The 46,956-nt window shown below is 65.3% G+C and carries 38 protein-coding genes and 1 pseudogene; 20 read left to right on the plus strand and 19 right to left on the minus strand.

The features are described from left to right. The 5 genes from ACV22Z_RS34670 to ACV22Z_RS34690 form a co-directional block, all read left to right on the plus strand. A partial coding sequence (locus tag ACV22Z_RS34670) for a discoidin domain-containing protein (RefSeq protein WP_448080760.1) occupies positions 1-505 on the plus strand: 505 nt, incomplete at its 5' end. 463 nt (positions 506-968) lie between these two features. Beyond that, positions 969-1,508, plus strand: coding sequence for a carboxymuconolactone decarboxylase family protein (locus ACV22Z_RS34675; RefSeq protein WP_448080761.1), 540 nt, complete (start codon positions 969-971; stop codon positions 1,506-1,508). 210 nt (positions 1,509-1,718) lie between these two features. Next, positions 1,719-2,387: a peroxiredoxin-like family protein gene (locus ACV22Z_RS34680; RefSeq protein ID WP_448080762.1), complete on the plus strand. Its 669-nt coding sequence runs from the start codon at positions 1,719-1,721 to the stop codon at positions 2,385-2,387. 67 nt (positions 2,388-2,454) lie between these two features. Continuing rightward, a complete protein-coding gene (locus tag ACV22Z_RS34685) occupies positions 2,455-3,171 on the plus strand; it encodes an SDR family oxidoreductase (protein ID WP_448080763.1) in 717 nt (238 codons plus the stop codon). 35 nt (positions 3,172-3,206) lie between these two features. Continuing rightward, the gene (locus tag ACV22Z_RS34690; protein ID WP_448080764.1) at positions 3,207-3,956 is read left to right on the plus strand and encodes an SDR family NAD(P)-dependent oxidoreductase; all 750 of its coding nucleotides are present in this window, start codon (positions 3,207-3,209) and stop codon (positions 3,954-3,956) included. Positions 3,957-4,082: 126 nt separating this feature from the next. Here the strand turns inward: ACV22Z_RS34690 and ACV22Z_RS34695 are convergent, their stop codons facing one another. After that, complete coding sequence (locus ACV22Z_RS34695; protein ID WP_448080765.1) at positions 4,083-5,063, minus strand: cupin domain-containing protein; 981 nt, start codon at positions 5,061-5,063, stop codon at positions 4,083-4,085. 275 nt (positions 5,064-5,338) lie between these two features. Here ACV22Z_RS34695 and ACV22Z_RS34700 point away from each other — a divergent pair, with 275 nt between their 5' ends. From ACV22Z_RS34700 to ACV22Z_RS34725, 6 genes are all read left to right on the plus strand, one after another. After that, positions 5,339-6,457 carry an alkene reductase gene (locus ACV22Z_RS34700; RefSeq protein ID WP_448080766.1) on the plus strand — a complete coding sequence of 373 codons (1,119 nt, stop codon included), beginning with the start codon at positions 5,339-5,341 and terminating at the stop codon, positions 6,455-6,457. A gap of 208 nt (positions 6,458-6,665) precedes the next feature. Beyond that, positions 6,666-7,430, plus strand: coding sequence for a 2-keto-4-pentenoate hydratase (locus ACV22Z_RS34705; RefSeq protein ID WP_448080767.1), 765 nt, complete (start codon positions 6,666-6,668; stop codon positions 7,428-7,430). Positions 7,431-7,681: 251 nt separating this feature from the next. After that, positions 7,682-7,867, plus strand: a complete 186-nt coding sequence (locus ACV22Z_RS34710) for a hypothetical protein (protein WP_448080768.1) — start codon at positions 7,682-7,684, stop codon at positions 7,865-7,867. 42 nt (positions 7,868-7,909) lie between these two features. Further along, the gene (locus ACV22Z_RS34715; RefSeq protein ID WP_448080769.1) at positions 7,910-10,024 is read left to right on the plus strand and encodes a phosphocholine-specific phospholipase C; all 2,115 of its coding nucleotides are present in this window, start codon (positions 7,910-7,912) and stop codon (positions 10,022-10,024) included. Positions 10,025-10,320: 296 nt separating this feature from the next. Next, a complete protein-coding gene (mdtD, locus tag ACV22Z_RS34720; protein ID WP_448080770.1) occupies positions 10,321-11,709 on the plus strand; it encodes a multidrug transporter subunit MdtD in 1,389 nt (462 codons plus the stop codon). A 10-nt stretch (positions 11,710-11,719) separates the two neighbouring features. Next, complete coding sequence (locus ACV22Z_RS34725; RefSeq protein WP_448080771.1) at positions 11,720-12,913, plus strand: tyrosine-type recombinase/integrase; 1,194 nt, start codon at positions 11,720-11,722, stop codon at positions 12,911-12,913. 65 nt (positions 12,914-12,978) lie between these two features. Here ACV22Z_RS34725 and ACV22Z_RS34730 read toward each other — a convergent pair whose 3' ends face one another. From ACV22Z_RS34730 to ACV22Z_RS34755, 6 genes are all read right to left on the minus strand, one after another. Next, positions 12,979-13,776 (minus strand): c-type cytochrome, encoded by a 798-nt coding sequence (locus ACV22Z_RS34730; RefSeq protein WP_448080772.1) that lies wholly within the window; start codon positions 13,774-13,776, stop codon positions 12,979-12,981. Then, positions 13,773-15,398 carry a b(o/a)3-type cytochrome-c oxidase subunit 1 gene (locus ACV22Z_RS34735; RefSeq protein ID WP_448080773.1) on the minus strand — a complete coding sequence of 542 codons (1,626 nt, stop codon included), beginning with the start codon at positions 15,396-15,398 and terminating at the stop codon, positions 13,773-13,775. Before ACV22Z_RS34735 ends, ACV22Z_RS34730 begins: the two co-directional genes overlap by 4 nt. Next, positions 15,388-15,957, minus strand: a complete 570-nt coding sequence (locus ACV22Z_RS34740) for a cytochrome C oxidase subunit II (protein ID WP_448080774.1) — start codon at positions 15,955-15,957, stop codon at positions 15,388-15,390. Before ACV22Z_RS34740 ends, ACV22Z_RS34735 begins: the two co-directional genes overlap by 11 nt. Positions 15,958-15,968: 11 nt before the next feature. Then, positions 15,969-16,148 (minus strand): hypothetical protein, encoded by a 180-nt coding sequence (locus ACV22Z_RS34745; RefSeq protein WP_448080775.1) that lies wholly within the window; start codon positions 16,146-16,148, stop codon positions 15,969-15,971. 10 nt (positions 16,149-16,158) lie between these two features. Continuing rightward, positions 16,159-17,418, minus strand: coding sequence for a c-type cytochrome (locus ACV22Z_RS34750; RefSeq protein WP_448080794.1), 1,260 nt, complete (start codon positions 17,416-17,418; stop codon positions 16,159-16,161). A 61-nt stretch (positions 17,419-17,479) separates the two neighbouring features. Beyond that, positions 17,480-18,091: a c-type cytochrome gene (locus ACV22Z_RS34755; RefSeq protein WP_448080795.1), complete on the minus strand. Its 612-nt coding sequence runs from the start codon at positions 18,089-18,091 to the stop codon at positions 17,480-17,482. A gap of 1,161 nt (positions 18,092-19,252) precedes the next feature. Between ACV22Z_RS34755 and ACV22Z_RS34760 the strand changes: the two genes are divergently transcribed. The 5 genes from ACV22Z_RS34760 (at position 19,253) to ACV22Z_RS34780 (ending at position 24,823) form a co-directional block, all read left to right on the plus strand. Beyond that, complete coding sequence (locus tag ACV22Z_RS34760; protein WP_448080796.1) at positions 19,253-21,217, plus strand: alkaline phosphatase family protein; 1,965 nt, start codon at positions 19,253-19,255, stop codon at positions 21,215-21,217. 252 nt (positions 21,218-21,469) lie between these two features. Beyond that, positions 21,470-23,212 (plus strand): tetratricopeptide repeat protein, encoded by a 1,743-nt coding sequence (locus ACV22Z_RS34765; RefSeq protein ID WP_448080776.1) that lies wholly within the window; start codon positions 21,470-21,472, stop codon positions 23,210-23,212. A 111-nt stretch (positions 23,213-23,323) separates the two neighbouring features. Beyond that, the gene (locus ACV22Z_RS34770) at positions 23,324-24,022 is read left to right on the plus strand and encodes a TIGR02466 family protein (RefSeq protein ID WP_448080777.1); all 699 of its coding nucleotides are present in this window, start codon (positions 23,324-23,326) and stop codon (positions 24,020-24,022) included. A gap of 50 nt (positions 24,023-24,072) precedes the next feature. After that, positions 24,073-24,333 carry a hypothetical protein gene (locus ACV22Z_RS34775; RefSeq protein ID WP_448080778.1) on the plus strand — a complete coding sequence of 87 codons (261 nt, stop codon included), beginning with the start codon at positions 24,073-24,075 and terminating at the stop codon, positions 24,331-24,333. Positions 24,334-24,523: 190 nt separating this feature from the next. Next, positions 24,524-24,823: a DUF4148 domain-containing protein gene (locus ACV22Z_RS34780; protein ID WP_448080779.1), complete on the plus strand. Its 300-nt coding sequence runs from the start codon at positions 24,524-24,526 to the stop codon at positions 24,821-24,823. A gap of 196 nt (positions 24,824-25,019) precedes the next feature. Here ACV22Z_RS34780 and ACV22Z_RS34785 read toward each other — a convergent pair whose 3' ends face one another. Continuing rightward, a complete protein-coding gene (locus ACV22Z_RS34785) occupies positions 25,020-26,771 on the minus strand; it encodes a diguanylate cyclase domain-containing protein (protein ID WP_448080780.1) in 1,752 nt (583 codons plus the stop codon). Next, positions 26,768-27,775: an extracellular solute-binding protein gene (locus ACV22Z_RS34790; protein WP_448080781.1), complete on the minus strand. Its 1,008-nt coding sequence runs from the start codon at positions 27,773-27,775 to the stop codon at positions 26,768-26,770. Before ACV22Z_RS34790 ends, ACV22Z_RS34785 begins: the two co-directional genes overlap by 4 nt. 693 nt (positions 27,776-28,468) lie before the next feature. Between ACV22Z_RS34790 and ACV22Z_RS34795 the strand changes: the two genes are divergently transcribed. The 3 genes from ACV22Z_RS34795 to ACV22Z_RS34805 all read left to right on the plus strand — a co-directional run bounded on the left by ACV22Z_RS34795 (position 28,469) and on the right by ACV22Z_RS34805 (position 32,465). After that, positions 28,469-29,893 (plus strand): aminotransferase-like domain-containing protein, encoded by a 1,425-nt coding sequence (locus tag ACV22Z_RS34795; protein WP_448080782.1) that lies wholly within the window; start codon positions 28,469-28,471, stop codon positions 29,891-29,893. 350 nt (positions 29,894-30,243) lie between these two features. Then, positions 30,244-32,028 carry a nitrite/sulfite reductase gene (locus ACV22Z_RS34800; protein ID WP_448080783.1) on the plus strand — a complete coding sequence of 595 codons (1,785 nt, stop codon included), beginning with the start codon at positions 30,244-30,246 and terminating at the stop codon, positions 32,026-32,028. Further along, positions 32,025-32,465 (plus strand): DUF934 domain-containing protein, encoded by a 441-nt coding sequence (locus tag ACV22Z_RS34805; protein ID WP_448080784.1) that lies wholly within the window; start codon positions 32,025-32,027, stop codon positions 32,463-32,465. Before ACV22Z_RS34800 ends, ACV22Z_RS34805 begins: the two co-directional genes overlap by 4 nt. A 140-nt stretch (positions 32,466-32,605) precedes the next feature. On the opposite strand, the gene ACV22Z_RS34810 is transcribed toward ACV22Z_RS34805, so the two are convergent. The 9 genes and pseudogenes from ACV22Z_RS34810 to ACV22Z_RS34850 form a co-directional block, all read right to left on the minus strand. After that, positions 32,606-33,886: a virulence factor family protein gene (locus ACV22Z_RS34810; protein WP_448080785.1), complete on the minus strand. Its 1,281-nt coding sequence runs from the start codon at positions 33,884-33,886 to the stop codon at positions 32,606-32,608. After that, positions 33,883-36,477, minus strand: a complete 2,595-nt coding sequence (gene mprF / locus ACV22Z_RS34815) for a bifunctional lysylphosphatidylglycerol flippase/synthetase MprF (RefSeq protein WP_448080786.1) — start codon at positions 36,475-36,477, stop codon at positions 33,883-33,885. The genes ACV22Z_RS34810 and mprF overlap by 4 nt, the downstream gene beginning before the upstream one ends. Positions 36,478-36,944: 467 nt before the next feature. Continuing rightward, positions 36,945-37,164: pseudogene (locus ACV22Z_RS34820) on the minus strand (ShlB/FhaC/HecB family hemolysin secretion/activation protein); the annotation flags it as partial. A gap of 87 nt (positions 37,165-37,251) precedes the next feature. Continuing rightward, positions 37,252-38,769, minus strand: a complete 1,518-nt coding sequence (locus ACV22Z_RS34825) for a glycosyltransferase family 39 protein (RefSeq protein WP_448080787.1) — start codon at positions 38,767-38,769, stop codon at positions 37,252-37,254. A 97-nt stretch (positions 38,770-38,866) separates the two neighbouring features. Continuing rightward, complete coding sequence (locus ACV22Z_RS34830; protein WP_448080788.1) at positions 38,867-39,826, minus strand: glycosyltransferase family 2 protein; 960 nt, start codon at positions 39,824-39,826, stop codon at positions 38,867-38,869. Positions 39,827-40,342: 516 nt separating this feature from the next. Continuing rightward, positions 40,343-41,998 (minus strand): ShlB/FhaC/HecB family hemolysin secretion/activation protein, encoded by a 1,656-nt coding sequence (locus tag ACV22Z_RS34835; protein WP_448080797.1) that lies wholly within the window; start codon positions 41,996-41,998, stop codon positions 40,343-40,345. A 95-nt stretch (positions 41,999-42,093) separates the two neighbouring features. Then, entirely contained in the window at positions 42,094-42,432 is a 339-nt protein-coding gene (locus tag ACV22Z_RS34840) for a small multidrug resistance protein (protein WP_448080789.1), read from the minus strand. Continuing rightward, entirely contained in the window at positions 42,429-43,619 is a 1,191-nt protein-coding gene (locus ACV22Z_RS34845; RefSeq protein WP_448080790.1) for a hypothetical protein, read from the minus strand. The genes ACV22Z_RS34840 and ACV22Z_RS34845 overlap by 4 nt, the downstream gene beginning before the upstream one ends. 13 nt (positions 43,620-43,632) lie before the next feature. Beyond that, positions 43,633-45,072, minus strand: a complete 1,440-nt coding sequence (locus ACV22Z_RS34850; RefSeq protein WP_448080791.1) for a UbiA family prenyltransferase — start codon at positions 45,070-45,072, stop codon at positions 43,633-43,635. Positions 45,073-45,555: 483 nt separating this feature from the next. Between ACV22Z_RS34850 and ACV22Z_RS34855 the strand changes: the two genes are divergently transcribed. After that, entirely contained in the window at positions 45,556-45,858 is a 303-nt protein-coding gene (locus ACV22Z_RS34855; RefSeq protein WP_448080792.1) for a hypothetical protein, read from the plus strand. Between the two features lie 311 nt (positions 45,859-46,169). Here ACV22Z_RS34855 and ACV22Z_RS34860 read toward each other — a convergent pair. Then, positions 46,170-46,956: hypothetical protein (locus ACV22Z_RS34860; RefSeq protein WP_448080793.1), on the minus strand; the 787-nt coding region annotated here is incomplete at its 5' end.

The raw sequence follows: 46,956 nt of genomic DNA on the forward strand, positions 1-46,956 counted from the left end.
GACGACCGGCCAGCGCTGGAGCCTGTCGCAGTTCGGCGTGAACGCCGACACGACGAAGGCCAAGCTCGGGTCGAGCTACTACGGCGGCCCGGCTGCGAACCAGATCACGCTGCTGTCGCAAGGGCACCCCGCTGCCGCATCGGCCAGCTACAACGCGTCGATGACGCCCGACAAGGCGTTCGACGGCAATACCGCCAGCACGCGCTGGGACTCGCCGGAAGGCACCGGCGTCGATCCGCAATGGATCTCAGTGGATCTCGGCGCGGTGAAGAACATCGATCACGTGGATCTTTACTGGGACGCCGGCGCGCTCGTCTATCAGATCCAGACGTCGAACGACAACGTGAACTGGACGACGATCTATTCGACCAGCAACGGTGGCTCATACACCCACGTCACGCTGCCGAATCTCAACGGCCGTGGCCGCTATGTCCGGATGTACGGCACCAAGCGCGCGACGCAGTGGGGCTACTCGCTCTACGAAATGCAGGTGTGGGGCTCGTAAGCAGCTGATCCAACATCGTCTTCACGCACGCCGGCGCAATTCGCGCCGGCGGCGTCACGCCCGCGGGCACCCTGCCTGCTTCCTGCAGGCCAGTGCAATCTGCCCGACGAGCGAGGCGCACGGCATGTCGACCGCGCATAGACTTCCGCAGCTTCCGGGCGCGCATTGCCTTTCAGGATTTCCACCATCAGCGTCGCGTAATCGGACAGCATGACGCCGGCCTGCGCCATGCGCAGCAGACCGGCCTGCCTCTCCGGTCAACCTCGCGTGCCACAGCGCGAACGCTTCGATGCGGGAACGCGCCCGCCGCCTGCTCCTGACTATCGGGGTCGAACGGCTCAACTCGAGATGATCCTTTCGGGCACGAAGTTGAGCCTGTCCGGGCTTATCGGGATCACGTCATGCACCTAAAGTGGAGTCACCCGATTCCCCGGGCATCGACTACCCACCCAGGAGCCAGACCATGAGCCGCATCGAAATCCCCGCCATCGAAACCGCCACGGGCGCCACCGCCGACGTCTATGCGCAGGTCCGCAAGATCGCCGGCGGCGCCGTTCCCAATCTGTTCGCCACTGTCGGCCATCTCGCGCCACGTGCGCTGTCGGCCGTGCTCAATGCCGAAGGCGCGCTCGCCGGCGGCTCGCTGAGCAAGCAGGATCTCGAGACGATCAAGCTGCTGGTCAGCACCGATACAGGGTGTGACTATTGTGTCGCCGCGCACCACATGCTCGGCAAGATGGTTGGCCTGTCCGCCGACGCGCTGCACGCGATCCGCGCCGGACAGCCGACCGGCGACGCGAAGCGCGACGCGCTGATCCGCTTCGTGCTGAACCTGCAGCGCACGAGCGGCACGATCACCGACGCGGAGTTCGCCGCGATCCGCGCCGCCGGCTATACCGACGCTCAGCTCGCGGAAATCTCGCTGGCGATCGCGCTGACGATCTTCACCAATACGTTCAACCGCATCAACGATACGACCGTCGATTTTCCGCCGGTGAAGTAAGCGACATGCGCCGCCGGCGCCTGCATCGGGCGTCGATGGCGCGCCTGCGCGCCGTCGCGTGGCACAGGCGCGCCATGCCTGCGAGGAATGGAAGCTATTCGCCGCTGCCGGCTACCGGCACGACGCGGGTTTCCGGAAGATGGATTCCACGACGAGCCGATCGCTCGCCGGCCGGAAACACCGGCTTCCACCTACCAGCGGAGATCCACCATGTCACTCCAGGACAAACTCGACGCCTTCAAGGCCGACTTCAAGGCGGGCAAGCCGCCGTACTACGCGCCGCCCGAAATCCACCCGATCATGGAGCGCGCCACAGCCGAACTCATCGCGAGCGGCCAGGCCGCACGTGCGATCAAGGCCGGCGACCGCGCGCCGACATTCACGCTGAAGGACCAGGAAGGCAACATCGTGTCGTCGGCCGACCTGCTGGCCAAGGGGCCGCTCGTCGTCACGTTCTATCGCGGCGTCTGGTGCCCGTACTGCAACCTCGAACTGCAGGCGCTGAACGAAGCGCTTCCGCAGATCCAGGCGCTCGGCGCGAACGTGGTCGCGATTTCGCCGCAAACCGCCGTCAACAGCCGCAAGTCCGTGCGCACGAACAAGCTGGGCTTTCCGGTGCTGAGCGACGAGCAGGGCGAGACGGGCGCGGCATTCGGCCTGCGCTTCAACCTGCCCGACTATCTGGTCGACCTGTACAAGATGCTGAAGAACGACCTGCCCGCGTTCAACAACGACCCGAGCTGGACGCTGCCGATGCCCGCGCGCTACGTGATCGGCCAGGACGGCATCGTGCTGTACTCCGAAGTAAATCCCGACTACACGCATCGTCCCGATCCGTCGGAAATGTTCCCCGTCCTCGAAAAGGCCGTCAACGTCTGACCGGTGGCCACGGCCGTGCCGCATCCGGCGGTGCGGCCGTTCGCTCCCGGTCCCTCCGGAGTCTTCCATGACCGCACGCACCTTCCTGATCACCGGCGCGACCAAAGGCATCGGACGCGCCCTCTCCGAGCGCCTCGTGCGCACCGGCCATCGCGTCATCGGCGTCGCTCGCGACGGCGCGGATTTTCCCGGCGAACTCGTTCGCGTCGATCTCGCCGACAGCCGGGCGACCGAGGCCGCGCTGAAAGACCTCGCCGGACGCCATGCGATCGACGGCGTCGTCAACAACGTCGGCCTCGTGCGCCCCCAGTATCTCGGCGACGTCACGCTCGGCGATCTCGACGACGTGTTCGCACTGAACCTGCACCCGGCCCTGCAGACCGTGCAGGCGCTGCTGCCCGGCATGCGCGAGCGCCGCTGGGGGCGCGTCGTCAACATCTCGAGCCTCACCGTGCTCGGCATCGTGCAGCGCACCGCGTATGCAGCGGCCAAGGCCGCGCTCGTGAGTTTCTCGCGATCGTGGGCGCTCGAGCTCGCGAGCACGGGCATCACGGTCAATGCGGTTGCGCCGGGCCCCACGGAAACCGAACTGTTCCGGGCCAACAATGCACCGGGGAGCGTTGGCGAGCAGCGCTATCTGTCCGCGGTGCCGATGGGACGCTTCGGCCAGCCCGACGAAATCGCGGCTGCGATCGCGTTCCTGCTGTCGGACGACGCAGGCTTCATCACCGGACAGACGCTCTATGTCGACGGTGGTGCGTCGATCGGCAAGGCACCGTTCTGATCTTCGTTCACCCACTCACCTTCAGGGTCATCATCATGAACAGATTGCTCGACAAGACCGTGGTCATCACCGGCGGAAACAGCGGCATCGGTCTCGCCACCGCGAAGCGCTTCGTCGACGAAGGTGCACATGTCTTCATCGTCGGCCGGCGTCAGGCCGAACTCGACCAGGCAGCAGCGGCCATCGGTCGCAACGTGACGGCCGTCAGCGCAGACGTCACGCGGCTCGACGATCTCGACCGCCTGTATGCGATCGTCCGCGACACGCGCGGGCAGATCGACGTGCTGTTCGCCAATGCGGGGGCGGTCGAACACAAGACGCTCGACGAGATCACGCCCGAGCACTACGACAGGACGTTCGATGTCAATGTGCGCGGCCTGATCTTCACCGTGCAGAAAGCGCTGCCGCTGCTGCGCGACGGCAGCAGCGTCATTCTGACGAGTTCGGTCGCGGGCGTGATGGGCCTTGCCGCGCACGACACGTACAGCGCGGCCAAGGCCGCGGTCCGCTCGCTCGCCCGGACCTGGACCGTCGAACTCAAGGGGCGCGGGATCCGCGTGAATGCGATCAGCCCCGGCGCGATCGATACGCCGATCATCGACAGCCAGGTGAAGACGGCTGCGGAAGCGGACGCGCTCCGCGCAAAGTTCGCGGCCGCCACACCGCTCGGCCGGGTCGGACGGCCGGAGGAACTGGCCGCCGCCGCGCTCTTTCTCGCGTCGGAGGACAGCAGCTACGTGGCAGGCATCGAACTGTTCGTCGACGGCGGGCTCGCGCAGGTGTGAGCGCCGCAAGCCTGCTGCGGCCGGACGGACGGCGGCGTCACGCTCCGCTCAACCGTCCGGCTCGACCGCATCCGCTCCAGCATCGAACGCCGGCGGCCTGCTGCGGACGGCGGCGCCACGCTCCGCTCAATCGTCCGGCTCGACCGCATCCGGTGCGGCATCGAACGCCTGACGCCGCCAGTCGCCCGGCGTCATCCCCATCCAGCGCGTGAAGACCCGCCGAAACGCGGACACCGACTGATAGCCGACCGTGCTCGCGACGGTCTCCGCCGTCGCCGCCGGCCGCCTCAGCTCATTCGCGGCCACACTCATCCGGATGTCCGTCAGCAGGTCGATGGCCGAGCGCCCGAGCTTCGTCTGGAAGTGACGCATGAACGTCGCGCGCGACATGCTGCACATGTCGGCGAGTTCGGGCAGCGTCCACGGCTTCGCGGGATCGTCGAGCATCGCGGCAATCGCCGGCGCGAGCCGCGGATGGCCCGCCAGCGCCAGCAGGCCGGTCGGGGCCGGGCCGGATTCGCTGGCCGCCCGCAAGGTCAGCGCGAACAGTGCCGACGACAATGCGTTCAGGATCGCCAGCCCGCCAAGATTCGGCTCCACCGATTCCGCGCGCATCAGTTCCACCAGCGCAGTCAAGCGCGACGACGCGGCCAACCCGTGCGCCGGGTCGCGCCCGTCTGCCGCCCGCACGACCAGCGTGGACGGCAGATGGCGCCGTATCAGCCGGTCATGCGGCGGCGCAACGAAGAAACGTCCGCACAACATGTCCAGCCGCTCGCCCGTCCCGGCGTTCTCGCCGACGAACACGTGGCCGGCCGGACGCTTGACGGCCGGCACCGGCGGCAGGCCGCTGCCGTCGTGCAGCACGTGCGCCGAGCCGTGCGGCAGCAGCGCGATGTCTCCGCTACCCAGCTCGCGAACCGCTCCGTCGTCGGGGTCTTCAAGAAGCGCGCGGCCACGCAGCACGACGTGATACGGAATCTCGCGCGCCGGCGACTGCTCGTACGCAATCGCCCACGGCGCGCCGAACGCGCAGCGGATTTCGAGCATTCCCGTGACCGTCACGAGGGACATGAAGCGGCTGAGCCAGTCGGATTGGAGGGTCATGATCGGTGAGCGAATCGGATCGGGCGTCCGGCTCGCGCATGCCGCGAAACCGGTGCGATCCCGATTATCGCGCGCGAACGATGGCGGCAACGGCCGTACCCGATCCTGCCGCAATACGACGACGGCCATGGGCATCGGGATCCGGCTCCTGCGCCTGCCGCGCAAGCCCCGCCATTCCGTGCAGGAATGGCTTTTATTGCGCCGGCGCGTCTTCTGGAGACGGGGGTTTGCGGCGACCATGATCCCAACCAGTCACCCGCTCCGAGGAGGGCATCATGAGCAAGCTGTTCAATCCGACCAACATCGGTCCCTACGCCATCCAGCACCGTGTCGTGCTGGCCCCGCTGACCCGCATGCGCACCGCACCGGGCAACGTGCCGGGCGACCTGATGGTCGAGTACTACACGCAACGTGCAACCGAAGGCGGTCTGCTCATCACGGACGCGACGGCCATCTCGCCGCTCGCGATCGCGTATGTCGACGCACCGGGAATCTATACCGATGCGCAGGTCGACGGCTGGAAGCGTGTCGTCGATGCGGTTCACGCGAAGGGCGCGCGCATCTTCCTGCAGCTCTGGCATGCGGGCCGCCAGGCGCATCCGGCGAATACGGGCGGCGTCACGCCGGTCGCGCCGTCCGCGCGGCGCTCGCTCGAATATGCGGCCATTCGCGACGAGAGCGGCGCGATCGCCGAGGCCGAGCTCGTCGAGCCGCGTGCGCTCGAACTCCACGAAATCCCGGGCATCGTCGAGCAGTTCCGCCACGGTGCGCGGCTCGCGAAGGAAGCCGGGTTCGACGGCGTCGAACTGCATGCAGCGAACGGCTATCTGCTCGATCAGTTCCTGCTCGACGGGTCGAACGATCGAACCGACGCGTACGGTGGATCGCTCGAGAACCGCGCGCGCTTCCTGTTCGAAGTGGTCGACGCGGTGGTGTCCGTCTGGGGGCCCGGCCGTGTGGCGGTGCGCCTGTCGCCGAGCGGTTCGTACGGCACGATGTCCGACAGCGATCCGCATGCGACCTTCGGGTATGTCGCGCAGCGCCTGAACGACTACGATCTCGCGTACCTGCACGTGATCGAGCCGCGAATTCGCGGCAACGAGGAGAACACGGATACGAGCGAACACGACGTGTCGGCGAAGGACCTGCGCAAACGCTTCAACGGCACCATCGTCGCCGCCGGCGGTTTCACGCGCGACAACGCGGAGCAGATCCTCGTGGACGGTCACGCCGATCTGGTCGCGTTCGGCCGCCTGTTCATCTCGAACCCCGATCTGCCGGAACGGCTGCGAACCGGCGCACCGCTGACGCGCTACGACCGCACGACGTTCTACGGCGGGGACGGACGCGGCTACATCGACTATCCGGTCCATCGGGAATCGACCGCCGCTTAACGCCGTTCCGGCGCGTGACGACCGAGGGAAGCGCGGCAGGTCCTGCCGCGCTTCCCGCTTGCCGAGGCCGCGAATTCGTTCGGCGACACCCGCCCGGCCCTGACTGGCTCCTGACTGGCTCAATACGCGACGAAGGCGCTATCATCGATCCCGTTGCCTTCCTTCGCGAACGCGCCCGCAGCCCTGCCTTTCATTCCCCAAACACGCCATGACCCACACCCCCGAACGCGTGGATGCCGCCGCGCGCCATCTGATCGCGGCCCGTCGCGCCGGCGTTGCCGGCCCGCTGCTGCCCGATGACTGCCGCCCCGACGATATCGACACGGCGCTCGCGATCCAGCGCCGCGTCGTCGACTTGCTCGGCGAGCCGGTCGGCGGCTGGAAATGCGCGCTGCCGCCGGCCGGACGCGTCGTCGTCGCGCCGATCTTCGCGCCGACGATCCACGCGGCAGGCGGCACGATGCGCGTCGTCGCCGATGCGCCGACGCTGCGGATCGAACCGGAGATCGCGTTCGTGCTCGACCGCGACCTGCCGCCGCGCGAGCGCCCGTATGACGAGGACGACGTGCGCGGCGCGATTCGCGAAGTGCACATCGTGCTCGAGGTGCTCGGCTGCCGCTACGCGGATCCGTCGCGCGCGAGCGTGCCGGAATTGCTCGCGGACGGGCAGTTCAACCAGGGGCTGTGCGTCGGGCCGGTGGTGGCCGACGGCCTGGATGCGACGCTCGACACGATCGCGCTCGAGTTCCAGGGGGGCCTCGCCCGTTCGATCGAAGGCCGCCATCCGGACGGGCATCCGTTCAAGCCGCTGGTATGGCTCGTCAATTTCCTCGCCGCGCGCGGCGAAGCCGTTCGGGCCGGCCAGATCGTGACGACCGGATCGTATGCGGGTGCAATCGACGTACCGCTCGATCAGGCATTGACCGTGCGATTCGGCGCGCTTGGCAGCCTCTCGGTCACGTTCGTCGCCTGATTCGGATTTCTGACGATCGCGCCCGCCACGATCGTCGCAAGGCCGGCACGGACACGTCGCGCCTGCTCCGGCCGGCCTGCCGCCGCAACGTCCGCGCGCCTGCATGCCGGCGCCGCCTCGCCTCGCCTCGCACGATCGCCGTGCGCATCGCGACATCGACATGTAACAAGCCGAAACTAAATTCTCCGCGGCGGTTCGATGCCGCCCGCGCGGCCCCCTGTCCGCGTCGCCCCTTTCCACGGAGAAACGCTATGCGAACGCCGGACCTGCGGCCCGTCGCACTCGCCGGAGTGCTCGCGCTGACCGCGCTGCTCGGCGCGTGCGGCGACGACCTGACGTCGGACACCCCGCCGCAACCGAAGGCCATGTGCGGCGGCGGCACCGTCGCCAACGCGCAGATGCGCTGCCCGCCGGGTTTCACGCCGCCCGCGCACTGATCCCGGCAGCCCCAACCCGAACTCACATTCAGCGCTACTCACATGGTCACCCACTCGCGACGCGATTTTCTGAAATTCTCGGCCGGCCTCGCCGGCGCGACAGCGGCCACGGCCCTGTTTCCCGAATCGATCCGCAGGGCGCTCGCGATCGAGCCGAATGCCGTCACCGGCACGATCCAGGACGTGCAGCACATCGTCGTGTTCATGCAGGAAAACCGGTCGTTCGATCACTACCTCGGGCATCTGAGCGGCGTGCGCGGCTATAACGACCGCTTCCCCGTCACGCTGCCGAACGGCAAGCCGGTGTGGTTCCAGCCGCGCCAGGAAGACGCGACGAAAGTGATCGCGCCGTTCCGCTACGACACGACGAATCCGTCGGTCAACGCGCAGTGCATCGGCGGCCTGCCGCACACGTGGGCGACGACGCACGGCGCGATCGACAACGGCCGCGCGGACCAATGGGCCGCGCAGAAGACCAACATGACGATGGGCTACCACGTCCGCGACGACATTCCGTTCCATTACGCACTCGCGGATGCATTCACGGTGTGCGACAACTACTTCTGCTCGATTCCGGGCAACACGCACCCGAACCGGATGTACCTGATGACGGGCATGGTCGATCCGCTCGGCACGGGCGGCGGCCCGCTCCTCGACAACACCGACTACATCGACAACCAGTTCGACAAGATCAAGCTGCCGCCCTTCAGCTGGACCACGTATCCGGAGCGGCTCGAAAAGGCCGGCATCTCGTGGCAGATCTACCAGCAGGGCACCGGCTTCGACAACTTCAACGGCAACTACGGCACGAACATGCTGGCCTGCTTCCAGAATTTCGTGAACGCGCCGGCCGGTTCGTCGCTGCAGGCACGCGGGATGAGCACGCGCACGCTCGCGCAGCTGAAGGCCGACGTGCAAGCGAACGCGCTGCCGCAGGTGTCGTGGCTGCTGCCGCCCGCCGCGTATTCTGAGCACCCGAAATTCACGCCGCTCTACGGCGCGTACTACCTGTCGACGATCCTCGACGCGCTGACGTCGAATCCCGACGTGTGGAGCAAGACCGTGCTGTTCGTCATGTACGACGAGAACGACGGCTTCTTCGACCACGTGGTGCCGCCGCAGGCGCCGACGCTGCCGGGTTCCGGCATGAGCACGGTCGACGTGTCGCTCGAGCGTCACAACGTCGTGACCGCGACGCAGGCCGGCACGTATACCGCCGACAACCTGCCGTACGGTCTCGGGCCGCGCGTACCGATGTTCGTCGTGTCGCCGTGGTCGAAAGGCGGCTTCGCGTGCTCGCAGGTCTTCGATCACACGTCGGTGCTGCAATTCATCGAGAAGCGTTTTGGCGTGGTCGAGACCAACCTGTCGCCGTGGCGTCGCGCGATCTGCGGCGACCTGACGTCGGCGTTCGACTTCTCGAAGCCGGACCCGGCCGTGCCGGCGCTGCCCAGCACGCAGACGTACGTCGCGCAGGCGGACATGCAATGCTCGCGCGCAACGTCGCTCACCGCGCCCGCGAGCACCGCGCAGCAGGTCGTGACGGCGCAGGAGCCCGGCACCCGGCCCGCGCGCCCGCTGCCGTACGAGCTGCACGTCACGGGCCAGCTTCAGGCACAAGGCTACGCGCTGACGTTCGCGAACACCGGCACGCAAGGCGCGCATTTCTGGGCGTACACGGGCGACCCGACCGCGATGCCGCGCCGCTACACCGTCGAAGCCGGCAAGCAGCTGACCGATACATGGGCGCTCGACGCGAACGGCCAATACCTGGTGAGCGTCTGGGGCCCGAACGGTTATTTCCGGCGCTTTGCGGGCTCGGCAGCCGCAGACGCCGGCGCCAGGCCTGACATCACCGCGTGCTACGACGTCGCGAACGGCAACGTCTACGTGACGATCTCCAACGCGAGCGCGAGCCCGCTGACGGTGACGGCGACCGACGTCGCGTACGGCCAGCCCGCGCGCACGCTGACGGTTCCGCCCGGCCAGAGCATCGAGGCACACTGGGACCTGTCGTGCAGCAGCCAGTGGTATGACCTGCAGTTCGCGGTCGCCGGCAACGCGCAGTGGGTGCGCCGCATCGCGGGGCACGTCGAGACCGGCAAGCCGGGCATCACGGACCCGGCCGCGATTGCGCCGGTGACCGTGGCGATCTAGCGGCGCGCGAATCGCCGCCGCTGCCGAAAGCCGTACGATGCGTTGAGCCCGTGCGGCTTTCGGCGTTCTTGCGGCCACGGCACGCCGGACAGCGCGACGGGCGCGATGCCGTCCGATGCGCCGAGGGCTTCCCGACAGGCGCTGGAATCGTTACCATCGGGCACTGCAGATTCATTCGGGCCGGCCGATGCCGTCGGTGCCGCCGACGCGTCAGCCGCGGCCCGCGCGCGCCGGCCGCGATGCCGCGTTTGGCGCGACGCATTCGGCCGGCCCGCCGCGCTTCCCCGTACCTCGTCATGCCCCGTAACTCCTCACACACCGCGCTGCTGTGGATCGTCGCCTCGGCGTTCTTCATGCAGGCGCTCGATACGACGATCGTCAATACCGCGCTGCCTTCGATCGCACAGAGCCTGCACACGTCGCCGCTCGCGATGCAGCCCGTGGTCGTTGCCTACACGCTGACGATGGCGATGCTCACCCCCGCGTCCGGCTGGCTCGCCGACCGCTTCGGCACGCGCCGCGTGTTCTCCACCGCGATCGTGCTGTTCGTGCTCGGCTCGATCTGCTGCGCGGCCGCGCATTCGCTCGACCAGCTGGTCGCCGCGCGCGCGCTGCAGGGCGTCGGCGGCTCGATGCTGTTGCCGATCGGCCGGCTCGCGGTGCTGCGCCGCGTGCCGGGCGAACAGTACGTGTCGGCGCTCGCGTTCGTGTCGATCGCAGCGCAGATCGGCCCGATCGTCGGGCCGACGATGGGCGGCTGGCTTACGCAGGCCGTGTCGTGGCACTGGGTGTTTCTCGTCAACGTGCCCGTCGGCGCGATCGGCTTCGTCGCCGTGCAGCGCTATCTCGAGCACGATCATGCGACGCAGCCGCCGCCGTTCGACTTCGTCGGCTGCGTGCTGCTGTCGGTCGCGATGATCGCGCTGTCGCTCGCGATCGATCCGCCGATGAGCGCGCATCGCGGCGGCTGGTCGGCGGGCCTCGCGGCGCTCGGCGTCGCCAGCGCGCTCGCGTACCTGCCGCACGCCCGCGCACGCACCCGGCCGCTGTTCCGGCTCGGGCTGTTCCGCGAGCCGAACTTCGGCGCCGGGCTGCTGGGCAACCTGCTGTGCCGGATCGGCACGAGCGCGGTGCCGTTCATGCTGCCGCTGCTGATGCAGGTGCAGCTCGGCTATACGCCGCTGCGCTCCGGGCTGATGCTGCTGCCGGCCGCGATCGCGGGCGTGTGCTCGAAGCGCCAGATCGCGCCGCTCGTGAAGCGCTTCGGCTATCCGTCGTTTCTCGTCGTCAACACGGCGATCATCGGCGTGACCATTGCAGGGTTCGCGCTCGTGTCCGTGCAGCCCGCGCCACTGCTGGAAGGCGCGCTGCTCGTCGTGTTCGGCGCGGCCAACTCGATGCAGTTCGCGGCGATGAACAGCGTGACGCTGAAGGACCTGTCGCACGCCGACGCCGCAAGCGGCAACAGCCTGTTCACGATGATGCAGATGCTCGCGATGGGCCTCGGCGTGTCGATCGGCGGCGGGCTCGTGAACCTGTTCTCGGCGCACACGGGCTCGGCATCGCGCGGCTTCATGTTCGCGTTCGTGTGCGTCGGCGTCGTCACGCTGTTGTCCGCGTTCGTGTTCCGCCGGCTCGACGTGCGCGAACCGCAGCAAGCGGCCGCGTCGGGGCACGCGCGGTAATCCCATTCGCATGACCTCGCCCGTTCCGACCGACTCCGCGCTGCGCCCGCTTCCGATCGACGCGCTGACCGTGCCCGCCGCGCTCGACGGCCGCGCCGGCACCAATCGCTCGCGCGGCGGCCACCCGCAGATCGCGGCTGCGAACGACCTCGACGCCGTGCGCGCGTGGCTCGCGCGCTTCGTCGATACGCCGACCACGTTCCAGAACTACCGGAAGGAAGCCGAACGCCTGCTGCTGTGGGCCGTGATCGCGTGCGGCAAGCCGCTGTCGTCGCTGACGCACGAGGACCTGATCGCCTACCACCAATTCCTGCTCGCGCCCGCGCCGGCCGACGTGTGGTGCGCGAACGGCGGGCGCAAGCATCCGCGCGGCGACCCGCGCTGGCGGCCGTTCTACGGGCCGCTGTCGGCGGCCAGCCAGCGGCAGGCGCTGGTGATTCTGAACGTGATGTTCTCATGGCTCGTGCAGGCCGGGTATCTCGCCGGCAATCCGTTGTCGCTGTCGCGGCAGCGGATGCGCAAGCCCGCGCCGCGCGTCACGCGCCATCTCGGGCCCGCGCTGTGGCAGTCGGTCAAGGACGCGATCGACGCGATGCCGCGCGACGATGCGCGGGCGCGCTTTCACTACGATCGCGCACGCTGGGTCTTCACGCTGCTGTATCTCGGCGGGCTGCGGATCACCGAAGCGGCCGACACCACGATGGGACAGTTCTTCTGCCGGCGCGACGCCGAAGGGCGCGACCGCTGGTGGCTCGACGTGACCGGCAAGGGCGGCCGGCAGCGGCTCGTGCCGGCCACCGACGAGATGATGGCCGAGTTGTCGCGCTACCGGCGCGCGCACCAATTGCCCGCGCTGCCGAGCGCCGGCGAAGACACGCCACTCGTGCTGCCGGTCGGGCACGCGCGCAAGCCGCTCACGCGCGCGGCGCTGCACACGATCGTGAAGAACGTATTCGGGCAGGCGGCCGACCGGATGCGCGCGCAGGGCGACACGGGCGAGCAACAGGCGCGCGTGCTCGAACAGGCGTCCGCGCACTGGCTGCGGCACAGCGCGGGCTCGCACATGGCCGACGGACAAGTCGACCTGCGCATCGTGCGCGACAACCTCGGCCACATGTCGCTGACCACGACGAGCCAGTACCTGCACACGGACGACGATCTGCGGCATCGCGAGACCGAGGAGAAGCACCGGATCGGGTGGTGAGCGGCGCACGGCCTGTGCCTGGCCGTCCGCGCCGGCGATGGACCGCATCGACCCGACACGTGCCGTCAGCGCGTTGCCCCCGCGTACCAGTTCGCCGCCGCCGCGATTTCGTCCGGCGTCATGTTGCGCGCGATGTTGCGCATCTGTTCGGACGTGTCGTTACGGCGTGCGCCGCTCGCGAAATCGAGCAACTGCGCTTTCGTATAAGCGGCCGGCAGGCCGCCGAGCCACGGACTGCCCGTCTGGTGATCGATCCCGCCATGGCAGGCGGCACAAGCGGCAATGTTGCGCATCGGCGCGCCGCGCACGACGATGTCCGGCGCGACCGCATCGCCCGCACGCTGCGGCGCCGGGCGCGGCAACGACGCGTAATACGCGGCCAGGTCGCGCATGTCCTGATCGCCGAGCCCGCGCACCATCGGCGACATCACTGCGTTCCGCCGCGCGCCGTTCGCGAAATCCTGCAACTGCTTGTACACGGCGATCGCATACTGGCCGGCCAGGTTCGGCGAGTTCGCATTGCTCATCCCCTTCTCGCCGTGGCACATCGTGCAGCGCAGCGACAGCGTCGCGCCGCGGCCGACCGACAGCCGCGTCGCGTCCGACAGCAACTGCGGCGTCACTTCGACGCGGCTGACAGGATAGGCCGGCATCACCGTGTCGTCCCCGCCGGTGAGCCACTTGCGCGGCACGCCGGCGGCGCTGCAGATCGCGTTCCATACACCCCGGAACTGCGCATCGGGCTGCACCGAGGGCAGCCACACGAACCCGATCACGGCAGAAACCAGCGCGACACCGATTGCCGCGCCGGCACTCACCCGGAACCACGGGTTGCGCAATGAGAACAGGCGTTCGTCGCTCATCGCCGCGCTCCGATCATGATCGCCGGAACCGACGTATCGTCACGCGCAATCAATTGCACGATCGGATAGCCGTAGTTGACGATCGTGAGACCGATCATCAGCGTGAGCCAAAGCGCGAAGCCGTTCAGCGCGACGGGCACCGTCGGCGTCTCGTGCACCGGCGCGCTGAAGCGGTACGCTTCGGGCTCGCTGCGCGGTGCGCGATGCCCCTGGATCAGCACGACGAAGAACAGGACCGCCGACGCCACGAGAATGAGCCCGCCGATCGCCGACATCACGACCCACACCGCCTGCGCCGCGATCGCCGGGTCGGCATAGTCGTAATAGGCCATCCTGCGCGGCATGCCGAGGATGCCGACCCAGTGCCACGGAAACGTCGTGACGATCATGCCGATGAACCACAGCCACAGTTGCCAGCGCATCAGGCGCCAGTTCGTCAGCGCGCGCCCGGTCAGATGCGGCCACAGGTCGTACGCGATCGCGAAATACATCGTGACGATCGCCCCCGCGAAGATCAGGTGGAAATGCCCGGTGATCCACTGCGTGTTGTGGACGGTCGCGTCGAGCTGGTAGCTCATGTTGATGAGGCCGCCCGCGCCGCCGAAGCCGAGCATCACGAACGAGAATGCCAGCGCGAGCATCTGCGGGTTGTCCCACGGCAGCGCCCTGAGCCAGCCGAACGCGCCCTTGCCGCCGCGCAGCCGCGCGGCGATCTCGACCGACGCGCTGATCGTGAACACCGTTAGCAGCGTCGGCACCGCGACCAGCGACGTGAACACTGATTGCAGGAACTTGAAGCCGGCCCCGACCTGCGGATCGACGAACAGGTGATGCAAACCGATCGGCATCGACACGACGAGGAACAGGATGAACGAGATGCGCGCCATCGCGTCGCTGTACAGCCGCCCGCCGATCGCGCGCGGAATGATCGTGTAGTACGCGATATACGCCGGCATCAGCCAGAAGTAGACGATTGCGTGCAGCGTCCACGAGAAGAACACGCGCGCGAGCCCCGCGTCGATGGTCGTGCGCCAGCCGAGCGCCACCGGCAGGATCTGGAAGAGCACCTCGAGCGCCGCGCCCACGGCGGTCCAGCCCCACAGGTACGCACCCGCCACGCTCGCGAACATCGCGAGCGGCACCGTCTCGCCGCGATGGTCGCGCTTCCACGCGGCAAGATTGATCGACATCAGCGCGACCCATATCCACGAGCCGACGACGACCAGCACGACGCCGATGTAGTAGAACGCATTGCCGATCATCGGCGGATAGAACGTATACAGCACCGACGCGCGCCCCATCGCCACCGGCACGCTCGCCGCCACGGCGCCGAGCGCGACCAGCGCGAGCCCGCCCCAGGCCCAGCGCACGCCAACGAGCGGGCGCTTCAGCGCGAGCTCCGTCACCGCGTAGCCGAACCCCATCGCGATCAGCGTCGGAAACACGTAGCCCATCACCGTGCCGTGCTCGGTCACCGATCGATAGTAGAGCTCGGGATCGCGCAGCCACGCATGCAGCGGACTGCGCACGATCATCTGCCACGCGCCGAGCGGCAGCGCGACGCCGAACGTGATGAACGCGAGCCAGAAATGCGCGAGCACGAGGCGTTTGCTATTTAACACAGCTCAGTCTCCGCGAATGGGCGGCCATCTGCTGGAACGCGGCCTTGTCGACGACCTTCACGTGCGCCCACATGCCCTGATGCCCCGTGCCGCAATACTCGTGGCACGGCATCAAGTGATCGGCGGGTTCGGGAAAGCGAGTGCGGAACGTCGCGATGTAGCCGGGCTCCACCATCGAGTTGATGTTCGTGTCCGTCACGAGGAAGCCGTGCACGACATCCGCACTCGTCGCCCGGAACGTGATCGGCGTATCGGCCGGCACCAGCACGCACTGCGGCGTGAACGAATACTGCTGCGCGACGATGCGCACCGTCACCGAGCCGTCCGGCTCGAGCGCGCTGCCGAGATTGCTTTCGACGAATTCGCCCGACACGTGCAGCGATTCCGGCCGGATCGTCTCGACGCGCGACGGCGGCATCATCGCCCAGTGCAGGCCGGTGAAGATGACCACGCAGACGAACACCGCGACGATGCCCAGCATCACGGCCGCCCAGCGCCGCTCGACGCGGGCGGCGACCTCGGCGGAGTCGGGACGGTGCTGAACGGATGAGTTCGTCATGATGACCCGCGTTACTGGATGACGCCGCGCGGCAGGAACACCAGGAAATAGAACGCGAACCAGATCGCGACGACGATCGCCGTCGCGGTGCCCGCCAGCGCGATCGCGCCGCGCGGGCCGTGCCGCACGATCTCGTCGACGCGTTCGGATTCCTGTTCGGAGGCGCCGCCGTGCGAAGCGGGTGTATGCATCATCGTGTCCTCAGAAGATCGGCGCCGAGCGCAGCGCGTTGACTTCCTTCGCGCTCACCGGCTTGCCGTGATTGCCCCACGCGGTGCGGATGAACGTAACGACGGCCGCGACCTCCTCGTCCGACAGCGACTGCGCGAACGGCGGCATCCCATACGGCATCGGATTCTTGCGCGTGCCGGGCGCATAGCCGCCGTTCAGCACCATGCGGATCGGATTGACCGCCGACGTCATCTGGATCGACTGGTTGTTCGCGAGCGGCGGGAAATGCGGCGGCATGCCCTGCCCTTCCTTCGCATGGCACAGCGCGCATTGCGCTTCGTAGATCTTGTGCCCGAGCGGCGCCAGCCGGTTGGTCTCCTCGGTCACGGTCGGCGGCGCCGGCGCGGTGTCGATTTCGCCGGAACGCCCGGGCAGCGATTTCAGGTAGACCGCGACGGCGCGCACGTCGTCCTCGTTCAGATACTGGAAGCTGTCGTAGACGACCTCGGCCATCGGCCCGTAGACCGCGCCGCGATTCGACACTCCCGCGTTCAGCAGGTCGACGATGTCGCCGATGCTCCATTCGCCGAGCCCGGCCTCGCGGTTCGACGTCAGCGACGGCGCATACCACTGCTGCAGCGGAATCAGGCCGCCCTGGAACTCCTTCGACCGCGTATTGCCGCCCAGCGCGTTGATCTCGGTATGGCACATCGTGCAATGGCCGAGCCCTTCGACGAGATAGGCGCCGCGGTTCCATTCGGCCGATTGCGCGGGATCGGGCTTGAACTCGCCCTGGCGGAAGAACAGCGTGCGCCAGCCGAGCAGCAGTTGACGCTGGTTGAACGGGAAGCCCAGCTCGTGCGGCCGGTTCGGCTGATGGATCGGCGGCACCGACAGCAGGTACGCGAAGATCGCGTCGGAATCCGCGCGCGTGACTTTCGTGTACGACGCGAACGGCATCGCGGGATACAGATACGAACCGTCGCGCGACTTGCCTTCGTGCATCGCCTGATAGAAGTCGTCGGCGGTCCAGGCGCCGATGCCCGTCGCCTTGTCCGACGAAATGTTCGACGAATAGAGCGTGCCGAACGGCGTTTCCATCGGCCGGCCGCCGCCGAACAGCTTGCCGGCCGGCACCGTGTGGCACGCGATGCAGTCTCCCGCGCGGGCCAGGTACTCGCCGCGTGCGAGCAATTGCGCGCGGTCGGTCGGCAACGCGGGATTGGCGGGATTGGCAACCTGCGCGACGGTCTGCGGGACGGTCTGCGCGCCGGCGAGCGTGACCGTCATGCCGGCCAGCAGGATCGCGAACGTGTCGAGGAATCGCAGGCGGGTCACGGCGCGTCTCCGGCTAGTTGGACACGCTGCCGCACGCGAGCGGCAATCTCGACCGGTCTTCCGCGGCCGGCGTCGGGTTCGCCGGCGCCGGCTGCGCGGCGAGCCACGCGGCGACCGCGGTGATGTCGCTTTCGGACAGCCGCGTCGCGATGTCGTGCATGCAGTCCGGCGCCGCGGCGCGGCGCGTGCCGTAGCGCCAGGCGCCGAGCTGCGCGCTGATGTACGTCGCGTGCAGCCCGAGCAGCCCGGGGATCGCGGGCGCCATGCCGGTCAGCTCGCGGCCGTGGCACGTCGCGCAGGCAGGCACGCCGCACGCATGATTGCCGTCGGTGACGAGCGCCTGGCCGTGCGCGAGCACCTGCGCATCGACGACGGGCGCCACGGCTGGCGGGAACGGCGGACGCTGCGCAGCGAAATAGTCGGCGATCTGACGCAGGTACGCGTCGGGCAGATACGCAAGCAGGTAGTTCATCGGCGGGTACTTGCGCCCGCCGTCGCGGAACGCGCGCAACTGCCGGTACAGATAGCCGGCGGGCTTGCCGGCAAGCCGCGGGAAGTAGTCGTTGTCGGTGCCCTCGCCGCGCGCGCCGTGGCATGCCGCGCAGCCCAACACGCGCGCCTCCATCGTGTCCGGCGCCGGGGCGGTGGCCGGCCCGGCCGCCCACGCCGGCACACTCCATCGCAGGCAAGGTGCAACCAGTACGGCGATGAGCAGTGCGCTGCGATACGTCACCGGCGTCCTCGTTCGGCTGATCCTGGAGGCAACAATGTCGCGCTGGATGATCATGCGCGTACCCCGCGAGCATGATCGCGCCACCCGTCGTTGTCATCATGCGGCCGGGGACAGATCCGGGGCGCAATGTGTTTAACATTAGGGCGTAATCGAAGGCTTTTCAAGGACAGCGACGCCGACCGGGTCGCAAGCGTGATCGTCGACGCCAGTGTCGCCCTGACACGCACGATCCCGAACGGCACGCGATGCTCACCGACGGATCGGCCGAAGTCTTCGCCCCGTTTCAACGACGTATGCCGCGCGCACTTGGAGTCGATGCGCGTGCAACGGTTTCGACATCGGGCGGTTTTCCCGAGATGCCTGCGTTAGTAATCGGGTTCGAGCCCGCGGGGATCAATACACGGCGACCCGATGCCCCGGCACCGCGCACAGGCGCTGCGATACGCGTCGTAGCCGTCACGGCGGATCGCCTGCTCGATTCAGCGCAATGGCGGACCGGGTTGGCGTCGTTCGGTTGGTCCATGGCGGGCTCTCTCGCGATGCGTACCCACGTTTGACGTTGGTCGCAGGGTAATTCGTCGCGGGTCCGGAAAATTCTTTTCATTCATCGCATCACACGTCCCGACGCTCGACGTGCCCGCCGTCATCGAATCGTAAGGCATCCCATTCTTCGCAGACTTAGGTGATGCACTCGGCGCGTCGCCAAACGTCGGAAATATTGTCCGCCCCCTCGGCCGACGCGGCACGTATTCCCGATTTCCCGCAAGAATGCCCGCGATAGATCCGATCAAATTGTTTCGCTCTCCTTCATGCGTCATACGGTATGAACGCGTTTCTTCTGATTCATTCAATCGACTCGACAGTGACATGCGCGCGCCCCTCGTTCGTCACACGTGGCCGGTATGGTCTCGTAACGCTCGGTAACAGGCAATCAATCACCGAGCCTGCAGCGCAGTCGCTGCACGTCGAGGTATCCGCATCTGCACCAAAAGTTGCGGCCTTTCCAAGGAGATTGTCATGAAGCGAACGAAGGAAGAATCGATGAGAAGGACAATGCACCGTGTCGCGTTGGCCGGTACCGGAGTTGCGCTGGTGCTCGCGAGCGCAGTGTTCGCGTCCCTCGCCGAAAGCGAGTCACGCCATGATGACGATGGGACCGGACGCACGGTTTCGCCGATCAAGCACGTGATCGTGATCGTCGGAGAAAACCGCACCTTCGATCAGGTGTTTGGCGCATACAAGCCCGGTAACGGGCAAACCGTCTCGAACCTGCTGTCCAAGGGCATCATCAAGGACGACGGCAGCGCCGGGCCCCACTTCTCCGATGCCGCGCAATACACCGCGCAGGCGACCGATCCGTTGCATTTCGAGCTCAGCCCCGGTGGAAAGGCGCCTTATAACGTTCTACCCGCCCCCAACACCGGCACTGCGCCCACTGCGGCAAGCGATACGAGCCCGCCGTTCAAGACGCTCGCGGAGGCGCTCGCCGCCGAAGGCAATGCGCTGGAATCGCAGGACCTTGTGCACCTGACCACGGGCGCGACGAACCTGCCGCAGAAATCGGTCGATATGCGCTTCAATCCGTACACGTTCGTGCTGCCGAACGGTCCCTATCAGATATCACGTGTCGGCCCGGACTACGACCAGTACATGGCAAGCCCGGTGCACCGCTTTTATCAGGCCTGGCAGCAAGCGGACTGCAGCGTTGCCCACGCAAGCACCGCCAATCCGAGCGGCTGTCTCGGCGATCTGTTCGTCTGGGTCGAGACGTCGGTCGGTGCGGGCTCGAACGGCAAGTCGCAGCCGACGCCGTTCACTGACCAGACGACCAATGAAGGCTCGACCGCACTCGGCTTCTACAACGTGAACAACGGCAAGGACATGCCGTATTTCACCGCACTCGCGCAGCAATACACGATCAGCGACAACTATCACCAGCCGGTGATGGGCGGCACGGGCGCGAACAGCATCATGCTGGGCACGGCCGACGCGCTTTACTTCACTGACGGCCAGGGGCATGCCGCAAAGCCGGCGTCCAACGAAATCGAAGATCCGCGTCCGCAAGCCGGTACCAACAACTGGTATGCGCAAGACGGCTACTCGGGCGGCTCGTACAGCAACTGCTCGGACCCGACGCAACCGGGCGTCGACGCGATCGTCGGCTATCTCGGCAAGCTGCCGTATCACCCGAGCCCGAACTGCGCAGCGAGCACGTACTACCTGCTGAACAATTACAACCCGGGCTATAACGGTGACGGTTCGGTCAATACGAGCGCGTTCACGATTCCGCCGTCGCCGGTGCGGACCATTGCCGACTCGCTGCTGGAGAGACACGTCTCCTGGAAGTACTACGGCGAAGGCTGGAACACGTTCAAGAGTTCGGACCCGAAAATCAGCGGCGCAAGCGTCTATTGCAACATCTGCAACCCGTTCCTTTACGAAACGGCGATCATGACGAACAAGAAGACCGTCGACAGGCACTTCAAGGACACGACGGACCTCTATGCGGATATTGCAAATGGCAAGTTGCCGGCCGTGTCGTTCGTCAAGCCGGGCGGAAACCTCGACGGACACCCGGCGTCGTCGAAGTACGGCCTGTTCGAAGGGTTCGTGCGCAAGATCGTCGACTCGGTCCAGAGCCAGCCGAAGCTGTGGGAGTCGACGGCGATCTTCATCACGAACGACGAAGGCGGTGGCTACTATGACTCGGGCTACATCCAGCCGGTGGACTTTTTCGGCGACGGTTCGCGCATTCCTCTGATCGTCGTGTCGCCTTATTCGCAAGGCGGACGCGTCGTGCACGAGTACGACGATCACGTGTCGATCCTCAAGTTCATCGAACGCAACTGGTCACTCGCCCCGATCACGTCGCGCAGCCGCGACAATCTTCCGAATCCGGTGCAGACGTCGTCGCAACCGTATGTGCCCGTCAATGCACCCGCAATCGGCGATCTGTTCAAGGCGTTCCGCTTCCATCATCGCGATCACGACCATCAAGGGAACGACAGCGACAACTAGCACGCTGCGCGCAGCGGATCCGGCTGGTCGGCTGCTTTGATGACGGTTCATGCGCTGCACGCAGCAGCGCACGAACTGCCGTCGCCGGGCCGCTCGACCTCGAAAGCTGCCGTTCGCCGAAGCCCGCGGCGAACGGCAGAAATCGTTCGACGGCATTCATTAGAATAAGTACACGCGATGGCATCGCGGCGTTCCAGGCGAAGCGATGCGCCGCGCAACGCTATGTCTGCGCCCCTGCAGACCTGACCGGAAATGACTGCGGGCAAGATTCTGTCCGGCATCGCGATGGCCGCGCTGTCCACGGCATGCGCCGCTGCTGAGGTGGCGGGTGCTTGCGTGCCGTCGTTCTCCGAGGCCGACGTCAAGTCCGGACTCGAAGTGCGGACCCGCTGCGCTGACTCCGCGCCCGCGATCACCGGTCTCACTGAACGCCTGAACCGCGCGGTGAAGCGTGACGGACTCTCCGCCGCACAACGGGTCGCGCTGGCGACAGCGGCCAACATGATGCTGCACGCGGTCTTCTCGCAGGCAGGCCATGGCGCACCCGCAATCGACGCCGCGCTCGTCAACCTCGAAACCCTCTTCGAAAGCCTCGCATCGCAGATCAGGACGCGCACCGATATCGACCCCGCAGCCGAAGCGTCGAAATGGAACGCACGCTATGAAGACTTGCTGCGCAGGTTGTCGATCACGCGCAGCGCCGATCCCGCCGAACTGCAGCTCGACGAAGCAGCAAGGCGCCTCGATCTGGAAGTCGCATCCGCCCTGCTGATGCGGCTCGCGGCCAACGTACCCGGCACCGCCCAGCTATCCGCGGCGCGCAACTACGAAGCGGCGAGCATCGAACTGCTTCGCTTCATGCCATGGAACGCGCTGCCGTACCTGGAGAAGGCGCATGCACTGCAACCCGACGACGCGGACATCGCCACCGCATTCGCCGACACACTGCTCGAGCAGCGCGAGCCCGAGCGTGCGGAGCCGGTGTATCGCGCGCTGCTAAGCCGGTATCGGGCGCTTGCGCAGCAGAAGCCGGCCGAGTGGCAACCGTCGATCGCGCGTACGCTCGGCAAGCTCGGCAGTCTGCACGTGATGCGGCAGCAGCAGAAGGATGCCGAAGCCGCATGGCTGCACACGCTCGAAATCTACTGGGCGCTTGCTCGCGTGAATGCTGCGGCCTATGACCCGGCCTTGGCTCGCACCTTCGACGATCTCGCCACGCTGTACCGCGACACGCAACGTCTGCCGGAGGCGGCAGACGCGTGGCGCGAAGCCCTCGCCCTTGAGCGCGCACTCGCCCGACAGGACCCGGCCATGTACCGGCCCGCGGTCGCGATGACGCTCAACGATCTCGGCATCGTCTACAGCGCGACACAGCGCACGCATGACGCGGAACTCGCGTATCGCGAAGCGCTCGACATCCAGCGCGCACTCGTTCGTGACAACCCCGCCGCCTGGCGTCCGGCGCTTGCGAGCACGCTGAATAACCTCGGCAACTTCTACAGCGCGCGCGACCGGCTGCCGGAGGCCGAGCATGCTTACCAGGAAGCGCTGACCCTCCGCCAACAGCTCGCCCGCGAAAACCCCGCGCTTTACCAGCCCGACCTGGCACGCACGCTCGGCAATCTGGGCGTGCTGTACCGCATCGAACGGCAGCCGGCCAAGGCCCTGCACGCGTATCAGCAGGCGCTGCAGATCGTTCACGCGCTGTCGCGCGATACGCCTTCCGAGTATCGGCCTGACGAAGCGCGCATCCTGAACAACCTGGGCGTGCTCTACAGCCGCACCGGCAGGCCGCGCGACGCGGAAGACGCGTGGCGCCGTGCGCTGGATCTGTACCGCCAGCTTGCACACGGCGATCCGTTGACCTGGCGGCAGGATGAAGCACGCACGTTGCGCAACCTGGCCACGCTGCTCAGCCACACTCGACGTTCGGCTGAAGCCGACGCAATGAAACGCGAGGCCGACGCGCTGATCGATTCGACACCGGCGCAGTAGATCCGTGGCACAAGCCGCCGAGCTTCCATTCGATATCGAAAGGCGACTGTCGGCTGCGGATTCAACCGGCGGATACGACAACGCAACAGGCAGCACGAGCAGCAGAAGTACGTGCTCGCCGGTTCCACGCCTATATTGATGGATGAGCGTCCCGACCCGCGCGATGCGCAACCGGCAATGGCAGCCTCGGCCCCGGATATCGTCCGACTTTTCCCGACCTTCGTATGGCGGCGTCTGCTCGAGCAGGCGTGCTACGAGCCGCTCGATCGGGAGCTGATCGCGTACGTCGACCGCTTGATCCGCAGCGGTGGCGGCACGCGTACCGGCGCTGCTTGGCAATCCGGTCACCAGCAACATCACCGGCCGGAGTTCGCTGCGCTGGTCGCGCATATCGACCAGGCCGCACGCGACGTACTCAGGTTCCTCAAAGTCGCCGATGCCCCGTTTCACATTACCGGATGCTGGGTCAACGTACTGGATCCAGGCGGGACACACGCGATGCACGGCCATCCGAACAACTTTCTGAGCGGCGTGTATTACCTGCGCACGCAAGCGGGCGCCGACACGATCAATTTTCATGATCCGCGTCCGCAAACCACCGTCATTCGTCCGCCTGTCACGGAGTTGACGGCCTACAACACCGATCAGGTGGTATTGCCCGTCAGCGAAGGCACGCTGCTGGTGTTTCCAGCCTGGCTGGCGCATTCGGTGTCGGCGAACACGAGCGCGCAAGCCCGCGTGAGCGTCAGCTTCAACATCATGTTTGACCGCTACGACACCACCATGAGTCCGCCCCTCTGGGGCAATTGAACCGCCGCCCACGGACTCGCCGTTGGCCAAGACACGTTAGACTGTCGGCCATGGACACATGCCGTTATTGCCAGAAAATCCGCGACGAATGGGATTGCCATGGCGACGAATGCCGCCGCGCGATCGCGCTCGCGCTGCGCCGGCAGCGCGCGGGCCTGCCGATGGTCGCGGACCGCATCCGCAACGAAGTCCCGACCGGCGCCTCCACGCAGCAGGTGATCACCGTGCTGTCGCGCCAGCGGCTGCGGGCGCGCCGCGGCAACGAGGAGCGCCGCGAGCGCAAGGAAATCGAGGACGCAGACAGCGTCTGAGCCGCCCGATCGCCGCAAATCGCGACACGATCATTAGGGACAGACGGGTTTTTGCTGGGAATTATTACTCCAGGTGCAACTATCTTTCGCCGGAACCCACGTTTACCCTAGGTACGCCGAAGCCTACGATGTATTCAACCGCTTACGACATGGCGTCGAACGCGGAGAGCCAAAAACATCGGAGGTCATCATGAAGTCGATCGTCTACGCAGTCGTCGCCGCTACCGCCCTGTCCGCTTCGGTCGGCGCATTCGCGCAAAGCACCGTGACCCGCGCCCAGGTGCGCAACGAGCTGGTCCAGCTCGAGAACGCCGGCTACAAGCCGGGCCTGTCGAGCCCGCACTATCCGGCCGACATCCAGGCCGCGCAGGCCCGCCTGCAAGGCGCCGACAACAGCGGCTACGGCGCGCAAGCCGCGCCGGTCGTCCAGGGCGCCGCTCCGGCCGCGAAGGTGCAGAACCCGCGCGATTCGGTCTACTTCGGCCACTGAGCACCCACTGAGCGGCCATAAGCGGCCGCCAGGCGGGCGCGCAGCCCGCACGCACGATCACGAGCCCGTCCGACGACGGGCTCGTCGCATTGGCGCCGGCCGTTTCGGCGCCACACCACGTTGCCGTTCACCGGATGCCGTTTCCGCGGCACGCCGCCGCCAACGCTGCCAACGCCGCCGTCGCCGCAATCGCCGATTACGACTCGCGAATCGCGCCGTCAGCGCGGGTCCGCGCGCCGAGCAGTTCCTGATACCGGACGTACGCGCGCTGCGCCGACGCCTTCGCCGCGTACATCGCGGCATCTGCCTTGACGAGCAATTCTTCGGCCGATCCGCCGTCGGCCGGAAACTCGCTGACGCCGATGCTCGCACCGACCGCCATGCGCCGTTCGCCGAACTCCAGTTCCTCGGTCATCACGATCTGGATCCGCGATGCGACGTCGCCGATCACTTCCGGCGAATTCACGCCGGCGAGCAGCACGATGAATTCGTCGCCGCCGAGCCGCGCGGCCATGTCGCCGCTGCGCAGCACAAGGTTCAGCCGCTTCGCGACCGCGACGAGCGTGCGGTCGCCGGCCGAATGTCCGAGCTGGTCGTTGATCTGCTTGAAGCGGTCCAGATCGACGAACATCACCGCGAGCCCTTCGTTCATCGCCGCCGCATGGCGAATCGCGCCGTCGAGCCGCTCCATGAACAGCAGCCGGTTCGGCAGCCCTGTCAGCACGTCGTGGCCGGCCAGATGCGTGAGCTCCTGCTGCTTGGCCCGCAGCATCGTCATCTGCGTGCGGATCTCGACGCGCATGCAGTCGAAGCAGCGCGCGAGCACGCCGATCTCGTCCGAGCGGCCGATCGGCAGCCGTTCCGTGGCGGGATCGTCGAACACATGCGTCGCCGCGCGTGCGAGCGTCTGCAATGGCCGCGTGATCGCGCGCGCGAACAGGATCGCGAGGATCACCGCGAACACGCTCGAAATCAGCACCATCCGCACGATCCGGCTGCCGAGCATGTCGGCAGGCGCGACCACGTCCGCCAGCGGCCGCGCGATCCCCAGCACGACGAAGCGGTTGCCTTCGCCGCGGCTGAACGGCGTGCGAGCGAACGCGAGCATATGGTTCGGCGCGCGTGCCGACCCGGCGCACGTCACGCTCGTGCCCGCTTCGTCGAAGAGCGGCTTCGTCGCCGGATACGACTCCTGCATCAGCACGCGCCGCCCGCGGTCGAAACCGAACGTCTGTGCCGGATCCGGATGAATGAGGAAATCGCCCCACTCGTTCGCGAGATACACCTGATAGTCTTCCGGCAGATCGCGTTCGACCCGCGAAAACACGCGCGTCAACTCGACGTCGATCACGAGCGCGCCGACCGTCTCGCCGTGCGCATCGACCACCGGCGTGCCGACACGCAGGATCGGCTGCCCCTCCGCCGCGTGCGACCCCGTCTCGTGATTGATCGCGATCGGCGACAGGTAGACGTGGCCTTGCGCGGTCGACAGCGTATCGAACACGTAAGAGAACTGCCCCTTCTCCTGGAATTCGTCCTCCGGCAGCACGGTGATACCGCGCACGTCGCGGTCCACGCGAATCCGCTCGAGCCCGTAGTACCCGCGCGCGATCAGGCGGATCTGCAGGTACTCGGGGTGATGCTGCATGAAGCTGTTGTACACCTGTTCGAGCCGCCGACGCCGTACGTGCACGGGATCGTCACCGCTCGCGACCGCCGCCGACGACGGCATCGTCGCGAGCACCAGCGCGTCGTCGGCCACGTCGCCGAGCGCGGTGCTGAAGCGCTGCCCGAGCAGCTGCGTCGACGTCAGCAGGCTGTGCTGCGCTTCCTGCACGAGCATCGCGCGGTTCGCGCGATACGCGTAATAGCCGGTCACGCCCGACGCGATGACGCCGATACACGCGAACAGCACCGACAGCTTCGAGGAGAGGCCGAGCTTGATCATTTTCCGAAACGCTCCGGCCGATCGCCCGATACGATGCGGCTCCACAGCGCCTCGCGGCGCGCGATGCTCTCGACCGGCTGGAGCCACACGAGATGCTGGTGCCCAGTGTCGAGGCCCGGCGGCGGCGCAAGCGTATTCGCGAGCCCCTGGCGCTGCGTGAGCAGTGCGCCGATTCCGGGCTCGAGCATGTAGTTGATCCACGCGAGCGCCAGGTCGGGACGCTGCGCGCCGCGCGTCATCCCCCAGCAGTCGAGCCACGCGAGCGCGCCTTCGTCCGGAATCACATAGCCGACGTCCGCGCCCGCGCGGCGCAGCAGCTCGACCTGCTGCGTGCCGTAGTTGCCGAACATCAGCGCCGCGTGATGCTGGATGAACAGCGCGGTCGCTTCCTCGGGCAACGTGTAGTACGTGAGCAGATTGCGGCGCAGCTCGACGAGCTTGCGCGCGACCGCGTTCGTCTGCGCAGGCGACAGGATGAACGGATCTGCATAGCCGAGCGCCAGCGCGGTGAACGAGAAATTGTGCTGCGCGCTGTTGAAATCGAGCACCTTGCCCCGGTAGAGCGGGTTCCACAGCTCGAGCATCGAATGCGGCGCGGCCGGCACCTGCTTGCGATCGTAGATGAGCCCCATCGACGAATACGTGAACGGCACCGCATAGGTCGCGCCATCGAGCACGAGGCCGCCGATCTTCGAGACCTGCTGGAAACTCGGCAATTGCAGCCGACGGTTCGGAATACGCGCCAGATCGAGCGGCGCGAGCAGCTTGTCGCGCGCATAACGCTGGATCTCGGCGGTATTCGCCGCGAGCACGTCGTAGGCCGGCGGTGAAGCGCTATGCATGCGCGACCATAACGCTTCGTCAGAGTCGACAAACGTCACTTCGACTCGCACATGGAATTGCGATTCGAAAGCGCTGACGACATCGTTGTCGGCATAACCAGGCCACGCGAGAACGCGCAATACGTTTTCGTTTGCGGATTCCTGCGCGGCGACACCAGACATGCACAACAAGCCTGACGCCAAAACGATGAGAATCTTGCGCAATGTTACGTTGACCCCGCGCCAACCTGCGCCGATTCTCCTGATCAATCGGACTGTGTCCGCCTCGTACGGCTGCATTCGACTGTCCTTTTTTTCTAGTCGATGCGATAGCTTGAGATCGCTACAAGACCATAAAAAGAAACGTCATGCAATAAGAACTGACCGCATGCGTATTCACTCTTACTTTTTTACCGACCGAATGGAATGATTCGTGATACGGATTTAAAACCGCAGCCGCTCGATTCCATTTATCCAATTGCATAATGTTGTGGATGCAATCAATCTTAATTAATCAGGAGAATGTGCTGTCGATCTCGGACTCGTTGTTTTGTTGCCCATCCGAAAGAATTCAGCGCAAACGTCGTTAACGACAGCTCGCGGTAAAACTTGAGTCGTCGCATCGTCATTCGATCGCGGCTTCTTCATACAATTCTCACTCGGCCTGCCCACACGCGAATAAACGGGAAATGCGGTAATTGCCGCATTCCGATTTGCAATCGCCTGGTCACGCCCGACGGACGCGTATCCGCGTCGGCGCCCCATCACGGGGACAGATGCGCTTTCCTTTTCGCAGCGTCCATCGGACAATGTGCCCGCGTGCCGCGCGCGACGCCTCTCGGGCCCGCAACCGGCGGCGCGCTCCCGTCCACACCGATGAAACGCTACGAAACCCTCGCCCACACGATCGCCGACGAAATCCGCACCGGCAACCTCGCGGTCGGCACGCGCCTGCCATCGCTGCGCCAGATCATCGCGCAGCACGGCGTCAGCCAGTCGACGGTGTTTCGCGCGTACTACCTGCTCGAACAGTGGGGCCTGATTCGCGCGCGCGAACGCTCCGGCTATTACGTCGCGCCCGGTGCGCGTCCGCCCGCGAAGCGGCGCGCGAGCCGGGCCGCGTCCGCCACGCGCAAGGTCGACATCAGCGACCTCGTGTTCTCGGTCCTCGACGCCGCGACGCAGCCGGGCATCGTGCCGCTCGGCTCCGCGTTCCCGGCGCCGCAGCTGTTTCCGTTGCCGCGCCTCGCGAAATCGCTCGCGCAGGCGACCCGGCTCATCAGCCCGTGGAGCACGGTCGTCGACCTGCCGCCCGGCAACGAGCCGTTGCGCCGGCAGATCGCGCTGCGTTATCTGGCGATGGGCGTGTCGCAACCGGTTGACGAGATCGTCGTCACGAACGGCGCGCTCGAAGCGCTGAACCTGTGCCTGATGGCCGTCACGCGCCCCGGCGACGTGGTGGCCGTCGAAGCGCCCGGCTTCTATGCGGCGCTGCAGGCGATCGAGCGGCTCGACCTGCGCGCCGTCGAGATTCCGGTCGATCCGCACACGGGGCTCGATCTCGTCGCGCTCGAACACGCGCTCGACCGCCACAACGTGCGTGCGTGCTGGTTCATGACGAATTTCCAGAACCCGACCGGCGTCACGCTGTCGCCCGACAAAAAACGCGCGCTCGTCGACCTGCTCGCCGCGCGCGACGTGCCGCTGATCGAGGACGACGTGTACGGCGAGCTGCATTTCGGGCCCGACTATCCGCTGCCCGCGCGCGCGTTCGACAAACGCGGCCTCGTGATGCACTGCAGTTCGTTCTCGAAGACGCTTGCGCCCGGCTACCGGATCGGCTGGGCGGCCGCGGGCCGCTTCGCGGAGAAGGTGCAGCGGCTCAAGCTGATGACGACGCTGTCGGCGAGCATTCCCGCGCAGGCCGGCATCGCGAACTATCTCGAGCACGGCGGCTACGACCGCCATCTGCGCAAGCTGCGCGGCGCGCTTCACAGCCAGCTCGGGCGGATGGACGATGCGCTGCGGCGCTGGCTGCCGGCCGGCGTCGAATGGGTGAAGCCCGACGGCGGCTACTTCCTGTGGCTCGAGTTTCCTGACGCGATCGACGCAATGGAGCTGCATCGGCAGGCAATCGAACGCGGGATCAGTTTCGCGCCGGGGCCGCTGTTTTCCGCCGCGCACGGCTTCGAGCGCTGCGTACGCGTGAACTTCGGCCATCCGTGGAGCCGCGAGATCGAGCGGGCGATCCGCGTGCTCGGCGAGCTCGTCGCCGAGCCGGCCGTGCGCAAGGCGGACTGACCCCGCTTCCGCTCCGGCAGCCATACGCGGCGCCCGTTCGCGGCGCCATGCGTGGCTCGATGCGTGGCCCGATGCGCTCCGGACACCGCCCGCGGTCGGGCTTCCGCACGTGCAGTCGCTGCTGCACGCATCCGCCGCGCTCAGCACTCGGCTCTCGGCTCTCAGCTCTCAGCTCTCAGCTCTCAGCTCTCAGCTCTCGACACGATGCGCATCTGCTGCGCATGTTCCGCTCGCAACTGCTCCTTGTTGCGGCGCCGCGCGTTCTCTACGCTGTCCATTCGTCGCGTCCGTCCGGGCGCGGCCGTCCGACGAGCGGCGTGCCCCGCGCCGCTCACGTTGCTTCCGACTCCATGTATCGATATACGGATTTCGACCGGGCGCTCGTGCAGAGCCGTGCCGCCCAGTTTCGCGACCAGCTCGAACGCTGGCAGCGCGGCGCGTTGAGCGAAGACGCGTTCCGGCCGCTGCGGCTGCAGAACGGCTGGTATGTGCAGCGCCATGCGCCGATGCTGCGCGTCGCCGTGCCGTACGGCGAGCTGTCGAGCGCGCAGCTGCGCGTGCTGGCCCAAATCGCGCGCGACTACGACGTACCCGACGACGCGACCTACCGCGCAGCGTGCGACGCGCAGGCGCAGCTCGGCACGACGCGCCTGCCGACCCGCAATGCGCACTTCACGACACGCACCAACGTGCAGTTCAACTGGATTCCGCTTGCGAAGTCGGCCGACGTGATGGACCTGCTCGCGACCGTCGACATGCACGGCATCCAGACGAGCGGCAACTGCATCCGCAACATCTCGTGCGACGAGCGCGCGGGCGTCGCGCCTGACGAGATCGCCGATCCGCGCCCGTTCGCGGAGGCGATGCGGCAATGGACGACGCTGCACCCCGAGTTCGCGTTTCTGCCGCGCAAGTTCAAGATCGCGATCACCGGCGCCGCCGAGGATCGCGCGGCGACCGACTGGCACGACGTCGGGCTGAAGCTCGTGCGCGACGACGCGGGCGAGCTCGGCTTCCGCGTGAGCGTCGGCGGCGGGATGGGCCGCACGCCGATGACCGCGACGCTGCTGCGCGCGTTCCTGCCGTGGCGGCACGTGATGAACTACATCGAGGCGATCGTGCGCGTGTACAACCGCTACGGCCGCCGCGACAACAAGTACAAGGCGCGCATCAAGATCCTCGTGAAGACCGAGGGGCAGCGCTACATCGACGACGTCGAAGAGGAGTTCCGGCAGATCGTCGAGCACGACGGCGGCCCGCATACGATCCCGCAGGCCGAGTTCGACCGCATCGCCGCGTGCTTCGTGCCGCCGCCGCGCAAGCCGCGCACCGTCGACCTGCACGACGCGAACGCGCGCGTCGCCGCGCAGGCGAGCCGGCATCCGGCGTTCGCGCGCTGGCTCGCACGCAACGTGGCCGCACACCGCGACCCGTCGCTGCGGATCGTCACGCTGTCGTTCAAGCGGCGCCTGCAGGCGCCCGGCGACGCGTCGCCGGACCAGCTCGACGCGCTCGCCGACCTCGCCGACCGCTTCTCCGCCGGCGAAGCGCGCGTCACGCATACGCAGAACGCCGTGCTGCCGTGGGTGCACGTCGACGACCTGTTCCTGCTATGGGAAAACGCGCGCGCGATCGGCCTCGCGAGCGCGAACGTCGGCCTGCTGACCGACATGATCGCGTGCCCGGGCGGCGACTTCTGCGCACTCGCGAATGCACGCTCGATCCCGATCGCCGATGCGATCGCCGAACATTTCCAGGATCTCGACATGCTGCATGACGTCGGCGACATCGATCTGCACATCAGCGGCTGCATCAACTCGTGCGGCCATCATCACAGCGGCCACATCGGGATCCTCGGCGTCGACAAGGACGGCGCCGAGTGGTACCAGGTGACGCTCGGCGGCTCCGACGGCTCGGCCGCGAGCGGCCCTGCGCAGCCCGGCAAGGTGATCGGCCCGTCGTTCTCGGCGGACGAGATCGTCGATGTCGTCGACGCCCTTGTGACCGCCTATCTCGACGCGCGGCTCGACACCGGCGGCCGCAGCGAGCGGTTCATCGACACCGTGCGCCGCGTCGGCCCCGAGCCCTTCAAGACCGCAGCCCACCACGCGCGGCATTCCGTCGAAAACGCATGATGAACGCACTGCAACGCATCCGGCTGCTGACGCCGGCAGAACACGACGACGACACGCACGACGCGCAGCAGCGCGGCGACGCGACGCTTGCGATCGCGAACGACGACGAGCTGGAACCCCACGGCGCGCAGATCGCCGCCGCGACGTGCATCGTTCTGCAATTCCCGACCTTTACCGACGGCCGCGCATATAGCCAGGCCTACCTGCTGCGCAAGCGCTTCGGCTATGCCGGCGACCTGCGTGCGACAGGCGACGTGATGGTCGACCAGTTGCTGTTGATGGAGCGCACCGGCTTCTCGAGCGCAGTGCTGCGCGAAGATGCCGACATGGCAGACGCGCAGCACCAGCTCGAGCGCTTTCCTGGTTTCTATCAGCGCGATGCGAGATCGGAATCGGAAACGCCGCCGCAGGACGCGGCGGCGCAAATGGAAGGATGACCCGGGCGGCGCGACAGCCCCGTTGCAGCCATCCTCGCACGGAAGGTCTTTTCGCAGACGGCCTTCCCGCAAACGTCTTTCTCGCGGACGATTTGCCCGCGAGCGGCCGTCCAGCGACGGCCGGCCCGGCGGCCGCGCTTTTACCGCGCCGCCACCTGCTTCCTGAACGCCGCGAGAATCCGCTTCTCGAGCGCGATGTAGTCGCGGCCGAAGTGGTGCTCGCCCTGCGTCTTGATCAGCTCGACGCCAGTGCTCGCGAGCGCCGGACACATCGTTTCCTTCTCCGCCTCGCCGTAGAAGCACTGGACGATGCCAGGCGGCACCTTCGCGATCTCCGGCGCGACCTTCAGCGCGTTGTCGCTCGCCGGCATCCCGAGCCAGCCCGTCACGCGGATCTGGAAATCCGCAGCCGGCGCGAAGCCGAGCAGCGACATCACCGCCACCTTGTCGCGCAGGTCGGCCGGCAGCCGGTTGTAGGCAAACGGCATCACGTCCGCGCCGAACGAATAGCCGACGAGCGCGACGTTCGTCGCCTGCCAGCGCTTCATGTACGTACGCATCACGCGCGCGAGATCGCGGCTCGTCTGCGCGGGCGGCTTCTCGCTCCAGAAGTAGCGCAGGCTGTCGATGCCGACGACCGACACGCCGTCGCGCTGCAGCGCCTCGCCGATCGTCTTGTCGAGATCGCGCCAGCCGCCGTCGCCCGAGATCACGATCGCGAGCTGCCCGGACGGCTTCGCGGCCGGCAGCTCGATCAGCGGCAGGTCCGACACGTCGAACTCGTCGTCGGACGTGCCGTCGCGCAGGTGCGGCGCAACCAGCGACACGAGCTTCGCGCTGTCGCCCGTCGCCGCGCTGTCGACGAAGCCCGGCATCGCGCGGCGCACGATCGTCGGATCCGGCGGGCACGGCTTGAAGCGCGGATCGAGCTTCGCGGACGGCTCGACCGACACCGCGCCGGCAATCGTGTTCTCAGGCGCCATCGACAGGATCTGCTTCGCGATCGCTCCGCCCTGCCCGACGCCCGCGACGATCGGCGCGTAGTAGCGCGACGAGCGCGCGAGCCGTTCGAGCTGGTGGCTGACCGCCTCGGCGTCGCCGTCGAGGTGGTGGCAGGTTTCCTGTTTCGCGGCGAGGTTCGCCGCATAGCGCTCCGAATCGACGCCGACCGTCATCGCGCCGGCCTTCGCGAGCGCGGCGGCGGCCTGCTGGTCGGCTGCGTTCCAGCCGCTGTCGCGCGAGAACAGCACGACGAAGCCGCGCAGCGGACCGTTCGGCTTCGTGACCGTGACCGGGCCGTACCGGCCGCCTGCCACCGTCTGCACATTCGTTGCCGCCGGCTGCGTCGCGAACGCGGCGCCGGCCAGCATCATTCCTGCGCAGGCGCCCAGCGCCCGCGCGATTCCCTTCTTCAACATCATGAACGCCGACCTCCAGCCAGCAAAGACAGATCCGCCAGCGTGACGAACACGCCGACCGAGCCCGAAGCCGCGAGATAACGCGGCTCCCAATGCGGCTCGAACTTGCTCTTGAACGCGCGCAAGCCGCGGAAATTGTAGAAGCGGCCGCCGAAGCGCCAGACCATCAGCCCGAACCGGTGCCACGGCGACGGCATCCGCGCGGCGCCCATCCCCGAGAACGGCGCGATGCCGAGACTCAGCTTGCGGAAGCCCGCTTCCTTCAGGTGCAGCGCGAGCTGCGTGAACAGGTACTCCATCGCGTACGGCGACGCTTCCGGCAGATGGCGCATCACGCCGACCGTCGCCTCGGTGTTGAGGTCGGTCGTCATGAACGTGACGAACGCGATCGGCTTGTCGGCCTGCCGCACGAGCATCACCGACTGCGTCGCGAGATAGCCGTCGTGGAACGCCGCGACCGAGAAGCTCTTCTCGCGCGCGTCGCGGCTGTCGAGCCAGCCGTCGGAGATGTCGCGCAGCGCGGGCAGCGCGTCGGGCACGTGCTGCGGCGCGATCACCTCGACGGTCAGCGCGTCCTTGTCGCCGCGGCGCAATGCGTAGCGCAGGTGCGAGCGATGCGAGCCCTTCAGGTCGAACGCGTCGAGCGCGACATGCGCCTCCTCGCCGAGCTTCATCAGCGTGAGGCCCGCGTCGAGATACAGCGGCAGCGCATTCGCGCGCACCTGGTAGAACGCCGCGCGGCCGCTGTGCGCATGCGCGAGCGCGATGAACTTGCCGATCAGCGCCGGCCATTCGCTACGCGGGCCGACCGGATCGTGCAGCGCGGCCCACGTGCGGCCGTGCTTCGCGTACATCAGGAACGCCTCGCGCGATTCCGAGAACAGGAAACTCTTGTCGCCCATCAGCGCGAGACCGGCATCGCTGCATTCCTGCGCGCGGATGATCCGTTCGGCATCCAGCAGGTCCTGCGGCGCCGGCTGCACGAAGCGGCCGGGCGCCGGGCGCAGCAGCTGCCACAGCGCGAACATCGCCGCGCACAGGCCGGCCGCAAGCGTTGCGCGCAGCGCGCGCGGCGCGCGTGCGTCGAACGAGAAATGGGACCACAGGTCGCCCGTGAACGGCACGTCGCGGAACGCGAAGCCCAGCACCCACACGGCGAGCATCAGCACCATCGCGACCGACACGAACCAGCCGATCGTGAAGCGCTCGGCGAACAGCGACGAATGGCGGTTGAAGCGCCGGCGGCTGACGAGCAGCAGCACGAGCAGCGCGCCGAGCACGCCCGCCTCGACGAACGCGAGCCCCTTCACGAGCGACAGTGCCATGCTCGTCACGGTAAGCGCGAAGGTCATCCACCAGGCGGCGTCGAGCCGCCGCAGCAGCCCGCGCGCGACGAACAGCAGCGCGACGCCGAGCACGCTGCCGATCACCTGCGAGCCTTCGAGCACCCACAGCGGCACGACGTTGCGCAGGATCGCGATCCGGTGCCAGAACGCCGGCGTTGCGCTGGAAATCACGAGCATCGTGCCGACCGCGAACGTGACGAGGCTCAGGAACAGCGGCGCGAGCTGCGACACGCGCGCGGCCTGCCGCGTGACGAGGCGGCGCCGCAACGCGCGGCCTTCGAAGCCTGCGAGCAGGCCGGCCGACAGCACGAACGGCACGCCGAAGTAGATCGCGCGATACGCGATCAGCGCGGCGACCATCGCATGCGCGGGCACGTCGTGGCCGAGCGTGAACACCATCGCGGCCTCGAACACGCCGATCCCGCCGGGCGTATGGCCGATCATCCCGAGCAGCAGCGCGGCCGCGTAGACGGTGATGAAGCTCGCGAAGCCGACCGGCGCGGCGGGCAGCAGCACCCACAGCGTCAGGCCCGCGGCGACCACGTCGAGTACCGCGTAGACGATCTGCGCGACGAGGTCGCGCCGCGCCGGCACGTCGAACGACAGCCACTTGAAGCGCGTGACGACCGGCCGGGCCGTGTTGCCGCACGCGACGACGATCGCGGCCATCGCGGCAAGCAGCGCGGCGCCGCCCCACGTCAGCACGGCCGGCGCGACGTGCAGCATCGCGGCGAGCGCCTGCGGCATGCAGACCATCCCGAGCGCGGTCATCAGCACCAGCGCGAGCGCGAGCGTGCCGCTCGTGAAGACGGTCATGCGGCCGACCTGCGCGGGCGTGACGCCGGCCACGCCGTATACGCGCGCGCGCACGGCGCCGCCCGTCAGCGCGCCGAAGCCGGTGGCGTTGCCGAGCGCCGAGCCCGCGATCGCGCCGATCCACAGCGCCGCGCGCGGCACCTTGGCTGCGACGTATCGCAGGCCGACCGCGTCGCGCGCGACGAGCGCGAGATAGCTGAGCGCCGTCGCGGCGAGCGACGCGCCCCACTCGGCGGCCGACATGTTGCGGAGCTGGCTGATCACCGACCGGTAGTCGACAGATGCCGACAGGTGCTGGAAGACCACGATCAACAGCAGCCCGATGCCGAGTGCGAGCAGCGGTGACAGGACACGCTCGTTGCGGAGCAGTGCCGAGACACGGCCGAACATCGCCGCGGCACGGCTGGGCGAACCAGGGTGGCGGGAAGACATAAATTATCGGTGGCGGTACATAGCGTGTCGCGGCGCCGGGTGGCCGGGCGGCGACGGATCTGGTTGTTCTGCGTCGGCGGCCGGCCAGCACGCGGGCGGGCGGCGCCTGAGTCAGAAATTACAAGTATACGGAATTTATATTACAGATTCTTTCACGACCCGAACCGCTATGCCGGATAGGCCGGCCACCTATATGCGAGATCAAAACTAAGCGTTCCATACATGCGCGAGATGCGCATCATACCGGGAACCGGAGCGGTTTTTTCATCAGATGAATGGGCTGGGTGGTAATTGGGAGAAATATTTCGGGCGGGGTGGGAAGTGGAGCAGGAATCGGTGGTGGGCGTGGGGCTTTTCGGGAACGTGCGCGATTGTGGATCGGCCTTCCGCATCGGCGATCGCCGGCTGGTATGTGTCGGCGATCACGCCCCGTTTTACCTTGGCCGCCCGTGATTGGCGAGGTCGATCTAGAACTGCGCCGTCGCCTGAAACCCGACTGTTACCCGCGCCGTCGGGAAGCCGGACGGCTTGGACGGGCGTGCCCGCGAACAGGTCGTACGCACACGCACCGAATCGCGTGCTGGCACCTCCTTTGATGCCGATCATCGCGTCCGCACGTTGCGTTCCCACCAGCGCGACCGGTTGCGGTCCCCACACGCGGCTATAGGCAAGCTCCGTGTAAGCGGCCGGCCATCCAGTTCCGCGAGCGGTTCACGCATGCGGGCAGCTAACGCTTTGTACAACCGCCTCGCCTACAAACATGCGGACAGATTTCTATTGTTGCGCAACCGACATGAACAGCGCGTAGCGCCTCGGCACCAACACCCTGCCCCAAGCCTGCTTGCGAACCTCGACAATAGTCGGCTCGACACCACTCAATGCGGCCGACGCGTCAAGGCAGACCGTATCGCCCAAGCGGCAAACAAACATCGCTCCGAGCTTGCGCGCGTCAGCGGCTGTCAGCCATGGCGTCATTCGAGGATCAATCATGTCCCAGTAGCGCGTGTATCCGCTACCGTAGAACGCGATCGATTGAGCTTCGTGTACGGAACCCGCAACGACTGGAACGTCCTGTCCGGTTCGAACGCGCCACATGGCGTTAGCGGCTTCGGCAAGTTCCGCACGCGGCTCAGCAGCGTCGTCAGATTGACGCAGCACGCCGATGTAGCCAACCGCGGCGGTTACGACGATCACCACCACCCAGTATCCCGCCAGAATCCGACCTGCACGCTCCGCCACGATTTCGAATCGGTGAGCATGCAGCACTTTCAGCCATAACGGCACGATTGCAAACCACGCTGCCATTCCCCATACCGATGCCATCTGTGTTTTCGTCAATACTGCGACAACGCCCGTTGCAATGAGCGGCCCGAGCGCCAGACACCAGAGGTCTGGACACAAGCCCGGCCTGACGTAGCTTGCCGCCATCACCTTCGCCGCCTGCCAGCGTGCACGACGAACCAGCACGATCACGAACAGGAAACTCAATGCAAGATAGCCAAGCTGCGCAGCCGTGTAGATCCCGAATCGCTCAAGCGCGGCAGGCAACGTGCCGCCGGTCCGGTCTTGCGCATAGTCGAACGTCAGAAACGCATTGTCGACGAGCCAGACAACGTGTGGCGCCAGTACGATCGCGCCCGCGATTGCCGCAAGCAGGGTTTTCCAACTGAACAGACGCATGCGCCACGCAGGCCGCACAAGTGCCGCAGCGAACAGTGCCATCAGCAAGACGACCGAAAAATACTTGCCGAGCAGTGATGCGCCCGCAAGCGCGCCCAGTGCCAGCGCAGATCGCCATCCCCCCGTCTGCATGAACCGGACAAAGCAATAGGCAGTCCACGGCCAGATCGACAACAGAACCGCATTCGCATTGAACTTGACCGCAAGATTTGAGTAGAGCGGCGAGACGGCCATCGCGAGACCTGCCACGACGGCAAGCCGACGTGGCAGGTCTCGGCCGGCAAGTGCGACGATGCCGAGCAGGCCGACCATCGCATTGAGCGAAGACAGCGCAAAATAGGCAATTTCCGTGTTTGGAAAGAATTTGAACCACGCTGCCGTGATCCACGCAAAAAGTGGCGGATGCTTGGCGTAGCCGGCCTGCCACTCGATTCCCCACGCATAGTTCTCGATCATGTCGCCCTGCATGTCGAGATTGCCTCGCGAAAGCCAGGCTGCGATGGTCCAGACGATCGCATGTGCGGGAAGCAGCGCGATCAGGAGCCATGTATTGCCGGCTTCGCGCGTCTCATCAAGGGCGTGCGGCGGTTCGTGCGTAAGTGATTGCGTCATGAGGGATGTCTGTGTACGGAGATGCACCGCCTGCGTTAACCCGCTCGCGCGTGACGGTTGTTGCATGCGGGGATGGTGTTGGCCTTGAAGGCGAGCGTCACGCGGAACCCTTTCGATGGATTCTGCGTACGACATAGACCGGACGCCGCTTCGATTCCATATAGATGCGTCCGACGTACTCGCCGATCACCCCGATGCCGATCAGTTGCACGCCGCCGAGAAACAGCACCGCCGTGATGAGCGATGCATAGCCGGGGACACCAATGCCGTGGATCAGTGTTCGGAGGATCAGATAGGTCGAATAGAAAATTGCAAAGCCCGCAGTTACGCCGCCGATATAGGTCCATACGCGCAGCGGCAGCGTGCCGAAACTCGTCAGGCCTTCCAGCGCGAAATTCCACAGCTTCCAACCCGAAAACTTTGAGCAGCCGGCCGCGCGGGGACGTCGCACGTAGTCGACGGACGTGACGCGGAAACCCACCCACGCGAAGAGCCCCTTCATGAAACGACGGTTTTCGGGGAGCTGTTTCAGCGTATCGACCACTTGTCTCGTCATCAGCCGGAAGTCGCCGGCGTTTTCCGGGATCGATGTATCGGAAATCGCGTTGTGCACGCGATAGAAAAGCGCCGCCATGCCGCGTTTGGCCCACGAATCCACATGACGATCGGCACGCATCGCGAGCACCACATCGAACCCGTCCCGCCAACGCTCCACCAACACAGGAATGACTTCCGGCGGATCCTGAAGATCTGCATCGAACGGAATCACCGCATCCCCTGCAGCTTCGTCCAGGCCCGCGGTCAGCGCCGCTTCCTTACCGAAGTTCCGGGAAAGATCGACAACACGAACGCGCGCATCCGCCTCGCAGAATGCAAGCAGCTTTTCCAGTGTGGCGTCGGTGCTGCCGTCGTTCACGCACACGATCTCGTAATCCGCGTCCGGGATGCGCAGCAGCACCGCCGTGACTTCGCGGAAGAAGGCATCGATCACCTCCTCCTCGTTATGGAACGGGACGACGAGCGAGATCAGTACGCTGGCTCGGCCGGCGTTAGTCATTTCGTTCGCCGAGTGTGTCAATTCGCATCCGGGCGGACAGATCTCCAGCGAGACTGGTGAAGCTTTTGCAACACATCGGACGCGACCACGTCGTCTTTTCAAACAGATACATAAACTTAGGTCCCGCCCCAATATTTCCGATATCCTGCATTCGCAGTCCTATTTTTTATTCGATCACTGAGCCTCGATACGAGACGAATCACCACTCCCAACGGGGTCGGTCAGGACGTGACAGAGTTCAGATACTCAGTCGGGTTACGCAATCCACGATGTGACTGCGACCCAATCATTCCGCCGCTGAGTTTCATCGCGAATCAACAGATTGCAGCAGCATGCCAAAGCCGCGCCGAACATGAAATCGGACGAAGACGAAATTGACGCGACATTTTGAGCGGATTCACCGACCACCGAACACGCCATGCTTCCTGTTTCGGTCGGACATGCCATTTTCGACGCTCTTTTTCACGATGCCCCTGCCGACGCTCGTTCGTCGGCGGGGGCAACGACGCCGAAGAGTCAGAATTGCGCAGTCAGCTGAAATCCGAACGTCACGCGCACCGTCTGGAACCCCGACGGCTTGTAGACTGGCGTGCCGGCAAACAGATCGTACGCATAGCTGCCGAATCGCGTGCCTACGCTGCCCTTCACGCCGATTACCGCACCCGCCAATTGCGTGCCGACCAGCGCGACCGGCTGTGCTCCCCACACGCGGCCGTAGTCCAGCCCCGCATAAATCGCCTGCCCCGTCTGCCCGATCGGCATCTGCAATTCATTGCGCCAGTAGAAACCGCGCGCGGCCGCCAGCATCGTCTCGCCGTCGAAGCCGCGTACCGTGTAGCGGCTGCCGATCGTGAGGTCGTCGATGTAGTACAGCGTGTTGCCGGTGTACTGGCCGTGGAATGTCCCGATGTAACGGAATGGTTGTTTGGCGATGGCGAACGGCACGGACAGGTTCGCATCGAGCACGGCCATCTTGTAGCGGTAGGTTGGGCCGCCCTCTGCTGCAAGCACGTCGTCCCGTGCGCCGAATGCGCTGACGCCTTGGCGATAGGCTAGTGTTCCGTCGAACTGCGCCCCACCGAAGTAGTGGCGATCTGTCAGACCGATCTCGACGAATGTATTGTTGCGGCGCTGCTGCGGAATCTCGGTGTCTTCGATGAAGCTTTGGCCGAAGCGGCGTGACAGCCGGAATTGCGCGCCGAGTACGTTGTTCTGGCTGCGCGACAACACGCGGTTCAGCTTGAAGTCGACGGTCTTCGAGTTGCCGCTGGCGACGAATGTCTGGTTTACGCCGGAGATCTGTTGGTAATACGTGTTCGTGTATGCCGAGAGCGTCGCGGTCCAGTAGCCCCACGGAATCGAATAGAAGCCGTTCCAGCCGTGCGAACCAAGACGCTTGTCGCCGAATTCGAGGTCCTGGCTGACGCCGATGTTGAAGATGTCGTTCAGGCCGAGCGGGTTGTCGATGCCGAGCGACAGGTTGCCTTGCAGCCTGCCGGTTGCACGCGTGCCGGAGTTGTCGATCGATGCGACAAGCGTCCATGGCTTGCCGCGCTTCACATCCAGCACGACGTCGCTTTCGCCGGGCGCATCGGCCGGCACGATCTGCATCGACACGTCCTGGCTCGATACGCGCTTCATCTGCTCGAGGCCCTGTTCGAGGTCGCGCAGGTTCAGCAGTTCGCCATCGCGCGTCGGGAACGCGGTCTTCCACGTGCCGCGCAGCTTCTCGTCGGCGAAGCGCACATGGCGGATCACGCCGGGGATCAGCGCGAGTTTCAGCACGCCACTCGACAGATCTTGCTCGGGTACAAGCACGCGCGTCGTGACGTAACCGCGCGACAGGATTGCTTGGGACAGCCCTTTGACCAGTACATTGATGCCCTGCTTACCGACGCATTGTCCGGCATAGTGGTTCAGCCATTCGCGGGCGAATGCGAAGCGATCCATCGGCAAAGCAGATGCTCCGTGCACCTTTACCGGGCCGGGCAGCGAGTCCGGCACATCGAGCGCAAGGCCGTCGATCCGGAAACACAGCGTTTCGGTTGGCAATGCCGGAAAGTCCGCACGTTCCGTCACGGTCGAGCGCACCGCCGGAGCGGAGACGGTTCGCTCGCGTTCGCGCGCTTCTTCCTGCTCACGGACGCGTTGATCGTTGCCGATCGTCGGCATCGACTGTGCCGGCACGCCGGCCGATGCGAGCAGCAACGATGCTGCGACAAGGTTGGCCTCTTGGATTTTCCTCTTCATGTATTTCATTCTCTAGATTACGCGTACCGCGTTACCATCCAGACGCCGATCAGGATGACAAGTGCGCCGGCCGCCTGCATCGGGCGCAAAAGCTGTTCGTGCAGCGCCGTGAACAACAGCACCACGAGCAAGGCGATCGCCACCATGGTCGGGTATGCGACGCCAAGTGTTGCCTTGCGCAAGGCGATCGCATAAAGGACAAACCCGATACCGTAGGCGCCGATAGCTGCGCCGCGTGCCATCCATGGCAATACGCTCGACTCGCCAAGCGCAATGCCCTTGAGAGCGGCGACTCTAAGCAACACGCTCGCGAGTCCGCCGAAAATGCCGCTTGCAATGATGATCAACCAGTTCATCGCACGGCCTCCGTCGCCGCTACCACATCCGGTTGGCGGCGCGGCAGGCAATGGGCGTCAGCCGACACTTCCTCGCTTCCGCTGAAAATCGAGTTGAATCGATTCGCACCATGCAGCGCGATCAGCACGAGCGCCGGAAACACAATCGAGAAGTTTCGCGCCTCGTCCCGATAGCCGAAGAAGACGAACAACACCAGTACCGGCAGGAATGCCGCAAGGAAGTAGACGCGGTACTGCGTGGGCGTCGCGCGCCAAGCCGCACTGAAGAACACCACCAGCGGCACGAGCATCAGAGGGTTTTCCAGACTTGGGGTGAAAATGCCTTTTCCTACGAGGTTGTAGAACGACAGATAGGACTTGGGATTCAGCCAGAATTTCAGGTTGTCCCACACGTGATATTCGACGAATCCGCCGGCATTCTCTGCATACCCGCTCATGATGAACTGTCGGGTCACTACGCAGACACTGAGTTGCAAAGCCAGCCAGCCGAAGCGTTTCGAGGCTGCGATTTCTCGCTCGTGCAGGAAGAACAAGGCGAGCGGAACGAGAAAGAATGTCTCCTTGTTCACGGAAAAAACGGCTATCGTCAGCGTGCACGCAAGCATTCGCTTCCTCAGAAGGAAATAGCACGCACCCAGCACACCGAGCAGCTCGAAGAAATCGTAGTAGTAGCCACCCTGCTGAAACGTGAGCGGGTAGACAAAACTGAACGCTGCAAGAAAACCGACGGAATGTCCAAAGCTGAGCCCGTGTAGCCTGGCCAGCTTGTAGACCAGCAACAACGCAAACAGTGTCGACAACACGATCGCGATGTATGTCAGGTGATAGACGAGCGCCACGACCGGCGTCCAGTATTCGTCCGGCACACTCGCAAAATAGGCCTTGCGCAGTGAGTCATGTCGCGTGATCGATTTGAAAAGCTTGTCCTGCTTTGCCTGGTCGAGTTGCTCGGCGATCCATTTCGCAGCTTTCGGAAACGATGAGCGGTAAACATACGGCTTCGGCGCGTCGCCGTTCATCATGCCGACAAGGCTATAGCTCGTTGCAAAATCGCCCTTCTGGTCATCACGGAAGCCCCACTTCAGCAGCATGCTGTTGGTGATGTTCCCGGCGCACACGAACAGCAGCACGTAGACAATGGCGAAGCGGCAGAACGCCCGCACCCGGTCTCGATTTTTTTCCGTCATATGCATACGCCGTTCACGGAGCCGGCAGGAAGTGAGCGGCCAGCACGATCGCCACCATGGCGCATAGCATGCTGAAACTGCCGCGGTTTTCGAGAATATGAACGATAGGGTCGTCGTGCATCGCGCCACGCACCGTCGTGATCCATAGTCGACCGAACAAGTAAATCAAGCCGATCTGCACGAACCAGAGCAGATGCGGAACCGCGTAGCGTGTGGCGGTTTCGGGTGCGTTGATGAAAAGGCCGAACACGACCACCGCAGCCAGCGATGCACCGACGCCAAACGGCCAGAGCACTTCGAGATCGCTCACCCGGTAATCGCGGCCCACGGATGCGCGTTTGTCGCTCTGACGCAAGAGCACAAGCTCGGAGCAGCGCTTCACGAGCGCGAGACTCAGAAAGGCGAATACGGAGAACGCGAGGAGCCAGCGGCTGACCGCAATTTCCGCCGCGACGGCTCCCGCCACGATCCGGTACGTGTACAGAAGCGACAACACGACGACATCGAGCAGCACGATCGATTTCAGGCGCCAGCTATACGCTGTCGTGAGCAACAGATAGAGCAAGAACATGCCGGCGAACTCGATCGACACCGCGAATGCCAATGCAAACGCCAATGCCAGCAGCAACGCCGCACAACCGACGCCGCTGGCAATTGACAACGTACCGCTCGCGAAGGCGCGGTTGCGCTTGCGAGGGTGTCGGCGGTCGTTGTCCAGGTCCCAGAGATCGTTGCCGATGTAGGTGGCGGACGCACCAAGCGACAACGACAGAAACGCGAGCGCGAGCGTGGCGACCTTGTCGGTGTCAAGGAATGCAAATGCTGTCAGCAATGGAACGAACAGCAGCAGGTTCTTGAGCCACTGGTGGACACGCAATGCTTTGCACCATGTGGCGAGGTCCGCGCGCGCATTCGGAAATTCCCGTTCGACCGGGGTGTTGCTCCGGACATTCGCGGCAACAGCAGGCGTAACGCCGGCCAGAACAGCACCCTTCGCGCCGGCCCAGATCGGCAGATCGGCTTTGCTGTCGCCTGCGTAGACGAAATCGTCGCCCACCTGCTGGCGAATGGCGGCAAGCTTGGCGTCGCTCTTCACATTTGTGCCGCCGCTGGTTGCGATGACAAGGTCGAACAGACCGAGATACGCGTCCACGCGCTCAGCGATCGACCGATGCGCGGCCGTCGCAAGAACGATCTTGCGGCCACTTTTGCGTTCGTCGCCAAGGTAGTCGACAAGCGGGTCGCGGTAGGGAAGCAACTCTGCTCGGAAATCAGCGTGCTCTGCGATTTTTGCCTTGAATGCAGCGCGACCGCAGGCGAGCCAGAATGGCAATCGCAGCAGGTTTGCAGGCTTACGTCTGACGACACGTATCACGGATTCCATCAAGGTGTCCGATGTCGTCAGCGTGCCGTCGAGGTCGACGACAAGAGGTAGTTTTCTGGTCTCTCGCATTTGTTCTGCTTCATTTTCGTTCGACGCCGATTTCGGCTATCGAAATTAATCCACGATGCAACGTAAAAATCGCCCTCAACCCGACATCAAATTCAATTCCCACCATTTCGACGCGAGGCGAGGCCTGTTATCACTCATTTCGCACAAAAGCCAATGTCGCGAAGACACAAAATACAAGCCCCAATAAAGCGCCGTTCACAAAGACGAATTTTGTGTCGCCGCTCGCCCATAAGAAATCGCCACCGTACAAATAGACCGCAAATATCATTACAAATATCTTTATGGAGGCAAAGCACATAAATGACAGCGAGAAAGCACAAAAATATAAGACAATCAGTCTAAGCATTTCATTACTTCCCAATCCGAGATTTGCCATCGTTTATCGATTTCGCTCCTGCCTCGACGCCGGCAGCACCACCTATACCAGCACCACCACGGCGCTCGCGCGCTAAATCTGTCGAACGCGTCGACTACTTCCCTTTCGTGCTGGAAGAAGCCCCTTACGACGGCTTTACCTCGCAGTTCCTGCCCGACCGTAACCGGCCAGCCTTCCCGTGGCAGAGCGTCGTCGATCGCCTGCTCGCCACCACCGGCTTTGTGCCCGGCAACCATGTGCTGCTCTCCGTCAATTACCGCTCCCAGCAATTGACCATCTCCCCCGATCACAACTACCGGATCGGCAATCGCGAGATGACCGAACAGGAGATACAGGCCCGCATCCGCCATCACGAACAATTCGCCGCTGAACGACGACCTCGACGTCGCCCTCGTTCGAAACAGGCATGAACACTGAGCCCGGCATCCGCCGGGCTCGGTGGTTCAGCTCTTGCGGTCAGACTTGAACCATGGACCGAATTTCTCGGGATCGTCGCTTAACATCCCGGCCTTGCGTAGTGGCTTCGGTAAGTGCTTCACAAATACGACAAATAGAATAATAAAAAGAGGAAGGCCAATCAGCAGCATAGATTCGTTGTCGCCAAGATCAAATGCTATGCGGCATAGTCCTGCGACCAGAAACGACCAACACCCGGCTCCACCTACGGCAACACCGCCTACGACTCCATATATCTGAGTGGTCGCATACAATCTTCGCCAGTTCACTTCTTATCTCCTACGGCCTGCCGCACGTCATTGACAACCGCCGTCCCTTTCGAACCAACCCCATAGAGCAAAAACCCCTGCGTCGCACCATACGGCCAAGGTTGTTTAATAAACGGTAGAAGATTCACATTGTCGAAACGCGGAACCGTGACGCCAAACATAGAAACAGGGCGATTGAGACCATCGGCAACGCCAACATTTAGCGGAACCTGAACTTTCAATGCCGCAATAGAGAATGCAAGATTAACTCCGTCGTACACGGCATTCCCCCATGTAGGGTTTAGCTGATTGAACCCAAACCTCAACGGATTCACTCCAGGCGAGGAAATCCCGTCATAGCGATTCATTAATCCGGTCGTACCCTCTACCATATCGCTTGCGCCAAACACGAACATCCAGGAACCGACCGCACATCCCAAGCCACTTCCGCAGAGCGCTCCACCTGTCTTCGCGGTCACGAAACCCAGTCCCGCTTTCGCCGCATCCTTCGCCACCCCAACCGGATCGTTCTTCACCGCATCGCCAATCTTCTGCAACGGCGTGTATTCAAACAACCCCGCTTCCTTCTGCTGGTTCACCCAATCCAGTTGCGGCTTCAGCTGCGATGCCTCGATTTCACTCACAAAGTTCTTGCTGCGCTCCGCACTCCCCTCCGGATACTCCGCCCAGCACTTCACCGCATAGCACGCTGCACGCGTCAGTTTCTCCTGTTCCGCCTTGTCCGTGCCTGCCTTCTCCGCAATCGCCTTCGTTTCATTTTCGTGCAGTTGCCTGTTGAACCGG

The sequence above is a fragment of the Burkholderia sp. PU8-34 genome, from assembly GCF_053427725.1.

Excerpts from the sequence above, each read along its gene's own strand:
- ACV22Z_RS34805 (WP_448080784.1), top strand. The coding sequence starts at position 32,025 with ATGATGAACGCACTGCAACGCATCCGGCTGCTGACGCCGGCAGAACAC.
- ACV22Z_RS34800 (WP_448080783.1), top strand. The coding sequence starts at position 30,244 with ATGTATCGATATACGGATTTCGACCGGGCGCTCGTGCAGAGCCGTGCC.
- ACV22Z_RS34730 (WP_448080772.1), bottom strand. The coding sequence starts at position 13,776 with ATGAGCGACGAACGCCTGTTCTCATTGCGCAACCCGTGGTTCCGGGTG.
- ACV22Z_RS34775 (WP_448080778.1), top strand. The coding sequence starts at position 24,073 with ATGGACACATGCCGTTATTGCCAGAAAATCCGCGACGAATGGGATTGC.
- ACV22Z_RS34795 (WP_448080782.1), top strand. The coding sequence starts at position 28,469 with ATGAAACGCTACGAAACCCTCGCCCACACGATCGCCGACGAAATCCGC.
- mdtD (WP_448080770.1), top strand. The coding sequence starts at position 10,321 with ATGCCCCGTAACTCCTCACACACCGCGCTGCTGTGGATCGTCGCCTCG.
- ACV22Z_RS34680 (WP_448080762.1), top strand. The coding sequence starts at position 1,719 with ATGTCACTCCAGGACAAACTCGACGCCTTCAAGGCCGACTTCAAGGCG.
- ACV22Z_RS34685 (WP_448080763.1), top strand. The coding sequence starts at position 2,455 with ATGACCGCACGCACCTTCCTGATCACCGGCGCGACCAAAGGCATCGGA.
- ACV22Z_RS34790 (WP_448080781.1), bottom strand. The coding sequence starts at position 27,775 with ATGTCTGGTGTCGCCGCGCAGGAATCCGCAAACGAAAACGTATTGCGC.
- ACV22Z_RS34710 (WP_448080768.1), top strand. The coding sequence starts at position 7,682 with ATGCGAACGCCGGACCTGCGGCCCGTCGCACTCGCCGGAGTGCTCGCG.
- ACV22Z_RS34740 (WP_448080774.1), bottom strand. The coding sequence starts at position 15,957 with ATGACGAACTCATCCGTTCAGCACCGTCCCGACTCCGCCGAGGTCGCC.
- ACV22Z_RS34830 (WP_448080788.1), bottom strand. The coding sequence starts at position 39,826 with ATGACTAACGCCGGCCGAGCCAGCGTACTGATCTCGCTCGTCGTCCCG.
- ACV22Z_RS34840 (WP_448080789.1), bottom strand. The coding sequence starts at position 42,432 with ATGAACTGGTTGATCATCATTGCAAGCGGCATTTTCGGCGGACTCGCG.
- ACV22Z_RS34750 (WP_448080794.1), bottom strand. The coding sequence starts at position 17,418 with ATGACGGTCACGCTCGCCGGCGCGCAGACCGTCCCGCAGACCGTCGCG.
- ACV22Z_RS34850 (WP_448080791.1), bottom strand. The coding sequence starts at position 45,072 with ATGCGAGAGACCAGAAAACTACCTCTTGTCGTCGACCTCGACGGCACG.
- mprF (WP_448080786.1), bottom strand. The coding sequence starts at position 36,477 with ATGTCTTCCCGCCACCCTGGTTCGCCCAGCCGTGCCGCGGCGATGTTC.
- ACV22Z_RS34760 (WP_448080796.1), top strand. The coding sequence starts at position 19,253 with ATGCACCGTGTCGCGTTGGCCGGTACCGGAGTTGCGCTGGTGCTCGCG.
- ACV22Z_RS34835 (WP_448080797.1), bottom strand. The coding sequence starts at position 41,998 with ATGCCGACGATCGGCAACGATCAACGCGTCCGTGAGCAGGAAGAAGCG.
- ACV22Z_RS34765 (WP_448080776.1), top strand. The coding sequence starts at position 21,470 with ATGACTGCGGGCAAGATTCTGTCCGGCATCGCGATGGCCGCGCTGTCC.
- ACV22Z_RS34825 (WP_448080787.1), bottom strand. The coding sequence starts at position 38,769 with ATGACGCAATCACTTACGCACGAACCGCCGCACGCCCTTGATGAGACG.
- ACV22Z_RS34715 (WP_448080769.1), top strand. The coding sequence starts at position 7,910 with ATGGTCACCCACTCGCGACGCGATTTTCTGAAATTCTCGGCCGGCCTC.
- ACV22Z_RS34695 (WP_448080765.1), bottom strand. The coding sequence starts at position 5,063 with ATGACCCTCCAATCCGACTGGCTCAGCCGCTTCATGTCCCTCGTGACG.
- ACV22Z_RS34810 (WP_448080785.1), bottom strand. The coding sequence starts at position 33,886 with ATGATGTTGAAGAAGGGAATCGCGCGGGCGCTGGGCGCCTGCGCAGGA.
- ACV22Z_RS34785 (WP_448080780.1), bottom strand. The coding sequence starts at position 26,771 with ATGATCAAGCTCGGCCTCTCCTCGAAGCTGTCGGTGCTGTTCGCGTGT.
- ACV22Z_RS34745 (WP_448080775.1), bottom strand. The coding sequence starts at position 16,148 with ATGCATACACCCGCTTCGCACGGCGGCGCCTCCGAACAGGAATCCGAA.
- ACV22Z_RS34845 (WP_448080790.1), bottom strand. The coding sequence starts at position 43,619 with ATGACGGAAAAAAATCGAGACCGGGTGCGGGCGTTCTGCCGCTTCGCC.
- ACV22Z_RS34705 (WP_448080767.1), top strand. The coding sequence starts at position 6,666 with ATGACCCACACCCCCGAACGCGTGGATGCCGCCGCGCGCCATCTGATC.
- ACV22Z_RS34690 (WP_448080764.1), top strand. The coding sequence starts at position 3,207 with ATGAACAGATTGCTCGACAAGACCGTGGTCATCACCGGCGGAAACAGC.
- ACV22Z_RS34725 (WP_448080771.1), top strand. The coding sequence starts at position 11,720 with ATGACCTCGCCCGTTCCGACCGACTCCGCGCTGCGCCCGCTTCCGATC.
- ACV22Z_RS34675 (WP_448080761.1), top strand. The coding sequence starts at position 969 with ATGAGCCGCATCGAAATCCCCGCCATCGAAACCGCCACGGGCGCCACC.
- ACV22Z_RS34700 (WP_448080766.1), top strand. The coding sequence starts at position 5,339 with ATGAGCAAGCTGTTCAATCCGACCAACATCGGTCCCTACGCCATCCAG.
- ACV22Z_RS34780 (WP_448080779.1), top strand. The coding sequence starts at position 24,524 with ATGAAGTCGATCGTCTACGCAGTCGTCGCCGCTACCGCCCTGTCCGCT.
- ACV22Z_RS34755 (WP_448080795.1), bottom strand. The coding sequence starts at position 18,091 with ATGGAGGCGCGCGTGTTGGGCTGCGCGGCATGCCACGGCGCGCGCGGC.